The 57,671-nt window shown below is 34.8% G+C and carries 58 protein-coding genes and 1 tRNA gene (2 of these 59 cut by a window edge); 26 read left to right on the plus strand and 33 right to left on the minus strand.

Annotation, left to right across the window (positions count from 1 at the left end):
• The 3 genes from QLS97_RS01950 to QLS97_RS01960 form a co-directional block, all read right to left on the minus strand.
• Positions 1–1,206 carry the 5' portion of a nucleoside recognition domain-containing protein gene (locus QLS97_RS01950; RefSeq protein ID WP_282713999.1) on the minus strand. It extends 234 nt beyond the left edge of the window, so 1,206 of the gene's 1,440 nt are visible here — the first part of the coding sequence; its start codon is at positions 1,204–1,206; its stop codon lies beyond the left edge, outside the window.
• 131 nt (positions 1,207–1,337) lie between these two features.
• Positions 1,338–2,051 (minus strand): 3'-5' exonuclease, encoded by a 714-nt coding sequence (locus QLS97_RS01955; RefSeq protein WP_099713896.1) that lies wholly within the window; start codon positions 2,049–2,051, stop codon positions 1,338–1,340.
• Positions 2,052–2,215: 164 nt separating this feature from the next.
• A complete protein-coding gene (locus QLS97_RS01960) occupies positions 2,216–2,686 on the minus strand; it encodes a methylated-DNA--[protein]-cysteine S-methyltransferase (RefSeq protein ID WP_282714000.1) in 471 nt (156 codons plus the stop codon).
• On the opposite strand from QLS97_RS01960, the gene QLS97_RS01965 reads away from it, so the two are divergent.
• Positions 2,674–2,949, plus strand: coding sequence for a hypothetical protein (locus QLS97_RS01965; RefSeq protein ID WP_282714001.1), 276 nt, complete (start codon positions 2,674–2,676; stop codon positions 2,947–2,949). The two genes, QLS97_RS01960 and QLS97_RS01965, sit on opposite strands and share 13 nt — an antisense overlap.
• Here the strand turns inward: QLS97_RS01965 and QLS97_RS01970 are convergent.
• The 8 genes from QLS97_RS01970 to hemA form a co-directional block, all read right to left on the minus strand.
• Entirely contained in the window at positions 2,925–3,311 is a 387-nt protein-coding gene (locus tag QLS97_RS01970) for a c-type cytochrome (RefSeq protein WP_282714002.1), read from the minus strand. The genes QLS97_RS01965 and QLS97_RS01970 overlap by 25 nt on opposite strands.
• 37 nt (positions 3,312–3,348) lie before the next feature.
• Complete coding sequence (locus QLS97_RS01975) at positions 3,349–3,858, minus strand: DinB family protein (protein ID WP_282714003.1); 510 nt, start codon at positions 3,856–3,858, stop codon at positions 3,349–3,351.
• A gap of 2 nt (positions 3,859–3,860) precedes the next feature.
• Positions 3,861–4,853 carry a porphobilinogen synthase gene (gene hemB, locus QLS97_RS01980; protein WP_282714004.1) on the minus strand — a complete coding sequence of 331 codons (993 nt, stop codon included), beginning with the start codon at positions 4,851–4,853 and terminating at the stop codon, positions 3,861–3,863.
• 91 nt (positions 4,854–4,944) lie between these two features.
• Positions 4,945–5,853 (minus strand): oxygen-dependent coproporphyrinogen oxidase, encoded by a 909-nt coding sequence (gene hemF, locus QLS97_RS01985; RefSeq protein WP_282714005.1) that lies wholly within the window; start codon positions 5,851–5,853, stop codon positions 4,945–4,947.
• Positions 5,854–5,922: 69 nt separating this feature from the next.
• Positions 5,923–6,948: a uroporphyrinogen decarboxylase gene (gene hemE, locus QLS97_RS01990; RefSeq protein WP_039108302.1), complete on the minus strand. Its 1,026-nt coding sequence runs from the start codon at positions 6,946–6,948 to the stop codon at positions 5,923–5,925.
• Positions 6,949–6,970: 22 nt separating this feature from the next.
• The gene (locus tag QLS97_RS01995) at positions 6,971–7,654 is read right to left on the minus strand and encodes a uroporphyrinogen-III synthase (RefSeq protein ID WP_131914539.1); all 684 of its coding nucleotides are present in this window, start codon (positions 7,652–7,654) and stop codon (positions 6,971–6,973) included.
• Positions 7,654–8,571: a hydroxymethylbilane synthase gene (gene hemC, locus QLS97_RS02000; protein ID WP_428831765.1), complete on the minus strand. Its 918-nt coding sequence runs from the start codon at positions 8,569–8,571 to the stop codon at positions 7,654–7,656. The genes QLS97_RS01995 and hemC overlap by 1 nt, the downstream gene beginning before the upstream one ends.
• Positions 8,571–9,827, minus strand: a complete 1,257-nt coding sequence (hemA, locus tag QLS97_RS02005; RefSeq protein WP_282714007.1) for a glutamyl-tRNA reductase — start codon at positions 9,825–9,827, stop codon at positions 8,571–8,573. Before hemA ends, hemC begins: the two co-directional genes overlap by 1 nt.
• A gap of 228 nt (positions 9,828–10,055) precedes the next feature.
• Here hemA and QLS97_RS02010 point away from each other — a divergent pair, with 228 nt between their 5' ends.
• From QLS97_RS02010 to QLS97_RS02040, 7 genes are all read left to right on the plus strand, one after another.
• Entirely contained in the window at positions 10,056–10,931 is an 876-nt protein-coding gene (locus QLS97_RS02010; RefSeq protein ID WP_282714008.1) for a helix-turn-helix domain-containing protein, read from the plus strand.
• Positions 10,932–11,030: 99 nt separating this feature from the next.
• A complete protein-coding gene (gene hemH / locus QLS97_RS02015; protein ID WP_282714009.1) occupies positions 11,031–12,086 on the plus strand; it encodes a ferrochelatase in 1,056 nt (351 codons plus the stop codon).
• The gene (locus tag QLS97_RS02020; RefSeq protein WP_282714010.1) at positions 12,087–13,442 is read left to right on the plus strand and encodes an MATE family efflux transporter; all 1,356 of its coding nucleotides are present in this window, start codon (positions 12,087–12,089) and stop codon (positions 13,440–13,442) included.
• Positions 13,429–13,983 (plus strand): CopD family protein, encoded by a 555-nt coding sequence (locus tag QLS97_RS02025; RefSeq protein WP_282714011.1) that lies wholly within the window; start codon positions 13,429–13,431, stop codon positions 13,981–13,983. Before QLS97_RS02020 ends, QLS97_RS02025 begins: the two co-directional genes overlap by 14 nt.
• A 58-nt stretch (positions 13,984–14,041) precedes the next feature.
• On the plus strand, positions 14,042–15,457 hold the full coding sequence (locus tag QLS97_RS02030; protein WP_282715522.1) for an ATP-binding protein: 1,416 nt from the start codon (positions 14,042–14,044) through the stop codon (positions 15,455–15,457).
• 10 nt (positions 15,458–15,467) lie between these two features.
• Positions 15,468–16,250: an enoyl-CoA hydratase/isomerase family protein gene (locus tag QLS97_RS02035; RefSeq protein ID WP_282714012.1), complete on the plus strand. Its 783-nt coding sequence runs from the start codon at positions 15,468–15,470 to the stop codon at positions 16,248–16,250.
• Positions 16,251–16,399: 149 nt separating this feature from the next.
• Complete coding sequence (locus tag QLS97_RS02040; protein ID WP_282714013.1) at positions 16,400–16,801, plus strand: hypothetical protein; 402 nt, start codon at positions 16,400–16,402, stop codon at positions 16,799–16,801.
• A gap of 73 nt (positions 16,802–16,874) precedes the next feature.
• Here QLS97_RS02040 and QLS97_RS02045 read toward each other — a convergent pair whose 3' ends face one another.
• The 3 genes from QLS97_RS02045 to QLS97_RS02055 form a co-directional block, all read right to left on the minus strand.
• Positions 16,875–17,528: an HD domain-containing protein gene (locus QLS97_RS02045; protein ID WP_282714014.1), complete on the minus strand. Its 654-nt coding sequence runs from the start codon at positions 17,526–17,528 to the stop codon at positions 16,875–16,877.
• A gap of 90 nt (positions 17,529–17,618) precedes the next feature.
• Positions 17,619–18,608, minus strand: a complete 990-nt coding sequence (locus QLS97_RS02050; protein WP_282714015.1) for an acyl-ACP desaturase — start codon at positions 18,606–18,608, stop codon at positions 17,619–17,621.
• A 10-nt stretch (positions 18,609–18,618) separates the two neighbouring features.
• Positions 18,619–19,353: a lysophospholipid acyltransferase family protein gene (locus QLS97_RS02055; RefSeq protein WP_282714016.1), complete on the minus strand. Its 735-nt coding sequence runs from the start codon at positions 19,351–19,353 to the stop codon at positions 18,619–18,621.
• Positions 19,354–19,478: 125 nt separating this feature from the next.
• On the opposite strand from QLS97_RS02055, the gene QLS97_RS02060 reads away from it, so the two are divergent.
• From QLS97_RS02060 to QLS97_RS02075, 4 genes are read left to right on the plus strand one after another with little or no spacing between them, the layout of a single operon-like run.
• Positions 19,479–19,859: a ribonuclease P protein component gene (locus QLS97_RS02060; protein WP_282714017.1), complete on the plus strand. Its 381-nt coding sequence runs from the start codon at positions 19,479–19,481 to the stop codon at positions 19,857–19,859.
• Between the two features lie 42 nt (positions 19,860–19,901).
• Positions 19,902–20,753, plus strand: coding sequence for a DUF4349 domain-containing protein (locus QLS97_RS02065; protein WP_282714018.1), 852 nt, complete (start codon positions 19,902–19,904; stop codon positions 20,751–20,753).
• A 4-nt stretch (positions 20,754–20,757) separates the two neighbouring features.
• Entirely contained in the window at positions 20,758–22,395 is a 1,638-nt protein-coding gene (locus QLS97_RS02070) for a S41 family peptidase (protein WP_282714019.1), read from the plus strand.
• Entirely contained in the window at positions 22,395–23,201 is an 807-nt protein-coding gene (locus QLS97_RS02075) for an OmpA family protein (protein WP_282714020.1), read from the plus strand. Before QLS97_RS02070 ends, QLS97_RS02075 begins: the two co-directional genes overlap by 1 nt.
• Here the strand turns inward: QLS97_RS02075 and QLS97_RS02080 are convergent, their stop codons facing one another.
• The 4 genes from QLS97_RS02080 to QLS97_RS02095 form a co-directional block, all read right to left on the minus strand.
• Positions 23,202–23,645, minus strand: a complete 444-nt coding sequence (locus tag QLS97_RS02080; protein WP_282714021.1) for a GNAT family N-acetyltransferase — start codon at positions 23,643–23,645, stop codon at positions 23,202–23,204.
• A gap of 49 nt (positions 23,646–23,694) precedes the next feature.
• The gene (locus tag QLS97_RS02085) at positions 23,695–24,672 is read right to left on the minus strand and encodes a DUF4837 family protein (RefSeq protein ID WP_282714022.1); all 978 of its coding nucleotides are present in this window, start codon (positions 24,670–24,672) and stop codon (positions 23,695–23,697) included.
• 47 nt (positions 24,673–24,719) lie between these two features.
• On the minus strand, positions 24,720–26,780 hold the full coding sequence (locus QLS97_RS02090) for a LysM peptidoglycan-binding domain-containing protein (RefSeq protein WP_282714023.1): 2,061 nt from the start codon (positions 26,778–26,780) through the stop codon (positions 24,720–24,722).
• A 300-nt stretch (positions 26,781–27,080) separates the two neighbouring features.
• Positions 27,081–28,268 carry a phosphoglycerate kinase gene (locus QLS97_RS02095; protein WP_282714024.1) on the minus strand — a complete coding sequence of 396 codons (1,188 nt, stop codon included), beginning with the start codon at positions 28,266–28,268 and terminating at the stop codon, positions 27,081–27,083.
• Between the two features lie 283 nt (positions 28,269–28,551).
• On the opposite strand from QLS97_RS02095, the gene QLS97_RS02100 reads away from it, so the two are divergent.
• The 7 genes from QLS97_RS02100 to QLS97_RS02130 all read left to right on the plus strand — a co-directional run bounded on the left by QLS97_RS02100 (position 28,552) and on the right by QLS97_RS02130 (position 34,391).
• On the plus strand, positions 28,552–29,700 hold the full coding sequence (locus tag QLS97_RS02100) for a DNA polymerase III subunit (protein WP_282714025.1): 1,149 nt from the start codon (positions 28,552–28,554) through the stop codon (positions 29,698–29,700).
• Positions 29,701–29,704: 4 nt separating this feature from the next.
• Positions 29,705–30,088 carry a DoxX family membrane protein gene (locus QLS97_RS02105; RefSeq protein ID WP_091166490.1) on the plus strand — a complete coding sequence of 128 codons (384 nt, stop codon included), beginning with the start codon at positions 29,705–29,707 and terminating at the stop codon, positions 30,086–30,088.
• Between the two features lie 47 nt (positions 30,089–30,135).
• Positions 30,136–30,645 (plus strand): acyl-CoA thioesterase, encoded by a 510-nt coding sequence (locus tag QLS97_RS02110; RefSeq protein ID WP_282714026.1) that lies wholly within the window; start codon positions 30,136–30,138, stop codon positions 30,643–30,645.
• Positions 30,646–30,844: 199 nt separating this feature from the next.
• A complete protein-coding gene (recA, locus tag QLS97_RS02115; protein WP_282715523.1) occupies positions 30,845–31,849 on the plus strand; it encodes a recombinase RecA in 1,005 nt (334 codons plus the stop codon).
• Between the two features lie 132 nt (positions 31,850–31,981).
• Positions 31,982–32,392, plus strand: coding sequence for a lipoprotein (locus tag QLS97_RS02120; RefSeq protein ID WP_282714027.1), 411 nt, complete (start codon positions 31,982–31,984; stop codon positions 32,390–32,392).
• A gap of 14 nt (positions 32,393–32,406) precedes the next feature.
• Positions 32,407–32,949: an RNA polymerase sigma factor gene (locus QLS97_RS02125; RefSeq protein ID WP_282715524.1), complete on the plus strand. Its 543-nt coding sequence runs from the start codon at positions 32,407–32,409 to the stop codon at positions 32,947–32,949.
• Complete coding sequence (locus QLS97_RS02130) at positions 32,946–34,391, plus strand: hypothetical protein (RefSeq protein WP_282714028.1); 1,446 nt, start codon at positions 32,946–32,948, stop codon at positions 34,389–34,391. The genes QLS97_RS02125 and QLS97_RS02130 overlap by 4 nt, the downstream gene beginning before the upstream one ends.
• Here QLS97_RS02130 and QLS97_RS02135 read toward each other — a convergent pair.
• Complete coding sequence (locus tag QLS97_RS02135; RefSeq protein WP_282714029.1) at positions 34,375–35,136, minus strand: lysophospholipid acyltransferase family protein; 762 nt, start codon at positions 35,134–35,136, stop codon at positions 34,375–34,377. The two genes, QLS97_RS02130 and QLS97_RS02135, sit on opposite strands and share 17 nt — an antisense overlap.
• Positions 35,137–35,399: 263 nt before the next feature.
• On the opposite strand from QLS97_RS02135, the gene trpS reads away from it, so the two are divergent.
• Entirely contained in the window at positions 35,400–36,374 is a 975-nt protein-coding gene (gene trpS, locus QLS97_RS02140; RefSeq protein WP_282714030.1) for a tryptophan--tRNA ligase, read from the plus strand.
• An 87-nt stretch (positions 36,375–36,461) separates the two neighbouring features.
• Here the strand turns inward: trpS and dprA are convergent, their stop codons facing one another.
• Positions 36,462–37,562 carry a DNA-processing protein DprA gene (gene dprA / locus QLS97_RS02145; RefSeq protein WP_282714031.1) on the minus strand — a complete coding sequence of 367 codons (1,101 nt, stop codon included), beginning with the start codon at positions 37,560–37,562 and terminating at the stop codon, positions 36,462–36,464.
• 102 nt (positions 37,563–37,664) lie between these two features.
• Here dprA and QLS97_RS02150 point away from each other — a divergent pair, with 102 nt between their 5' ends.
• Positions 37,665–38,612 carry an HU domain-containing protein gene (locus tag QLS97_RS02150; RefSeq protein WP_282714033.1) on the plus strand — a complete coding sequence of 316 codons (948 nt, stop codon included), beginning with the start codon at positions 37,665–37,667 and terminating at the stop codon, positions 38,610–38,612.
• A gap of 57 nt (positions 38,613–38,669) precedes the next feature.
• Here the strand turns inward: QLS97_RS02150 and QLS97_RS02155 are convergent, their stop codons facing one another.
• Positions 38,670–40,937, minus strand: coding sequence for a helix-turn-helix domain-containing protein (locus QLS97_RS02155; RefSeq protein ID WP_282714034.1), 2,268 nt, complete (start codon positions 40,935–40,937; stop codon positions 38,670–38,672).
• Positions 40,938–41,005: 68 nt separating this feature from the next.
• On the opposite strand from QLS97_RS02155, the gene QLS97_RS02160 reads away from it, so the two are divergent.
• Positions 41,006–41,152, plus strand: coding sequence for a hypothetical protein (locus QLS97_RS02160; RefSeq protein ID WP_282714035.1), 147 nt, complete (start codon positions 41,006–41,008; stop codon positions 41,150–41,152).
• Positions 41,153–41,234: 82 nt separating this feature from the next.
• Here the strand turns inward: QLS97_RS02160 and QLS97_RS02165 are convergent, their stop codons facing one another.
• The 5 genes from QLS97_RS02165 to QLS97_RS02185 all read right to left on the minus strand — a co-directional run bounded on the left by QLS97_RS02165 (position 41,235) and on the right by QLS97_RS02185 (position 48,836).
• On the minus strand, positions 41,235–41,798 hold the full coding sequence (locus QLS97_RS02165; RefSeq protein WP_282714036.1) for an OmpH/Skp family outer membrane protein: 564 nt from the start codon (positions 41,796–41,798) through the stop codon (positions 41,235–41,237).
• A gap of 245 nt (positions 41,799–42,043) precedes the next feature.
• Positions 42,044–42,892, minus strand: a complete 849-nt coding sequence (locus QLS97_RS02170) for a class I SAM-dependent methyltransferase (protein WP_282714037.1) — start codon at positions 42,890–42,892, stop codon at positions 42,044–42,046.
• A 211-nt stretch (positions 42,893–43,103) separates the two neighbouring features.
• Positions 43,104–44,975 (minus strand): tRNA uridine-5-carboxymethylaminomethyl(34) synthesis enzyme MnmG, encoded by a 1,872-nt coding sequence (gene mnmG, locus QLS97_RS02175; RefSeq protein WP_282714038.1) that lies wholly within the window; start codon positions 44,973–44,975, stop codon positions 43,104–43,106.
• A gap of 142 nt (positions 44,976–45,117) precedes the next feature.
• The gene (ybeY, locus tag QLS97_RS02180; RefSeq protein WP_282714039.1) at positions 45,118–45,537 is read right to left on the minus strand and encodes an rRNA maturation RNase YbeY; all 420 of its coding nucleotides are present in this window, start codon (positions 45,535–45,537) and stop codon (positions 45,118–45,120) included.
• Complete coding sequence (locus QLS97_RS02185) at positions 45,534–48,836, minus strand: coiled-coil domain-containing protein (RefSeq protein WP_428831780.1); 3,303 nt, start codon at positions 48,834–48,836, stop codon at positions 45,534–45,536. Before QLS97_RS02185 ends, ybeY begins: the two co-directional genes overlap by 4 nt.
• A gap of 155 nt (positions 48,837–48,991) precedes the next feature.
• On the opposite strand from QLS97_RS02185, the gene gltX reads away from it, so the two are divergent.
• Positions 48,992–50,497: a glutamate--tRNA ligase gene (gene gltX, locus QLS97_RS02190; RefSeq protein ID WP_282715525.1), complete on the plus strand. Its 1,506-nt coding sequence runs from the start codon at positions 48,992–48,994 to the stop codon at positions 50,495–50,497.
• 94 nt (positions 50,498–50,591) lie between these two features.
• Here gltX and QLS97_RS02195 read toward each other — a convergent pair whose 3' ends face one another.
• Entirely contained in the window at positions 50,592–51,233 is a 642-nt protein-coding gene (locus QLS97_RS02195; RefSeq protein WP_282714041.1) for an outer membrane beta-barrel protein, read from the minus strand.
• Positions 51,234–51,312: 79 nt separating this feature from the next.
• On the opposite strand from QLS97_RS02195, the gene QLS97_RS02200 reads away from it, so the two are divergent.
• Positions 51,313–52,302, plus strand: coding sequence for an SPFH domain-containing protein (locus QLS97_RS02200; protein WP_282714043.1), 990 nt, complete (start codon positions 51,313–51,315; stop codon positions 52,300–52,302).
• Between the two features lie 27 nt (positions 52,303–52,329).
• Here the strand turns inward: QLS97_RS02200 and QLS97_RS02205 are convergent, their stop codons facing one another.
• The 4 genes from QLS97_RS02205 to QLS97_RS02220 form a co-directional block, all read right to left on the minus strand.
• A complete protein-coding gene (locus tag QLS97_RS02205) occupies positions 52,330–52,584 on the minus strand; it encodes a DUF6327 family protein (protein WP_282714045.1) in 255 nt (84 codons plus the stop codon).
• Between the two features lie 3 nt (positions 52,585–52,587).
• Positions 52,588–52,938, minus strand: coding sequence for a competence protein (locus QLS97_RS02210; RefSeq protein ID WP_282714047.1), 351 nt, complete (start codon positions 52,936–52,938; stop codon positions 52,588–52,590).
• Positions 52,939–52,978: 40 nt separating this feature from the next.
• Positions 52,979–53,308 carry a YtxH domain-containing protein gene (locus QLS97_RS02215; protein ID WP_282714048.1) on the minus strand — a complete coding sequence of 110 codons (330 nt, stop codon included), beginning with the start codon at positions 53,306–53,308 and terminating at the stop codon, positions 52,979–52,981.
• 303 nt (positions 53,309–53,611) lie between these two features.
• Positions 53,612–55,714, minus strand: coding sequence for a glutamine--tRNA ligase/YqeY domain fusion protein (locus tag QLS97_RS02220; protein ID WP_282714050.1), 2,103 nt, complete (start codon positions 55,712–55,714; stop codon positions 53,612–53,614).
• Between the two features lie 124 nt (positions 55,715–55,838).
• Here QLS97_RS02220 and folB point away from each other — a divergent pair, with 124 nt between their 5' ends.
• Complete coding sequence (gene folB, locus QLS97_RS02225; protein WP_282714051.1) at positions 55,839–56,198, plus strand: dihydroneopterin aldolase; 360 nt, start codon at positions 55,839–55,841, stop codon at positions 56,196–56,198.
• 104 nt (positions 56,199–56,302) lie between these two features.
• Positions 56,303–56,373 (plus strand) — tRNA-Cys (locus tag QLS97_RS02230).
• 235 nt (positions 56,374–56,608) lie between these two features.
• On the opposite strand, the gene QLS97_RS02235 is transcribed toward QLS97_RS02230, so the two are convergent.
• Positions 56,609–57,286: a LysE family translocator gene (locus QLS97_RS02235; RefSeq protein WP_282714052.1), complete on the minus strand. Its 678-nt coding sequence runs from the start codon at positions 57,284–57,286 to the stop codon at positions 56,609–56,611.
• Positions 57,287–57,327: 41 nt separating this feature from the next.
• On the minus strand, positions 57,328–57,671 hold the 3' portion of the coding sequence (locus QLS97_RS02240; RefSeq protein ID WP_282714053.1) for a head GIN domain-containing protein. Its footprint extends 325 nt past the window's final position; the window shows 344 of its 669 coding nt (coding positions 326–669); the start codon falls outside the window, past its right edge — the gene reads right to left on this strand; the stop codon is at positions 57,328–57,330.

The raw sequence follows: 57,671 nt of genomic DNA on the forward strand, positions 1-57,671 counted from the left end.
ACTAAAGGGACGAAGCAATGCAACTGGTAAGGCATCCGTAATTTGCTTACTTACTCCCATATTAGAAAAAATGAAAGCAATCCAATTGCTAATAATTTCAAATAAACCACTGTTTCTAAATAAAGAAATAGCTACTAACATACCCAACACATAAGGAAAAATAGTCACTCCGGTTTTCACACCATTATTGGCTCCTACTACAAAACTTTCAAAAACTGTAGTAGATGCTTCTGTAAATTTCTTCTCATTTATAAAGGAGAAAATCAAGGTAAAAGCAATGATTCCAATTAATATTAAAGCAGAAAGATTAGAGGTGAAATAGTTTTTTCCAATTAAATCCAAATGGTTCACATACATCAACAAACCAACAATAGCAGCTATTAAAACCATCAATACAATCACTAGAGAAGCACTTTTGAAATTGATTCTTTGTTTGATTCCAACAATTAAAAAGGCGGCAATAGTCCCGATAAAAGAAGTGATAATACAAGGCAGCATCACATCAGCAGGATTGCTTGCATTAGCTGCAGCACGATATCCTATAATAGACGTAGCGATTAAAGTAAGGCCTGAAGCATGCAAACACATAAACATAATTTGCGCATCACTGGCCTTGTCTTTCTCTGGATTTATTTCTTGTAAACTCTCCATAGCTTTTAGACCAAAAGGAGTTGCGGCAGAATCTAATCCTAAGAAATTGGCAGCGAAATTTAAGGTCATATAAGAAATGGAAGGATGGTTTTTGGGAATACTCGGAAACACTTTTACAAAAACAGGACTCAATGCTTTAGCTAATTTTCCAGAAGCTCCGGAAATGATTAAAAGTTCCATCAATCCACAGAAAAAAGCCAAATAAGCCATCAGCGGAAGGATTAAATCTAGCAAAGTACTTTTACACGTTGGCAATAAACCATCTGATTTTTGAACACCGCTGTAAATTTTTACAGTTTTGTTTTTATACACATAAGTCGTATCCGCATTTAACGTATCCCGATTGATAATCATGGTTTGTTCTGGTGCTTTTTTGATGCTGTCTTTAATAAAAGCAGGAAGTTCTTCGGCAAATTTCTCCGAAACCAGAATTGGATCATCTTTCTTTCCGTTCAAAACGTGATCAATGGTATAACTGTCTCCAGAAAACAAACTAAACACTACAAATACAATTGCTGAAATAAAAATGACCAACCAAAATCTACTCAATACCATAATCTATAATTTTTGTAAATGTAATAAATCAATTGCAATGACAATAGCAAAAAGACAAGGTCAATATCAAACACAAATCTAGATGTTATGCACTAGTATTGATTTTTGAAATTGAAATTGCCATTGAATTTTTATACGTGAATAATCTCGTCTTCAATTAACAATTCTTCCCTTCGTAATCTCAAGAAAATTTGTGCTACGGCAATCGTGTCTTTTTCACAATAGGTTACAATGCGGTCAATGTCTTTATCTACATAAAAAACATGTCCTACCTGACTGCCGTCGATGTCGCCTTTTGGAGAAGGGATTCCAAGTACTTTACACATCAATTTTAAAGAAGTAAAATGTTTGTAATCGCCAAATTTCCATAATTCCAAAGTGTCCAAATGCGGGATTTCCCATGGTTTTTTCCCAAATAGGTTCAACTTATTGGGAATAGCAATTTGGTTGATAATCATACGTCGGGCAAGGAAAGGAATATCGAATTCCTTGGCATTGTGACCACACAAGACATGTTGCGGCTGATTGAAATGATTGTTCAGCAAATTATTGAAATCGAGCAATATTTTCTTTTCTTCACCAAAAAAAGAAGTCACCCTAAAATTTCGGATATCGCCTTTGATAGTAAAATAACCCACGGAGATACAAACGATTTTCCCAAACTCGGCCCAAATTCCCGCACGGTCGTAAAAATCCTCAGGCGTGTATTCGTCTTTGCGCTGGTATTGGGTTTTGTGTTCCCAAAGGTCTTTCATTTCAGCATCTAATGCATTGAAATCTTCGGCTTCCGGAACGGTTTCTATGTCGAGGAACAAAATGTTATTGAGATTTATTTTTTCTATCATCAGCTAGATTTGTTAGATTTTTTGACTTCTTAGATTTTTAGATTAAATACAAAAACCTAAATTAGTAAACTTGATTGATTTTTTTGAATCTGAGACAATCTAAATTTCTAAAAATCAAAGAAATCTAATGTGTCTAACCTTCTAAAAATCTAAGAAGTATGTTTTTAAAATAGACTTTGTTGTGTGGTTGGATTCTCATGCTCTAACAACCATTTTTTGCGCCATAAACCACCCGCATATCCTGTTAAGGAACCATCTGTTCCAATGACTCTGTGACAGGGAACGACAATCCAAAGCGGGTTTTTACCATTAGCAGAAGCGACGGCTCGTATCGCTTTGACATCGCCCAGTTTTTTAGACAAATCCATATAGCTACAGGTTTTCCCAAATGGGATTTCGAGTAATCCTTTCCAAACTTTTTGTTGGAATTCAGTACCTTTTGGATTCAGTGCAAAGTCAAAATTGGTTCGTTTCCCTTCAAAATAATCGTTGAGTTGCGTAACGGCTTCTTGCACAACAGCAGGAATTGTAGTTGAAATTTCTCCTTCATCCGAAACTGAAATTACAGATATTCCATTTTCATCGCCGATTATTGTAGCGATCCCTAAAGGCGTTTTGATGTATGCTGTTTCCATATTTTAAAGATAAAAAAATTAACCACATTGTTTCTAAAGAAGCAAGAAAGTTCAAAAATAAATACGCTCAAACAGTTTTAGACATAAAAAAAACCATTCGCAGAGACGAATGGTTCTTGTATTTTAGCCCCGATAGCAGCGACATCTCCCGATTTAGAAAAACAAGGCTTTTTAGCCGTAGTTTTTATTTATCGGGAATACAGCGTAGAGCGGGATTAGCTCCTGAAAAACGCCAGGATTATTTTAAATTTGAATATACGTAAGCTTCTAAGGCTTTCAATTCGTCATCAGACATCGCTTTGGTAACGGCGAAGTTTGTTTTCATTACTTCATACTGGCTTGGGTCAACAATAGGCTCGCCCTCACCTTTTAAAAACGTTACGATACTTGCGTTTTTATCTTTATAAATCTTAGCAATATCCTGCAGACTTGGCCCTATCACTTTCTTGTCTACTTGATGACAGGCCACACAATTTCCTTTTCCTTTGAAAATTTCTTCTCCTAATTCCTCTGGAGTTTGCGCAACTTCTTCGGTAGTGGTTGGGTATAAAGATTCTTTTTTGACTTCTTCTTTTTTACAAGAAGCAAAGGCTAAAACGGCAAATAAAAACAACGTCTTTCTCATGTTAATTTCTTTAATTATAAGTATCTAAATTGCAAAATTACCAACCAACATACTTGGGTGGTTGAATTCCATTCAGGTTCAAATATACTAAAATTTGCGCTCTGTGATGGGTAACATGATCTTGCATCAAGTTGAGTATTTGTAATTTTGATTTTGGACCAGCAAAAAAATCTACTTTTTGGGACAGTTCAATATTATTGGTTTTTTGTACAAATGTCTTTGCTTTATCAAAAGAGGCTTTTATTTCTTGGACGATTTGCGCTTTTGAAAGTCCTTTTACCGCTTCTTTTTTTACATATTTCTCTTTGGAAAAATGCGTTGTGCCCAACCAATTCATGTTGTCTTGTATGTGAAATAATTGTTCTCTAAACGACATTTCACGTTCAGCAGGTTTATAATCATATTTATCTTCCGGCATAGCTTCTGCAACGGCTACTAAATAATCTTTGGAATTATCCCATTTCTCGATGAAAGTGGAAACCACCTCAACTTGTGCAAAAATACTATTGGATAGCAATAAAACCGCTATTATTAAACATTTTTTCATTTCTATTTGTTTAAAAGTATTGCAGCTTCTTTAGCAAAATAAGTCGAAATTAAACTGGCTCCGGCGCGTTTGATACACATTAATTGTTCCATCATAATTTTATCATGGTCTAACCAACCTCTTTCGGCAGCGGCTTTAATCATCGCATATTCTCCCGAAACGTGGTATACCGTTACCGGAACATTTACGGCATTTTTGACTTCACGAACGATGTCTAAATACGCAATTCCGGGTTTTACCATAACCATATCAGCGCCTTCTTCCACGTCCCACAACGCTTCTTTGATGGCTTCAATGCGATTGGCATAATCCATTTGGTATGTTTTTTTGTCTTTTGGAATTTCAGTGGCGTCAACAGGAGCGCTGTCTAACGCATCACGGAACGGCCCATAAAATGCAGAAGCGTATTTAGCAGAATAACTCATGATACCCACATTGTGAAAACCGGCAGCGTCAAGACCTTCGCGCAAACGCAACACGCGTCCGTCCATCATGTCCGATGGCGCTACAAAATCGGCACCCGCTTGCGCATGAGAAACAGCCATTTTCACCAAGGCTGCATTCGTCGAATCATTTTCTACATCACGGTTTGCAATGATTCCGTCATGGCCATAAATAGAATACGGATCCAAAGCTACGTCAGGCATTACAATCATTTCCGGACAAGCGGCTTTGATGGCACGAATGGCATTTTGCATTAATCCGTTTGGATTCCAAGCTTCTTTTCCTGTATTGTCTTTTAAATTCTCGCTTACTTTTACATAAATATTCACGGCACGAATTCCCAATGCAAATATTTCTTTGACATCTTCTACCGTTAGATCTATAGAACGACGAAATATTCCTGGCATAGAGGAAATTTCTACTTGATAATTTTCTCCCTCAGCAATAAACATAGGAAACATAAAATCCGCTGGACTCAAACTGGTTTCACGAACTAAACTTCTTATGGATTCGTTTGTTCTTAATCTTCTGCCTCTGTGTAATGGGAACATATGATTTATGATTTTAGATTAGCGACTGCTGATTTATGATTTAAAACTAAATGTTGATAACAGAAAATCTGAAATCAAAAATCGTTAATCATCAATCTACAATCCAATTTTTTGGATTTTCTAATACGTTTACTAATTTTTCTTCTTCGCTTCCTGCTTCTGCGTGATGATCGTAAACCCATTGCACATGTGGTGGTAAACTCATCAAAATACTTTCGATTCTTCCGTTGGTTTTTAGACCAAATAAAGTGCCTTTATCGTGAACTAAATTGAACTCTACGTAACGACCGCGGCGAATCTCCTGCCACATTCTTTGTTCTGGAGTATACGGTAAATCTTTTCTTTTTTCAACAATGGGAACATACGCTTGCAGAAAACTATTACCAACTTCGGTTACAAAGTTGTACCAATCTTGCATTGACATTGTATCTGTTGCTTTGCAATAATCGAAAAACAATCCGCCAATTCCACGCGCTTCATTCCTGTGAGCGTTCCAGAAATAGGCATCACATTGTTTTTTGTTTTTGGGATAAAATTCTGGATTATGTTTGTCGCAGGCCGTTTTACAGGTTTGATGAAAATGAATCGCATCTTCTTCAAACAGATAATAGGGTGTTAAATCCTGTCCGCCACCAAACCATTGCTGGATTACGTTTCCATTGTCATCGTACATTTCGAAATAACGCCAGTTCGCGTGAACTGTTGGTGTCATTGGATTTTTCGGATGTAAAACCAAACTCAATCCGCAGGCAAAAAAATCAGCTTCGCCTACATTGAACATCTTTTGCATGGCTTCCGGTAATTTCCCGTGTACTGCCGAAATATTCACTCCGCCTTTTTCGAAAACGGTTCCATTTTCTATCACGCGGGTTCTTCCGCCGCCGCCTTCCGGACGTTCCCAAAGGTCTTCACGGAATTTGGCTTGACCTTCAATTGCTTCCAATCCTTTACAGATTTGATCTTGAAGGTTTTGTATGTAAGAATAAAATTGTTCTTTCATTATAAATTAATTTTCAGCAGCAGTTTTTCAATTCCAAAAATGGAAAGTAAAAACTGTGACTGTGACTGACTACTGATTGTATTCCTTCACTGCATCAATGAACGCTTTCGCGTGATCAACAGGAATATTCGGTAAAATTCCGTGACCTAAATTCACGATGTATTTATCTTTCCCGAATTCGTCAATCATTTCGTGTACCATTTTCTTAATCACCGGAATTGGAGACAACAATCTTGATGGATCAAAATTTCCTTGTAAAGTAATATTTCCACCAGACAAGTATCGTGCATTTCTTGGAGAACAAGTCCAATCCACTCCTAATGCTGATGCTCTACTTTTCCCCATTTCACCCAATGCAAACCAACATCCTTTTCCAAAAACAATCACCGGAGCATCATCAGCTAATGCTTCAATGATTTGGTTGATGTATTTCCATGAGAATTCTTGATAATCCACTGGCGAAAGCATTCCACCCCAAGAGTCAAAAATTTGAACGGCGTTTACTCCCGCTTTTACTTTTTCTTTCAAATATAAAATAGTGGTATCCGTGATTTTTTGCAATAAAACGTGCGCTGCTTCTGGATGTTGGAAACAAAATCCTTTGGCCATATCAAAACTTTTAGAACCTTTCCCTTCCACTGCATAACACATAATTGTCCAAGGAGAACCTGCGAAACCGATTAACGGCACCTCATCATTCAGCATTTCTTTGGTCAATTTGATAGCGTCAAAAACGTATCCTAATGTTTCATTTACATCTGGAACGATTACTTTTTCTACATCTTGAATCGTACGAATAGGATTTGGTAAAAACGGACCAAAATTTTCTTTCATCAACACTTCAATTCCCATAGCCTGTGGAATTACCAAAATATCCGAAAATAAAATCGCAGCATCCGGAGCAATTCTTCGTATTGGTTGTACGGTGATTTCAGCAGCTAATTCGGGCGTTTGACAACGGGTGAAAAAATCATATTTATCACGCAAAGCGATGAACTCCGGTAAATATCTTCCCGCTTGACGCATCATCCAAACTGGTGGACGTTGTACTGTTTCTCCTTTTAGTGCTCTTAAAAATAGGTCGTTCTTAATCATGTATTTAAATTTTAGCAGATAGCTAGATGCTTTCCGTTTTATAATATTCAATAACTTCCTCAATCACCTCTTCGATAGTTGGTGTTTCGGCAATTACTATGTTTTTAATTTTCTTTGTTTCTAATGCTGATGCTGTAGTAGTGCCTATGCAAAAACAAACTTCATTCTTGATTTTATTATTTGTCAAATAACTTTCAACGCCAGATGGACTAAAAAATAGAATTCCGTCAAAATTTTCTTGGTCTGATATTTTAAAAGGCGCAAGTGTTGTTTGATACACTTCGATTTCATTAAACGTTATTCCTGCGCTTTTTAATGCTTCAGGCAATGTTTCTTTACGCAAATTTCCGCTCAAAAAAGTATAGCTTTCCTTATTGTAAATTAAAGTGATTATTTCGGCTAATTCAGAGGCGTAATCCAAATAAACATCAACTGTAAATCCATGCGATTCAAGTAATTCCTTGGTTTTAATCCCTACACAAAAAACAGGTTTCGTCTTTAAAACTTCCCAACCGTTTTGTTCTATCAAACTTAAAACAGCATTTTGGCTGCTAAAAATCAAGTTGTTGTTGATTGTTTTCAGTTCAAAAAGGTTGTTTTTAATTTCGATAAAATCTTGTTCTAAAAGATCAAAATTAGCATCCAGAAATACTTGCCTTTGTTCTGCCGACAATGTTTTGGTGGATAAAATGCTTGTTTGGCTCATTATTTTTTCAAATTAATTTTAATTGCTGTCATCAATTCTGCTCCGCCATTTTCTAAAATTTCTTTGGCACAATAAAAGCCTAATTTCTTCCATTCTTGCATCGGAACGGTTTTTTCGATTTCTATTTTTTGCTTTCCATCGATAGAAAATAAAACGCCTTTAAACAAAATATCATCTTCTACAAAAACTGCTAAAGCACCGATTGGTGCCGTACAACCGCCTTCGAGTGTTTTTAAAAACTGTCTTTCAATATGTGTACATACTTCGGTATCAATATCGTTGAGTTCGTTTAGCGCTTGTCTACAAAATTCATCATTTGCCATTGCAACAACTACCATAGCACCTTGAGCCGGCGCCGGAATCATCCAATCCAAATCGATATAATTAGAAGGTTTCAAGTTGATTCTTTCTAATCCTGCTGCCGCAAAAACAGCTCCGTTCCAATCGCTTTCCTGCAATTTTTGCATTCTCGTGTTGACGTTTCCACGCAAATCCACTACTTTGTGATTGGGATATTTATTTAACCATTGAGCTTGACGACGCAAACTTCCTGTGGCAATTGTACCTTCCCCATTAAGAAAATCAAGGTTTCCTTTGTGTACTAAAATATCCAAAGTATTCGCTCTTTCCAGAACAGCGGCTTGTACAATTCCTATTGGCAAAGCCGTAGGAACATCTTTCATGGAATGCACCGCAATATCAACATCACCATTTATCATGGCGATATCAAGTGTTTTAGTAAAAATTCCTGTGATTCCTAATTCGTAAAGTGGTTTATCAAGGATAATGTCTCCTTGTGATTTTACCGCTAAAATTTCGGTTTTATACCCTAAATCATTTAGCTTCTTTTCGACGGTGTGGGCTTGCCAAAGCGCGAGTTCGCTGTCGCGGGTTCCTATGCGTATAATTTTGCTCATTATTTTGTAGTCGCTCCTATTTTGAAAACTTTCTCAATCCATTCAATACTTTCATCCACCATCGTATCATCATCTTTCAAATGGTTTGCAAAATGCGTCGTTATTTTTTGGATAATTCTGTTGCTGATTATTTCAGCTTGCTCTTCATTGAAATTTGAAATTTTCTTGCTTTGAAAATCCAATTCAGATGTTTTTATCGCATTCAATTTTGCTTTCAACGCATTGATTGTCGGCGCAAATTTTCTGCCTTTGGTCCACGTAATAAATTCTTCTTTGATTTCTTCGATGATAGCTTCAGCAGCAGGAATGTGTTTTTTTCTATTTTCTAAAGTTTCGTCTGTTAGTTGTGACAAATAATCCATGTGAATCAGCGTAACGCCTTCAATTTCTTCTACATTTTCATGCACGTTTTTCGGAATCGATAAATCCAAAATCAAGATTGGTTTCTTCAAATTTAGAATCGCTTTGTCTATCGTTGGATTTTGTGCGCCGGTTGCTACCACAACAACATCTGCTTTTTGTAGTTCCAAATGCAGTTCAGAATAATCTTTTACGATTAGGTTCAATTTTCCGGCTAATTTCTCTGCTTTCTCTTTGGTTCTGTTAATTAGGGTAATATGTTCGTTTTTAGTGTGTTTTACTAAATTTTCACACGTATTTCTCCCAATTTTCCCAGTACCAAACAAGAGAATATTTTTGTTTCCAATGTCTTGCACATTGTTGATAATATAACGAACTGCGGCAAAAGAAACCGAAGTGGCGCCAGAACTAATTTCTGTATCTGTTTTTATTTTTTTACTAGCTTGGATAACGGCATTCACTAATCGTTCCATAAAAGCATTGGCTAAGCCCAGCGATTTTGACTGTGAAAAGGAATTTCTTATTTGGGCAATAATTTCAAAATCACCAAGAATCTGACTGTCTAAACCAGTTCCTACACGAAACATGTGGCTGATGGCTTCTTGATTTTTATAGACAAAACCTACCTTTTGAAATGATTCAACAGAGCCTTGACTATTCTCGCAAATTAATTTGATTAATTGAAAGGGATGTTCCGCGTAACCGTAAATTTCAGTACGGTTGCAGGTAGAAGTGACTATTAAACTCTCTATTCCTTCATTCTTAGCTTGTTCCAGCAAACGCGTTTTTGCAGCAGCGTCTAAACTAAACTTACCTCTAATCTCAGCATCTGCTTTTTTATAGCTCAATCCAACTGCGTAAAAATAGTGATGCTTTGATGTGTTATTGTTTTCCATATTTGCACTTTTCCAGAAAGTGAAACAAAATTAGAACTATAGTATTTATAAAAGTAACGCTAGAAGTACTTTTTGTATCGCTATGTGATTTTTTAGTTTTAAATCGTTGTTTTATTATAAAAACCCTTATTTTTGTAGCATAAACGGGTGATTTTAATTGCTTTATTTAGAGTGTTTCTAAATAAAACAATCTGATAATTATCATTTTTACATTAAAAAAACATCGCTATGGGTTCCCAAGAAATTATAAAAATTGAAGATGACTTTATCTTAATTCGCTTTCAGAATGACGGCACCGATGCCTTTCAAGCCCAACGTGAAGTGAGCAGCGGATTGATTCAGTTTCATTTTGGATTAAAAGGAAACGCAAAATTCATTTTCAACCAAGGAAACTATGCATTGGAACTGAAAGAGGAAAAATCATTGCTTTTGTACAATCCACAAAAGGAACTGCCTTTGAATCTGGAATTAGCCCCAAATTCCTGGGTAATATCCGTGATTATTTCCATCAAAAAATTTCATGCTTTGTTTTCGACAGAGGCGGATTATATTACTTTTTTAAGCGCTGATAATAAGGACAAAAAATATTACAACGAAGGGAATATTAGTCCCTCGATGGCAATTGTGTTGTCCCAGCTGTTCCATTACAGCTTGCATCCGTCCATAAAAAACCTGTATTATAAGGGAAAAGGATACGAATTATTGAGTTTGTATTTCAACCGAACCGAAGATCCAAATGCAGAACAATGTCCGTTTTTAATTGATGAGGATAATGTAATGAAGATTAGAAAAGCCAAAGAAATTATCATTGCCAACATGGCCGAACCGCCTGGATTACAAGAATTAGCAGATGAAATAGGTTTGAATCTAAAGAAACTAAAAATGGGTTTCAAACAAATTTATGGCGATACGGTTTACGGATTTCTATTTGACTACAAAATGGATTTTGCCCGAAAATTACTGGACAGCGGCTCTTACAATGTAAACGAAGTAGGATTGAAAATTGGATACAGCACCGGAAGTCATTTCATAGCTGCGTTCAAAAAGAAATTTGCCACCACGCCAAAGAAATATTTGATGTCGATAAATCCAAATATGCAGTAAACAATTGATTTCTTATATTAAACAATAAATAAAAAATAGTTAATCGCAATTTATAAAAAAGTAAGTTTATTTACTTTTGTGCCAACAAAAAAAGACAAAATGAAAGGTGTATTATTAGTTAATTTAGGTTCTCCGGAAAGTCCAACTCCAAAAGACGTAAAACCATATTTAGATGAATTTTTAATGGACAAATACGTAATTGATGTTCCGTTTTTGTTGCGAGCATTATTAGTTCGTGGGATAATTTTACAAACAAGACCTAAAAAATCGGCAGCCGCTTACGCAAAAATATGGTGGGACGAAGGTTCTCCACTTGTCGTTATTTCCAAAAGAATGCACGCCAAAGTAAAGCAATTAGTTGATGTTCCTGTTTCCTTAGCGATGCGTTATGGAAATCCATCTTTATTGTCCGGTTTACAAGAATTGCATGATAAAGGTGTGAATGAAGTACTGCTTTTTCCGTTGTATCCACAACATGCGATGGCATCTACAACTACCATATTAGAACTAGCCGAAGAATTGCGTAAAAAGCACTTTCCGGAAATGAAATTTACTATTGTTCCAGCTTTTTATAACAAACCTGATTACTTACAAAATCTGGCTGATTCTATCAAAGGTCATTTAGAAGGTTTTGATTACGATCATTTATTATTCTCCTATCACGGAATTCCAGAGCGTCACATTCGCAAGACAGATATCACCAAATCACATTGTAAAATAGACGGTTCTTGTTGCAACACGCCTTCACCGGCACATGAATTTTGCTACCGTCACCAATGTTACGAAACCACAAAACAAGTGGTAAAATTACTGGGAATCCCAGAAGGAAAATACAGCCAGACATTTCAATCGCGCTTAGCGGGAGACAAATGGTTGACGCCATATACCGATGTTGAAGTAAACAAAATGCCTGAAAAAGGAATTAAAAAACTTGCCGTTGTAACGCCTGCTTTCGTATCGGATTGTTTGGAGACTTTGGAAGAAATTGCCATGGAAGCCAATCATGAATTTAAAACTCATGGTGGTGAAGAATTCTTAGCAATTCCGTGTTTAAATGACAGCGATGATTGGTGTAAAACTGTGAGTAACTGGATTTCAAATTGGTCAAACGTCTCTTCATCCGTTAAAGTTGACTCCGAAAAAATTAACGATTAAATGGCTGTTACCGCCGATGAGTTAGGAACTCAGGACATCAAAAAACTCTTGATAAAACAAGCAGTTCCGTCTTCTATTGGGATTTTATTCATGTCGGTTAATATTTTAATTGACACTATATTTGTTGGTCAATGGATTGGTTCTTTGGCCATTGCGGCGGTAACCGTAGTTTTGCCTATCACCTTTTTGATTTCTTCTTTAGGAATGGCAATTGGTGTGGGCGGAGGTTCTGTACTTTCCAGAGCATTGGGAGCGAATCATAAAGAAAAAGCATTGCATACTTTTGGCAATCAAATCATGATGACTTTTTTATTGGCATCTGTTTTTGTGCTATTTGGTCTTTTTTTCAGCGACGAAATGCTGCTGCTTTTTGGTGCGAAAGGAGCCATAATGGAGCCCGCAAAAGAATTTTTTATTCCTATAATTATAAGCGTTCCGTTCTTGGCACTTTGCATGATGGGAAACAACGTGATTCGTGCAGAAGGCAAAGCCAAATTTGCAATGGTCGCTATGATTATCCCGGCTTTTATAAATATTTTATTAGATATTATTTTTATAAAATACTTGAATTTAGGAATGTTTGGCGCTGCTTTGGCGACAGCCATATCCTATTTTACCTGCTTCTTATTTGTGTTTTGGTTTTTTTATTTTAAAAGTGAACTACAACTAAAAGCCAGGCATTTCAAATTCAACATTCCTATTGTAAAGGAAATAACAGAATTGAGTTTTGTAACCTTTTCGAGACAAGGAGTCGTGAGTATTTTAGCAATAATCCTGAATCATACTTTATACACCTATGGTGGTGAACATTCCGTTGCTATTTATGGAATTATAAGCCGAATGTTGATGTTTGCCTTGTTTCCAATTCTGGGAATTACGCAAGGATTTCTGCCAATTGCTGGTTATAATTACGGAGCAGGAAATTATGAAAGAGTCCAAGAAAGTGTACTGCTTTCTATAAAATACGCCGCCTTTTTAGCCACCGTTATTTTTGTGGTTATTCTAATTTTTGCCAAACCTATAGTCGCTATTTTTACTACAGATTCACTCGTGATTGACCAAACTCCGGAAGCCTTACGCTGGGTTTTTGCAGCTTCGCCAATTATTGCTGTTCAACTAATTGGTGCGGCTTATTTTCAAGCGGCGGGAAAGGCAAAAAAAGCATTGCTTTTGACCTTAAGCAAACAAGGTTTTTTCCTGATTCCGTTAGTGCTGATTCTACCAAATTTTTTAGGTATTTTTGGAGTGTGGATTGCATTCCCAATTGCTGATATTTTATCAACATTATTGACTGGCTATTTTCTAAAAAAAGAAATGAACACAAAACTGATTCAAACTAACGATGGAATACTATAATTACCTTAAATCCTTACACCTCATCTTTGTAATCACATGGTTTGCAGGATTATTTTACATTGTTCGTTTATTTGTTTACCAAATTGAAGCGGCACAAAAACCTTCGCCAGAGAAAGAAATATTGCAAAAACAATACAAAATAATGACCTATCGCTTGTGGTACATTATCACTTGGCCATCAGCAGTTTTAGCCAGCATATTTGCTTTTTGGATGCTGTTTTTTACTGATTTAGGACGTTCTTGGTTACAAATGCCTTGGATGCACGTAAAACTTGGCTTCGTATTTGTGTTGTATTTATACCATGGAAAATGCCATCAAATATTCAAGCAATTGCAAAATGATGAAGTGAAATATTCCACAAATTTCATGCGTTTGTGGAACGAAGGCGCAACGATTATCCTTTTTGCAGTGGTTTTTTTAGTAATTTTAAAAAATGCGGTCAATTGGATTTATGGTGTAATTGGAATCTTTCTCTTTTCCATTTTAATTATGCTTGGATTTAAATTTTATAAAAAAATAAGAGAAAGAAATCAATCTTAATATGTTTAAAAGCTTCAAAATATCAATGCTATCATTACGAATCAGGATTTTCCTTTCGATGATTGTATTGATAGTAATGGCTTCGGTTTTATTGGCTTCTATTTCTATTATTCAGTTTAAAAACGAAGCCAAAGAATACCACCAAGAACGATTGGAACGCAATGAGAATGCCGTAAAAGAGCACATCAACTATGTGCTTTCTACAACAACTTACCCATTGAATTCCAATAATTTAGATTTAATTTTTAAAGATAAAATTCACGAATTAGCCCACATTCATAACATCGAGATTAACATTTATAGCCTTGACGGAAAACTGCTAAAATCCTCCAAAGAATCGTTTTCTGTCGATAAAGTGGCTCCACCAATTCCTAAATATATTTTAAAACTAGTTCGCTCTTCGATTGAAAAAAGATACGTGGACATTAAAACTATTGATGGCAAAAAGAACCGTTCTGCTTTCAGCCAAATTAAAGACGACAAATTTAAACCATTAGGAATCTTAAACCTGCCTTACGTAGAAGACGACGGCTATTATGAAAACGAGCTAAAAAGCTTTCTAATTCGACTGGGACAAGTGTATTCCTTTATGCTTATCGTTGCCTTTGCATTGGCCTATTTCCTTTCTTCATACATCACAAAATCGTTAAAGACAATCTCAGATAAATTAAGCGAAACGAGTTTGAATCAAAAAAATGAGAAAATTGTTCTGGAAGCTAATAGTAAGGAAATTAACTTACTGATAAAAGCATACAACGGGATGGTAGATGAGTTAGAGAAAAGTGCCATTAAACTAGCACAAAGCGAACGAGAAGAAGCTTGGCGTGAAATGGCGAAACAAGTGGCGCATGAAATCAAAAATCCGCTTACGCCAATGCGATTAACAGTGCAGAGTTTTCAGCGGAAATTTGACCCGACTGATCCGAATGTAAAGCAGAAAATGAACGACTACTCCGAAACTTTAATTCAACAAATTGATACGATGAGTGCGGTGGCTTCGGCCTTTTCAAATTTTGCATCGATGCCGGCACAGCAAAATGAAACCTTGAATGTGGTAGAAGTAGTAGAACTTGCCATGGATATTTTCAACGAAGAATATATTGAATTTCACCGTGATTCTCCCGAAATTATTTCGAAAATTGACCGAACTCAACTCATTCGAATTATCACGAATTTAGCAAAAAATGCCATTCAGTCCATTCCGGAACAGCAGGAAAACAAGTCTATTATTGTATCGGTAAAAAAAGAATTAAACAACGTTTTAATTACTGTTGCCGATAACGGAATTGGCATTCAGCCCAAAGACATCGACCGTATATTCGAACCAAAATTCACCACTAAAAGCAGTGGAATGGGTCTTGGTCTTGGTATTATAAAAAACATTATTGAAAATTACAAAGGAACAATTACCTTTGAAACTGAATTTGGAAAAGGAACGACTTTCACTGTTTCACTTCCAATAATTAACTCTTAAAATTACAATTATGAATTACGAAAATATTTTAATTGCAACTGAAAATAACATCGCAACGATTACCATTAATCGTCCTACAAAACTAAACGCTTTGAATGTTGCCACTATTTCTGATTTGAACAAAGCCTTTAAAACATTAGGGAAAAATGATGAAATTCGTGTTATTATTCTAACTGGAAGCGGTGAAAAAGCTTTTGTAGCCGGTGCTGATATTTCAGAATTTGCTAATTTCTCGATTGAAGAAGGAACACAATTAGCAGCAGAAGGACAAGAAAAATTATTTGATTTCATAGAAAATTTAAAAACTCCGGTAATTGCAGCCGTAAATGGTTTTGCATTGGGTGGCGGATTAGAATTAGCGATGGCGTGTCATTTCAGAGTCGCTTCAGAAAATGCAAAAATGGGATTGCCTGAAGTTTCGCTGGGCGTAATTCCGGGTTATGGAGGCACACAACGTTTGCCACAATTAATAGGAAAAGGACGTGCGATGGAAATGATTATGACCGCAGGAATGGTAACAGCACAAGACGCTTACAGAACTGGATTGGTAAATCACGTAGTCCCAGAAGCAGAACTTTTAGATTATTGTGTGAGTGTGGCCAATAAAATAATAAAGAATTCTCCGTATGCCATTGGCAAAGCCATAAAAGCAGTCAATGCTAATTTTAAAGAAGGAAAAAATGGGTATGAAGCCGAAATAAAAGCCTTTGGAAAATGCTTTGGAACCAAAGATTTTAAAGAAGGAACAACGGCTTTCTTAGAGAAAAGAAAAGCAGTGTTTACTGGAAAATAATAACAAAAGAGAGCCACAATGGTTCTCTTTTTAGTTTATAAGTGATTCTCCTTTAAAATAATCTTTCCTCAAAAACGGATTGTTTGATTTACAACACTTAATTTTACAGACCCGTTTCGGAATATAACACATCATCTAAAATTAAACCTATGTCCTTCCAACCTGTATTTACACTTTTCTGGGAAAATGTAAAAGAAAGTATCCAAAATGGAACTTACGCCAAATTAACACTTGCAAAAACCATTGGTGATACGGAACTGAAAAATATTTATGTGCGTCCCGTTTTATTGGAAAATGACGTGTTTAGTCTTTCGGTTACAGCGCGCTACAAAACCGAAGAAGTAGAAAGTTTCCATACGCTTGACGAAGCTTTTATTATATTGGCTCCGTATATGAATAATCCATTTTTAACCGCTTTACTGTTTACAACAGAGAATGACATCACCTTTAAACTCAATAAAAAAAGAGTGGGAAGCATTATTGAGCAAGCGCCAACTTTTAAAAACGCTTCGGATGTGATTCTGGAAATGAAAGCGAAAGGGATTATATAAATAATCATGTAGAGAGGCACTGCAGTGCCTCTCTACCGTGCCTCTCTACCGTGCCTCTCTACAACAAAAAAACCTACTTCTCTCCTTCCCATTCCGCATAAAACTGCGCCAGAAATCCTTCCATATAACGGTGTCTTTCTTGTGCAATTTGTTTTCCAGTCTGGGTATTCATCTTATCTTTCAAAAGCAATAACTTTTCGTAAAAATGATTGAGCGTTGGAGAATCGTTCTTCTTGTATTCTTCCTTTGTCATACTGGAATTTGGAGCTATTTTTGGGTCGTAAAGCGCTCTATTTTTAAATCCGCCATAATTGAACGTTCTGGCAATTCCAATCGCGCCAATCGCATCTAAACGATCTGCATCCTGAACCACATCCAATTCTATGGAAGAGAATTTCTTTTCGAAATTACCACCTTTGTACGAGATGTTTTCAATGATATTTACCACATGAGCGATGATTTCTTCATCAACATTTTCAGATTCTAAAAATTCACGCGCTATTCTTGGTCCAACGCTTTCGTCACCATCATGAAACTTACTGTCGGCAATATCATGAAGCAAAGCCCCAAGTTTTACGACAGTGGTATCGCAAACTTCATTTTTTGAAATCAGAACGGAATTTTTAAACACTCTTTCGATATGAAACCAGTCGTGTCCGCCTTCGGCATTTTCTAATTTTTCTTTTACAAAAAGAATCGTTTTGCTTATTAAATCAGGGTTTATCATTGTTTATATACTTTTAAAAAAAATGTTGAATTTCAAAGTTCTCCAACTTCAAAATTCAACATTTTTATTCTTTATTTAGAATTCAAAAATCTATCGTACTAAAGCTGGCTCCACCCATTTGAAGATGTGTGACTCTTGTGGAATTACTAATCTTTCTGAAATTTTTGCCATTCTTGCCGGTAATTTCATCAAGTAATCACGGGCTTTTTCTGCTTCATCAGTCAAACCGGAAATTTTATCAATCTCCCATTTGTCAATTAATTTTTGCATAATATCCACATAATCCGCTGCCGTGTAAACCCCAATACGTTGTGCCGAATCAGAAAACTGTTCGAAAGCAGTACTGATTTTTTCACCTGATTCTCTCAAGAAATGCGCTGGCATCACGATTTTTGCTTTCATCATGTATTGAAACGCAAGCATCATTTCGCTTGGATCAACTTGAAAAATACGGTTTACAAATTCGCTGTACGCATGATGATGACGCATCTCGTCACCAGCAATCATTTTGCACATTTTAGACAATTTGTTATCGCCATATTTCTTAGCCATTTGCGCCACTCTGTTGTGAGAAACATAAGTTGCTAATTCTTGAAAACTGGTATACACAAAATTTTTGTACGGATCTCTTCCGGTTCCAATATCAAAACCGTCGTTGATAAGGTGTTGTGTTGTCATTTCTACTTCACGCATGTTCACACGACCTGATAAATACAAATATTTGCTCAGTAAATCGCCATGACGATTTTCCTCTCCAGTCCACTGTCTGATCCATTTAGCCCAGCCGTTTCGCTCTACATTATCAATTCCATCTACCTCCATTAACCAGGATTCGTAGGTTGGCAAAGCTTCCTCGGTAATGGTATCACCTACTAAAGTCACCCAGAAATCATATGGTAATTCTTTTGCAATTTCACGTAATTCTTTGACCTCATCAAAAAAAGTATCACTTTGAGAATTAGGCAAAAAATCTGTTGGTTGCCATATTTTCTCCACTGGAATTAGATACTGATCGACAAAGCTGTCTACGTTTTTTTCCAAAAACTGCATTACTTCTAATCGAATGTTTTTTATTGACATTATATATAAATTAAATTTTTATTCCTTGAACAACTGCTTTTTCTGTTTGTGCTATCAACTCAGAAAAATCATAATCTTTAACCGCTAACGGTTTATGTACTACAAAGGTAAGGCGATTTCCTAAACCTAAAGGGAAAAACCCGTATTTAACTATTTTCCAAGAATTGTTTATGCTAACTGGAACCACATATGCCGATGGCGCATACTTACATAAAATTTTCAAACCGCTTTGTGCAAACTCTTTTGGTTTACCAGTCTTGCTTCTTGTTCCTTCCGGAAAAATGACTGCGGAACGGTTGTGTTTTTCAATATATTCTGACAATCCTTTGATCGCCGGAATGGCTTGTTTGGGATCTTTACGATCGATAAGAACAGAACCTCCATGACGTAAATTAAACGATACACTTGGGATTCCTTTTCCTAATTCTTTCTTACTGACAAATTTACAATGAAATCGGCGGAAAAACCAAATCATAGCAATAATATCGTACATACTTTGATGATTGGACACAAAAATTAAAGGAACGTTTTTAGGAATGCTTTCTATATTTTCAAATTTGTATGTTGTCCCCAAAAGGTTCGTGCATTTCAATAAGAAAAAATTCAAATAATCGACACTTTTTTTATGGGCTTGATAACCAAAAACATTAAAGCAAACCCACTGAATTGGATGAAATATAACCAATGTAAGACCGAAACCTAAATAATAAATTACGGAAATGGGATACGAAAATAGTTTTTGCATGCTTTAAAAATTTGCCACAAAAGTAAGAAATATATTTTTAGCCCGATTTAAATCGGAAACAATATACAGGCTCAACGTTTAATCGTAACTTTGTACATTAAAATCTATGTCTTTTTTCTATTAAAATGAACTTCACTTACCCAAAAAACGAAAAGCTAAAAAGTAAAATCACCATTGGATTATTGTTTACCGAAGGGAAATCAGTATCTAAATATCCGCTGCGATTGGTGTATAAAGCCGGTTCTTTTGGCGAAGGCGAAAAAATAAAAATGGGCGTTTCGGTTTCAAAAAAGAATTTTAAAAAAGCTGTAGACCGCAATTATTTCAAACGTGTACTACGCGAAACCTATCGTCTCAACAAACACCTATTGATTGACAATCTGGATCAACCGTATTCCTTTATGTTTTTTTACCAAACCAAAGACCGATTGACGTATGCCGAAATTAATACCAAAACCATTCAATTGTTAGAGAAGTTTTTGCTTCAAATAAAAAAAGAAGAGTAGCAATTCTATTTTTTGTATTTTTAGCATTAAAATGTCATGTTTATGAAGTCAATAGCCTTGTTTTTTGTTTTATTCTTTTCTTTTTCCAGTTGTAAAAAAAGTGATGTTGCTGCCGAAGATATTGCTAGTGACGAAAAATTAATGACTATAAAACTTCCTCCAAAAGAAGCTTCAGCTGGAAATGCTCTTTATGACAAAGCAGATTTAAATGCGTCGGCAAAGGAAGCTCCTCAAAACATTGAACCAAAAATCATCAAAGAAGGCAATCTTCGTTTTCAAACCAATGATTTAACAGCCACTTATACTCAAATACAGAATGCAGTAAAGAGTCACAATGCTACTATTCAGAATGATACTGAGGGAAAGGATTATGGGTCTGTTTTTAGAAGATTAATCATTCGTGTTCCAAGCAAAAATTTCGATTTATTTTTGAAAGACATTTCAAAAGGAGTTGCTTATTTTGACAATAAAGAAATATCATCTCAAGATGTAACCGCAGAATATATTGATATCGATGCTCGATTAAAAGCTAAAAAAGTACTGGAAAACCGTTATCTCGAACTTCTAAAAAAAGCAAATAAAGTTTCTGAGATGTTAGAAATTGAGGCACAACTTTCCTCCATTCGCGAAGAAATCGAAGCAAAAGAAGGCCAGTTGAACTATATGCAAAACCGAGTTTCATTCAGCACCATTACCATAGAATTCTACAAATCTATCGCTGAAGAAAGTGGCGTAACAGCTTCTTATGGAATGAAAATTTGGACTGCCATCAAATCTGGGTTCAATAGTATGTCGAGTTTATTTATAAATTTACTGAGTATTTGGCCGTTTATCATTATCCTGTTTGCAATAGGTTACTTTATTAGAAAAAGATTTAAGACAAAAAAAACATAAAACAATGTATTCTTTCTTCAAAAAAAAATTCATACTCCCCGTTGTCGCTTCGGCATTTCTGTTCATTGGTGCTAGTTTCAAAGACGATTTTTTTGAAATCGCAAAGCAAATCGAGATATTCACAACCCTTTTCAAGGAATTGAACCGAAATTATGTCGATGAAACCAATCCCGGTGAATTAATGGATAAAGCCATCAAAGGAATGTTAGCTAATTTAGATCCTTACACTGTTTATTTCAACGAACAAGATGTGGTGCGATTCAAGATAAATAACACTGGAGAATATACGGGAATAGGCGCTTTATTGACTCGAAAAGAAGATAAATTGATAGTCAAGGAAGCCTATAAAAACTTCCCTGCGGATAAAGCCGGTCTTAAAGCGGGTGACGAAATTACTCAAATAGGCGATGTATTATTATCTGATTTCAAAGAAGATGCTTCACAGCTTTTTAAAGGTGCGAAAAACACCAAAATCGACATCAAATACATCCGACAAGGAAAAATGAGCACCACTCAAATTGTCCTTGATGAAGTCGAAATCAAATCGGTTCCCTTTTTTGCAAAAATCGACGACAAAACCGGATATATTGTATTGTCTCATTTTAATAAAAAAGCGGCATTCGAAACCAAAGAAGCATTGGAACAATTAAAAAAAGACGGTGCGGAAAGAATTATATTGGATTTAAGAGACAATCCCGGTGGACTTTTGAATGAAGCCGTGAATATCTGTAATTTATTTGTTCCAAAAAATGAAATTATTGTTACTACAAAATCAAAAATAGAAAAACACAACAGTACCTATAAAACGAGTAAAGATCCTGTAGATACTGAAATTCCTTTGATTATTATTGTGAACGGCAGAAGTGCTTCGGCATCAGAAATTGTGGCTGGCGCTTTGCAGGATTTAGATCGCGCTGTGGTCGTAGGAAGCCGTAGTTTTGGAAAAGGATTGGTACAAAGACCGGTGGATTTAACGTACGGAACACAACTAAAAGTAACCATTTCACGTTATTACACGCCGTCAGGAAGATGCATTCAAGCTTTGGATTACACCCGAAAAGATACAAATGGGAAAGCCATAAAGACCGAAGAGAAAAACTACAATGCTTTTAAAACCCGAAAAGGGAGAACCGTTTATGATGGTGGTGGGATTCAGCCGGATGTGGAACTGGAAGAAGCAAAATCAAGTCCAATAACGGATGCTTTGATAAAAAATGATGGAATTTTTAATTACGTAACCAGTTATTATTATAAAAATCCCGATTTAGGAAATCGTATTCCTACCGTTACTGATGCTGATTTCTTGGATTTTAAACAGTATTTAAAAGTTCAAAAATTCTCTTTTGATACCGAAACGGAGTTGGCACTGAAAAACACTTTGGCTGTAGCCAAAAAAGAAAAAATAGACGAATCCATAATCACAGAATACCAACAATTACTTACTGCGCTTCAGAAAAGTGAGAATGCTTTATTGGATAAAAACCAAAAAGAAATTAAAAATCTGATTTTGGATGAAATTATTAAACGCTATCAATATCAAGAAGGATTGTATCAATATTATATAAAAAATAACTCCGAAATTAAGAAATCGGTTAGTATTTTGAACAATAACTCCGAGTATAAGACTATTTTAAAAATATAATGAAGAACTTATTTAGTCTCATCTTTTTGCTTTTTTTCAGTTATTTAACCGCTCAAATTAAAACCGCAGAAACCGTATATTTTGAATTTGATAAATACAATCTTTATAATGACCAAGTTCAAACTATAGTCAATTTTATAAAAAGAGTAGATACTACTAAAGTCGAATCCATACAGATTTATGGCTATTGTGACGATAGAGGCGATAATGATTACAATTATAAATTATCTGACAACAGGGTAAAAACCGTTCGAGATATCCTGACTTCTAATGGTTTTAATAAAAACAAAATTGTTATTATCGAAGGGAAAGGTCGGGTGGTTTTAACAAATGATCCTTTTGAGAATTTAAACGAAACCCGTTCTAAAAACAGACGTGTTGACTTGTTTCTGGTAAAGAAAAATAGTTTTGGAAAAGGAATTTATAACTCTTTTCAGGACAATCATAAAGTTGGTGATCGAGTCTACTTAGATAATATTCTATTTCCTTTGGGAAGCAGCAAATTAACGGAACAATCCAAACTGGAATTGGACAAAATTTCAAAAATTTTACAAAAACAAAAAAACATACAATTCGAAATTAAAGGACACGTATGTTGCACTCCAAGCTATTACGAGGATGCCATCGATAAAGACAGTCGCGAAAGAAAACTTTCTTTGAATCGAGCCAAAAGTGTATACAAATACCTGATATCTAAAGGTATAAACAGCCTTAGGATGAAATATATAGGATGCGGAAACAAATTTCCTACGGGTTTAGGAGAAGAACTAGACCGAAGAGTCGAATTTCTTATTGTGAAAATTTAATTACTCTCTTTTCATCTCAATATGCGGAATATCATCTTCCAGATACATTTCGCTGGTTTGCACAAATCCATGGTTTTCGTAGAATTTTTTTAGGTATAACTGTGCTCCAATAGTGATCTTGCTTTCGCCAAAATGCAAAGCGATTCCGGCAATTGATTCTCGCATTAAGTCATGTCCCCATTTTCTGTCGCGATAATTCGCATCAACAGTTACCCTTCCGATAGAAGCATTATCAAAACTGATTCCGGGTTTGAATAATCTGGAATGAGCCACTATTTCACCTTCAAATTCGCCTATAAGGTGTAACGCTACTTTATCTTTGCCGTCAAGATCAAGATAAACGCAATTTTGCTCCACTACGAAGATCTCACTTCTTAATTGCAACAAATCGTATAGTTCGTGAACCGTTAGTGCGTCAAACGCCTTAATTTTCCATTGTAACATTGTGCCTTTTTTTATGTTTTTTGTATCGTACAAATAAAAGAAAATAAGATTATCTTTTCAATACATTTACTGATTTTATAATAGATTCCAGTTCATGCATGAGATCACGTTTTTCTTTGGATGGCGCGTAACAAAAACCTTCTAAAACCAAAACTCGATTGTATTCCTCATCGATGATGGCATAATTGATAAAAGGCCCCGACATAAAATCATTATTTAACTCCCAAGTTCCCTTTGTCTCAAAGGTTTCTTTATCATCAAGAGTAATCTTGAAAAGGTACGGCGCATACGCCTCTTCCGTAGTCATATTAGTATCAGGCTCGGTTCCGCTGATGTATAATTTTCCGATAGAATCTCGCATTTTTATAATACTCGAAATTAAATTCGCGTCTTTTTTAATTGTGTTTAAAGGAACTTGATAAATTAAAAGACTCGTGTTTCCTCCAATAATTTCCTTTTTTAACCACATAAAATTACTTTTGTGAAGCACATATGCGTAACCGGAAGGAACCTGCAATGTGATATGGAATTTATTCGAAATTACCTTAGGGTCAATATGGGATTGACTATTAATTTTCTGACTTTCGGCGATTTCTGCCTGCTTGATCAGCTGAATCATTTTAGGTGCATTTTTTTCAATGCTTGCTATAATATCCGCACTTGTTTTACCGGAAATATGAAATACATTCTGAGGAGATGCATATTGGTTTTTAACAATCTCAAATTTGTTTATTTCGCCTTTCTTAACCACAATAATTGCTCTGGTATCCGTCATAAAACCTTCCAAAAGCTTAATTGGATATTGATTTATGTTGAACAGCGGTTCTTCCTGTGGCAATCCAATTACTGGCGAGGCAAACTTGTTTCGAATGCTGTCTCCTACATCACCATTCCATAACTGATCATCAATAATAACTGAAATAGTATTGATTTTTCCCGATGTTTTTCGCGGCAAAGATTCATTTTCCTTTTTACAGGAAAACAACATCAAAGAAATCAGAAGAAATAAAAAATGGGCTTTATTCATATTATTCAATTATAAAATAAAACCCAAATTTATAGAAGTTTATCGTATTATCCGTTTATTTTTAACTTCATTCCAGGCTTGAGTTCTTCACTGCGAATACCGTTCCATTTTTTTAAGTCCGAAATGGTCACTCCTGGATATTTTTTAGAAATACTATACAAGGAATCTCCTTTTTTCACATAGTAATCAATCGCTTCTTTCTTAGAGGATTCGGCGATATTCGTTTTTTTCTTAAAAGAGCTTACCGTTGCTTTATTCGTATTAATAACTAATTCGTCTTTAGCAACAATTAAAGTGGCTCCTACGCCAATCGAATTATTCGGTAAATTATTCCATTGTTTTAAATCTGCTAATGAAGCTCCAAATTTCTTAGCGACATTCCCTAAATTATCTCCTTGCAGCACAACATATTCAATGTCTTTTCGTGCTGCGCCTGAAGCTAGTTCATCTTTGCTTTCTAACGCTTTTTTTACAACTTGCAATGAAGCTCCTAATTGTACATAATTATTTGAAAGGTGGTTCCATTCTTGGATTTCGGCAACTGTAACATCATATTTATTAGCAATGCTTCCTAAATTATCTCCTTTTTGAACCACATAAAATGCTGTTGCAGTAGATGCTATCGCTTCTGATTGTGCTATTTTTTTCGTTTTTTCTTCCTTATTGGCTTTCATTTCAGAAGCAACTATTCTTTGATTGTTCGAAATTATTGCCGAAGGAACCGGATCTATTTTTGGCGCTTTTATAACGGTTGCCACATCTGTTTGACCCATCATTATTTTTAAACTTTTACCATAAGCCAAGGCATTGCTTCTAAGTTTATTCCATTTTTTTAAATCCGCAACATCAACATCATATTTACGGGCAATTACACTCAGATTATCCCCGCGTTTTACTTTATAATACGTTGTTTGGGATCCCGCAATTTTTTGAATGGAACTAGCAGTATCCTTAGCAACTATTGCCTTTTCTATCTGAAATGGCTTTTCGCGTTTGTCTGATTCATATTGAGTATAGGCGTAAATTTGGTCTTCATTAGACGCGAAAACGGCTATTTTTTCTTGTGGCAATCTCAAATAATGATTTTTATCATGATAAAACGGAATCACATTTAGCTTATAGGACGGGTTCAAAACCTGCAATTGCGCCACCGAAACATCCAACAAATCAGATATTTGCCTGAACGTCATCTGTTTCTTAATCATAATAGTATCGGTCTCAAAATGCTTTACTGAGGCTCTGTTGGGAACAATTCCGTGCTCTTTGTGGTATTCATAAATGTACATTGTAGCAAGAAAAGCGGGTACATATCCTTGTGTTTCTTTAGGAAGATTTTTTCTGATGTTCCAATAGTTTTGTTGTCCTCCAGAACGTCTAATGGCTTTTGCAACATTACCCGGACCAGAATTATAAGAGGCCAAAACTAAATCCCAATCGCCAAATATTTTATACATATTTGTCATGTATTGCGCTGCAGCTTCACTGGCTTTCAAAGGATCGCTGCGTTCATCCACATACGAATCAATTTTCAACCCATATTGTTTTCCAGTTTGATACATAAACTGCCAAAGTCCTGTAGCCCCCATTTTAGAAACTGCTTTTGGATTTAAAGCCGATTCTACAATCGCCAAATATTTTATCTCCAAAGGAACATTTTGTTTCGCCAAAGCTTCTTCAAAAAGCGGAAAATAATATTCTGATGTGCCCATCAAGCGCTCAAAAGATTTCTTTCTGTTTTTTAGAAATGATTTAATGATGTTTTCCAGACCTTGATTGTACTCAATATTGAAAGGGGATTTGGCATCCATTGCCGCTAATCTTTCTTTCAAAAGGGCAGTGGGCAATTCATAATCCACTATTTGGTCAATATTAATGTTCTTAATATCCTCTGATAAGTTGTTGTATAAATCTAAGTTTGTTAATTCTTTCATCCACAAACTGTCCACACAAGATGCTAAGTCATCTTTTATGAAGGTTTTCTTGATAGAATCTAAATAGGATAATTTTGTTTCTACTCTTACAACGTCTTTATTTACAACTGTTTCTTGCGAAAATAAATGCACGGATGCTAATAGAAAAAACGATAGGGTGGTATTTTTTATATTCATATTTTTACGATCAAAGACCTATATTTCAAATGATTACAAAGCTTGTTTTTACAAACTTAACAGGTTTAAACTAAAAAATTCTATAAATATTGTTAAAAATGCAATCTTTCGTTCATTTGTAAAGAATTTTCACTGGTTTTTGAAGCAAAAAACCCTTTAAAAAATCAATTCTTGAAATTTAACGCAAAAAAACCTCAGCGATAAATACTATCGCTAAGGTTTTTATTGAATTTTGTTACCGGTTTTTAATTTGAAATCATTACAAATCAAACCGGTTTATATTTATTTAGCAATACAATATTAGTCAAGAATAGCTGCTATTCCTGGCAATATTCTACCTTCAAGCATTTCTAGCATGGCACCACCACCTGTGGATACGTAACTCATTTTGTCTTCCAAACCAAATTGTTTTACTGCAGCTACAGAATCTCCTCCTCCAACAAGTGAAAATGCTCCGTTTGCAGTAGATTCAGCAATGAAGTTACCCAAAGCAATTGTTCCGTTAGCAAAACTTTCCATTTCAAAAACCCCTAATGGTCCATTCCAAAGGATAGTTTTAGAATCCATAATTACTTTTTTGAAGTTTTCCAAAGATTTTGGTCCTGCATCAAGTCCTTGCCATCCATCAGGAATTTCTTTTACGTCAACTATTTGAGTATCGGCAGTATTTGAAAAAGCATTTGCTGCTACAACATCAACCGGAATGTGAATTTGAACTCCTTTTTCCTTAGCCAATCTCAAGATTTCCAATGCCAATTCTTGTTTGTCATCTTCACAAATAGAATCTCCAATTTTACCTCCCAATGCTTTTACAAAAGTAAATGTCATTCCTCCACCAATAATCATGTGGTCAACTTTGTCAAGAATATTCTCGATAACGGTAATTTTAGAAGAAACTTTAGATCCACCAAGAACTGCTGTTACTGGTTTTTCACTGTTTTTCAAAACTTTGTTCAAGCTTTCGATTTCTTTAGCCAATAATAATCCGAAACATTTTTCAGTTGGAAAAAACTGAGCGATAATTGTAGTTGAAGCGTGTGCTCTGTGTGCCGTTCCAAAAGCGTCGTTTACATAAATATCGCCAAGTGACGCTAATTCTTTTGCAAAAGCAAGATCTCCAGCTTCTTCTTCGTCATGAAAACGTAGATTTTCTAATAATAAAACTTCTCCTGCTTGCAATTTTTCTGAAGCAGTTGCAGCTTCTGAACCAATGCAATTTGAAACAAACTGAACTGGTACTCCAAGCACTTCTGAAGTTATTTTCAAGATGTGTTTCAATGAATATTTTTCTTCGACACCTTTTGGTCTGCCTAAATGTGACATCAAAATTACACTTCCGCCTTGAGCAAGAATAGCATCAATTGTAGGTTTTGCCGCTTCAATACGAGTGGCATCTGTTACATTGAAATTTTCGTCCAAAGGCACATTAAAATCAACACGTATTATTGCTTTTTTAGTTGCAAAATCAAAGTCATTTAAAGTTTTCATTAGGTATGTTTTTTAGTTTATTTTTTTTGAAAGAATAACAAATATAGAACTTTTAAATTATTAATAAATTAGCAAAAACAACATAAAATAAATTTTAAGCAACGAAATCGATGTAAATTAATAAATAATGCGTTTTTTTAATACTTTAAATGTTTTTAATTCCAAAAAAGTTAAATTAAATTTTAAAAATATAGTCGGTATTTGCATCATTTTGAAACTTGCTTATACTGAAACTTTGCATCCGAAAATTTTAGACTAAACCATTTTCTTCTATCTTTGCTTTATGCAATTTTCAGAAATTTTAGGACAAGAACACATTAAAAGTCATTTGACAAAAAGTGCTGATTTGGGTAGAATTCCTCATGCACAATTATTCATTGGTCCTGAAGGGAGTGGCACTTTGCCTATGGCAATTGCTTACGCCCAATACATTATCTGCAGCAATCAAAACTCAGAAAATTCAGGTTCAAATGAAGCGTGCAATATAAAATTCCAGAAAACTTCACATCCGGATTTGCATTTTATATACCCAACCGTGAGTACCGAAGATGTAAAAACAAAACCCAAAAGCATCGATTTTATTGCGGAATGGCGAGAGTTTTTGAACCAAAACCCGTACGGAAGTCTATTTGATTGGTACCAAATGTTAGGTGTTAAAAATAAACAAGGCGAAATAAGAGTTGATGATGCGCAGGAAATATTGAAATCCCTGGCATTAAAATCGTACGAAGGCGGATACAAAGTAATGATCATTTGGATGGCCGATAAATTGAATATTGCCGCTTCTAATAAATTATTGAAACTACTCGAAGAACCTACGGACAGAACGGTTTTTATCCTGATTTCAGAAAATGAAGAAGATATCATTCAAACCATTCGTTCCCGATGCCAAGTCTTGCATTTTAACGGATTAAGTGAAACCGTAATTTCCGAAGCCTTAGTTTCAAGAGAGAACACGGAGCCTAAAGAAGCTTTAAAAATAGCGCATCAGGCACAAGGAAATTATAACAAAGCATTGCAATTATTACAACCGGACAGCGAATCGGTTTTTTTCGAAAAATGGTTTGTTGATTGGGTTCGAGCTGCTTTTAGAGCCAAAGGAAACGCAGCGGCTATTCAGGATTTGATTCAATGGAGTGAGCAAATTGCCGGTTTAGGAAGAGAAACTCAAAAGAAATTTTTACATTTTTGTATCGATATGTTCCGTCAGGCCTTGTTGTTGAATTATCAAACCGCAAGTTTAGTTTACATAGAGCCAAAAGTGGAAAAATTCAAATTGGAGAATTTTGCCCCTTTCGTGAATGGCAACAACATAAATGATATTTTCAAAGAACTTTCGGATGCTATGTATCACATTGAACGCAACGGAAACGCAAAAATTATTTTAACCGATTTATCTATAAAACTTACCCGTTTAATTCACAAAAAATAAAAAAATGAACAACATTACTTCGATTTTAATTTTAATTTTTCTGGCCATTACTTTCCTGCAATCTGGTTACGACAAACTGTTTTATTGGAAAGATAATGTCGACTGGCTGAAAGGTCATTTTGCCAAAACTCCATTAAAAAACCATGTGCCGTTAGCATTGCTTAACATTTTAATATTAGAATTAATTTCTGGTATTTTATGCGTAGTGGGTTGCATTGAATTATTCGTAAATAATGGCAGAATATTCGGTTTTTATGGAGCGGTTTTCTCTTGTATCACTTTATTGATGTTGCTTTTCGGACAGCGATTAGCCAAAGATTATGATGGTGCGAGAACAATTGTTATCTATTTTATCCCTGCAATATTAGCAGTTTATTGGTTAAACTAAAACCATACTATTATTTAAAAACAACAATTTCCTTTTACATAAAAAACATGACTCCAAAACATCCTTCAGAATCCCTTACTATATTAACTGATTTGGTTTTACCAAGTGAGACTAATCCTTTGAATAATCTTTTTGGTGGCGAATTATTGGCTCGTATGGATCGCGCTGCGAGTATAGCGGCACGTAGACACTCCAGAAGAATTGTAGTTACAGCTTCGGTAAATCACGTTGCCTTTAACAGAGCCATTCCGCTGGGGAGTGTTGTTACTGTTGAAGCAAAAGTTTCAAGATCGTTTAAAAGTTCTATGGAAATTTTTATTGATATTTGGGTAGAAGACAGAGAATCTGGCAACAAAACCAAAGCCAACGAAGCAATTTATACTTTTGTTGCGGTTGATGATACCGGAAGACCGGTTGAAGTGCCACAAATAGTTCCGGAAACTGAGCTGGAAAAACAACGTTTTGATGCCGCATTGAGACGCAAACAACTAAGTCTAGTTTTAGCAGGAAAATTAAATCCTCATGAAGCTACTGAATTGAAGGCCTTGTTCCTATAACACAAATAATCAACTTGTTTTTTATTGAAAATTAGATTTAAAATATTCTTGAAAGAGAAAATTTACATTAAAAAAAGAAGTATTTTTACGAAAATAAATGTTCGCACACAAATGAAATTTTCAGGATAATTAGTCATTATGTTAGTTTCTTAGAGTTATAAAATAATACAAATAGATGAAAGAAAAGGTAAAAGAGAAGATGAGTACAGAGAAAGAATCCAAATTAAAAGCGCTACAACTTACGCTTGACAAACTTGACAAAACGTACGGAAAAGGAACGGTGATGAAAATGGGAGATAAAGCCATTGAAGAAGTGGAAACTATCTCATCAGGATCTTTAGGAATCGATTTAGCATTAGGCGTTGGTGGGTACCCAAGAGGTAGAATTATTGAAATATACGGTCCGGAATCTTCTGGAAAAACAACCTTAACACTTCATGCTATTGCCGAAGCTCAAAAAGCGGGAGGAATTGCTGCTTTTATTGATGCAGAACACGCTTTCGATAGAAATTATGCAGAAAAACTAGGTGTAGATATCGAAAACTTAATCATATCGCAACCAGACAACGGGGAACAAGCGTTAGAAATTGCCGAGAACTTAATTCGTTCAGGAGCAATTGACATTGTAGTAATTGACTCGGTTGCCGCTTTGACTCCAAAAAGTGAAATTGAAGGAGAAATGGGAGATTCTAAAATGGGTCTTCACGCTCGTTTAATGTCTCAGGCGTTGCGTAAATTAACAGGGACCATCAGTAAAACAAATTGTACTGTTTTCTTTATTAACCAATTAAGAGAGAAAATTGGTGTAATGTTTGGAAATCCAGAAACAACAACTGGAGGAAATGCATTGAAGTTTTACGCTTCGGTTCGTTTAGACATCCGTCGTTCCACACAAATTAAAGATGGCGATAACGTCCTTGGAAACAGAACCAAAGTAAAAGTGGTGAAAAACAAGGTAGCTCCACCATTTAAAATTGCTGAATTTGACATCATGTATGGTGAAGGAATTTCAAAAACAGGAGAAATTTTAGATCTTGCAGTAGAATTTGAAATCATCAAAAAAGCGGGATCTTGGTTCAGTTATGGTGAAACCAAATTAGGACAAGGTCGTGATGCTGTTAAGTCATTAATAAAAGACAATCCGGAATTAGCGGATGAACTTGAAGAAAAAATCAAAGCAAGAATAAAAGAATTAGCAGCATAAAAACTAAAACCCGAGAATATCGGGTTTTTTTAATTTATAACGCAACCTTTTAAAAAAATTTCATCTATTAAGAAAACCGTTAATAAAAACTTTTAAACTGACGGAATAGTATTAACTTTTAAATTAGTAAAGATGAAAAAAATTGTTTTACTCACCCTTTTTTTATTGACCCTGACGGGCTGTAGTATTGACGATGATCAACCAAATTACAGCTATGAAGTACTTCCTGTAGACAGTTACACAGTGCCTCAATCTTTCACTTTAGGGCAAACCTATGAAATAAAATTGAAGTACAAAAAACCTTCAGATTGCCACTCTTTTCAAGGAATCTATTACGATAAGAATTTAAACGTAAGAACAATTGGTATACAAACTAGCGTTCTTGAAAGTCCAAATTGCACACCTTTAACTACCGAGCCCATTGAGGTTTCTTTCAATTTTTATGTAACCAATACCGGTTCCTATATTTTTAAATTTTATAAAGGTGAGGACGCCAATGGTCAAAATATATTTGAAGAAGTTGAAATTCCAGTGATTAATTAATGACCGAAAAAACTGTGGTATTAGATCAAATAATTAATCAATGTAAAAAAAACTGCCCCAAGGCACAAGAGCAATTGTACCAATTGTTTTCTAAAAAATTCTTTGGGGTGTGTTTAAAATACTCCACTGATTATGCAGATGCCGAAGACAATCTACAAGATGGGTTTTTGATCATTTTTGATAAAATTGAGCAGTATAATTTTAAAGGTTCTTTTGAAGGATGGGCAAAGAGAATATTAATTAACAATGCCCTTCAAAAATTCAGAGGCGTTAGATATATGGAAGTTATAAACGACAATATTCCTGAGGAAGAAGTCGAAATTGAAGATGAAAATATTTCTATCGAGTATCTAATGCAAATCATTCAAGAGTTACCAGACCAGTATAGATTAGTTTTTAGTCTCTATGTACTTGATGGATATTCTCATAAAGAAGTTTCCGAGATGCTTAAAATCAGTACCGGGACCACAAAGTCAAATCTTGCCAGAGCAAGAGGGATTTTGAAAGAAAAAATTGATCATTACACAAAAATTAAAATAAATTCATTGGCAAAATGAACGATAAAAAAAATATAGACCGATTGTTTCAAGAGCGATTCAAAGATTTTGAAACAGAGCCAAGTAAACAGGTTTGGATAAATATTCAGGCCTCTTTAAAAGAAAAAGAAAAGGACAGAAAAGTAATTCCGTTTTGGATAAAATCTTCTGGGATTGCGGCTGCTTTCCTTTTAGGTTTTTTTGCATTGAACACCGTTTTAAACAATACTGTTGAAATAAAAAATGGTGTCGTTCTAGACACGAAAGTTTTAAAAAATTCGTTTAATGGAAAGGATTCTACTCTTGATAAAACAAAAAAAGAGTCTAATCCTTTAGAAGTGAAAACAATTCCTCAGGTCGTAGTTAACAAAAGTAAAACAGGGAAAACAAATGAAAAAGAAATTATATCTTCTGATAGATTTAAAATCAATTCGAACAAAGAGAAGAATCAGAACGGTTCTGTTGTTTATTTCCAAAAAAATAATTCACCGCTAAAACAAACAACAGCATATACTGACAACCTAAAATCTACGGCTGTTATTGCTGAAAAAAACAACGCAAAAACCAAAAACCCGTTTGAAAATATTCCACAAAATCAAACACCTGCAAAAAATGTCTTAAAAGTGGGTGAAAACGCTATAATTGCCGCAATAGATCCTAAAAAAGAGCCCTCAAGTCCTACTGAAATCCCAAACGAATTAGAAGAAATCCTTAAAAAGAAAAAAGGAGAAGAAAAAGAAGTTGTGGTTCTTAATCAAAAAAACAAGTGGCAAATTACGCCAAACATCGCGGCTGTGTATCTGAATTCAAATTCAGGCGGTTCTGCCATTGACCCTCAATTTTCAGAAAATCAAAAAACGGGCGATAACAGCTTAAGTTTTGGTATTGGGGTAAATTATGCTGTTTCTAAAAAAATAGCCTTACGAAGCGGAATTAACAAACTCTCGTTAGGATACAACACGAATAACGTAGTTTATTCGACAGGTTTGGCGAACAATAATCTGGTAAATATCAATTATTCTTCAAATGCATTAATTGAGATTAAAAATCAATCTGCTTTGAACGGCTTAATCACTTTCGAAAAAGACCTACAAAAAACCAATACAGGCGCCATCAATCAAAAAATGGGCTATTATGAAGTTCCTTTGGAAGTTTCCTATGCTGTTTTGGATAAAAAATTTGGAATCAACGTTATTGGAGGCGTAAGTACTTTGTTTCTCAGCCAGAATAAAATATCGTTAGTTTCATCTGAAACCAATGTGAAATTAGGAGAAGCAAAAAACTTGAATCAAGTTCATTTCAGTACTAATGTGGGTTTAGGATTTAAGTACCAGATTATAAAATCATTCCAAATTAATGTGGAGCCGATGGTTAAATATCAATTGAATACATTTTCGAACAACTCGGGTGACTTTAAACCGTTATTTATAGGATTGTATTCTGGTATTAGCTATAGCTTTTAATTGGATCAGAATCGAAAGCTATTAGTTGATTGTATATTATTTCGCGTACCTCTTCGCGAATTTCTTTGCGGTCAACGCCAGTTTTGCCCAAAGTTTCTACATGTGAATGCATTTTTACACGCATAATTCCTGGGCTTCCGCTAAAAAAAGTATAGGAGAATCTCTTCTTGTTATCGGCAAAAGTAATGGGAACAATAGGGATTTCATGTTCAATCGCCAAGCGGAAAGCACCGTCTTTGAAAGTATCCAACAAAACCGATTCGTCGTCTGGAACGCCGCCTTCGGGAAAAATACAAATACTCAATCCTTGATTAATTCTTTTTTGAGCGCGATTAAAGACTTCCATTCTGCTTTTTGAAGAACTTCTGTCCACTAAAATACAGGTTCTTTTATAGAAAAATCCAAACAAAGGAATTTTTGAAAGTTCTTTTTTACCCACAAAAACAAACGGATTTCTAGTAAGGGCAAGCATCAGCATAATATCGGCCATGGAAGTATGATTGGCAACTATCATATAACTTTTTTGGTATTTCATTTCCTGACTTTTGTCTATTTTATAATAAAAACCCATCCCGAAAAGAATAAATTTTGCCCAAATACGAGCCATCTTAAAAAAATAAGGATAGCCGCTTTCTGTTAAAATAGACAATACCAAAAAAGGAAACATCACCAATATGGGAATGGCCATCAAAATATAAAACCATACGCGCCATAGCGCCCAAAAAATAATTTTTAATCCTCTCATGAGTTCAAAAGTAAGAAATCAGACGTTATGATGCTCAAAAAATATTCTTGCGTTTTTTAACATATAAGTCATCTACGTTTTTAAGTTAATGCCTCAATTATAACTCGTTCTTTTAATCATCAACGTTTTATTGACTTAAATGACTTATATGGTTAAAAGAAAATTTGCTGATGCAATTTCAAACAAGTTGATTTTTATAATTTGCGAATTTGCGGTAAAAAATAAAAAACTTTGCGAACTTTGCGGTTAAGAAAAAAGAAATAATGGCAAAAATACTTACAGGCGTTCAAAGTACAGGAACACCGCATTTAGGAAACTTACTTGGCGCAATCATTCCCGCAATAGCATTATCAAATAAACCTGAAAACGAATCCTTTCTTTTCATTGCTGATTTACACTCGATTACACAAATAAAAAACGGTGAAACATTACGAACCAATACCTACAGTACCGCTGCAGCTTGGCTTGCTTGTGGTTTGAATGTGGACAAAGTAGTTTTCTACAGACAATCGGATGTACCACAAACAGCGGAACTATCGTGGTATTTGAGTTGTTTTTTTCCTTTTCAACGCTTGACATTAGCACATTCTTTCAAAGACAAAGCCGACAGACTGGAAGATGTAAACGCTGGTTTGTTTTCGTATCCAATGTTAATGGCTGCCGATATTTTATTATACGATGCAGAATTCGTTCCCGTAGGGAAAGACCAATTGCAACACGTTGAAATCACTCGTGATGTAGCGTCCCGTTTCAACCACCAAATGGGAGAAACATTCGTACTTCCCGAAGCCAAAATTCAAGAAGACAGCATGTTGATTCCAGGAACTAACGGCGGAAAAATGAGTAAATCAGCCAATAATATTATCAATATATTTTTGGACGATAAAACACTTCGCAAACAAGTGATGAGTATTGAAACGGATAGCACGCCGCTGGAAGACCCAAAAAATCCTGAAACTTGTAATGCATTTGCTATTTATTCTTTATTAGCAACCGAAGAACAAATCGCTGCGATGAAAGCCAATTACATTGGTGGAAATTACGGTTACGGTCACGCCAAACAAGCGTTATTTGAATTGATTACAGAAACTTTCAAAACCGAAAGAGAAAAATACAATTACTACATCAATAACCTTCCTGAAGTAGATGCTTTACTCAAGAAAGGAGCCAAAAAAGCAGCAGTTGTTGCTAATGGAGTTCTAGCAAGAGTTAGAGAAAAATTAGGATTTGAGATATAACAATCAATTTTTTAAAATAAGTCATGTAAGTTTTTTTTAGTTACTATATCATTATTTTCAAAAGCTTATATGACTTATATGTTACAATCATATCGCCTCAAACAATTTCCCTGGCAAAGGCCGAATCACGCCTTTCAATTCCATATTCAATAGCATTCCTGAGATTTTATAAATAGGAAAATCACAGCGCAAGGCAATAATATCCATCAGTTCTTTTCCGGTTTTAAGGAGGTAATCATATACTTTTTGTTCGTCTTCCTCTAAGCTTACAAACAATTGTTTCTGTACGGGTTTAGATTCCTTATGAATATCCCAATTCAAAATATAAATCAAATCCGCAGCACTCGTCAAGACATTTGCTTTTTGAGTTTTTATTAGGTTGTTGCAACCCTGGCTGAACTTATCCGTAACACGTCCTGGAACCGCAAAAACATCACGATTGTAATCATTGGCCATATTTGCCGTGATTAACGATCCGCCTCTATCTGCTGATTCAATAACGATTGTAGCTTCTGACATTCCCGCAACAATTCTATTTCTTCTAACGAAATTTTCCTTATCTGGATTGGATGAACTCCAAAACTCGGTCATAAAACCACCGTTTTGTTCTACTTTGCCGACGTATTTTTTATGGGTTTTCGGGTAAATTTGGTTCAAACCATGCGCCACAACACCTATCGTCTGCAAATTGTTTTCCATTGCCAGTTGGTGTGCCACAATATCGACGCCATAGGCAAAACCACTAACTATTATTGGATCGAGCGGAGCCAAATCTTCTATAAGTTTTCTGCAAAATTCAGTTCCGTATGAAGTAATTTGGCGTGTTCCTACAATGCTGATTATTTTTCGATTTTTTAAATTGATATTTCCCGAAGTAAATAATAAAAGGGGTCCGTCAATACAATGTTTCAACCGTTCTGGATAGTCTTCGTCCTGAAAATAAACCGCGTTGATTTCATTTGCTTCTATAAACTCCAATTCCTGAGTTGCTTTTTCGAAAACCGATTTATCCTTTAAATTTTTTAACAAAACAGATCCTACTCCATCAATAGCAGCAAGTTGCGATGCCTTAGTATTAAAAACGGCTTCCGCAGTTCCAAAATGAGTCAGCAGTTTTTTGGCCATTATGTCGCCCACGCCTTCTATTCTTTGCAATGCCAATAAATAAAATAAATCCTGCTCTTTCATGCTAATTATTTGAGAGTGAAATGTATAAATTTTTATGCGGATTGTTAATAAAAATTGTGAATAAAATTTTGATAACTATTTTGGTTGTATAACTTTGTAAGTATGAAAATCGAACTATACATCGCGCAGCTTTTATACCGTTATCAATGTGTTACCGTTCCTGGTTTCGGAGCTTTTTTGACCGAAATTCAATCGGCTAAACTAAACGAAAGTACAAATTCATTTTCTCCACCCAAAAAAATGATTGCTTTCAATGCTAATCTAAAAAACAATGATGGTTTATTAGCCAATCATATTGCTTTAGCAGAAAAAACTTCTTATGAATATGCCGTAAGCGCGATTCAATATGAAGTTTTTACTTGGAAAAAAGCATTAGAAGAAAACCAACTTTTTTCTATAAAAAATGTGGGTGATCTTCGTTTGAACGCAGATAAAAATATAGTTTTCACGCCTTACGATCAAACGAATTATTTAACCAGTTCTTTTGGGTTGGCTCCTTTTGTTTCACCACTTGTAAAAAGAGAAATCTTCGAGAAAGAAGTAGAAGCTATTGAAGAAAAAGCTACTATCACAATGGTTCCTGAAGAAACAAGAACAGCAAATCCATATTTAAAATACGCTGCTGTTTTTGTATTAGGATTAGGACTTGCAGGAAGTGTGGGTTATCCAATGTACCAAAACCAAATTGCCTCAGAAACAATTCTTGTTGAAACTGCCGTTCAAAAACAAGTTCAAAATAAAATTCAGCAAGCCACTTTCTTCATCGAAAGTCCGGTTCCGGCTGTTACACTTTCCGTAAAATCGGCCAAGGAAATAAAAATGCCGTATCACATTATGGCCGGAGTGTACAGAGAAGAAAAAAATGCAGATAAAACGTTGCGAATTTTAAATCGCTTAGGATATGATGCCAAACGCATCGCTCCTAACAGAAACGGTTATTTTCCGGTTTTATATGGCAGTTACGCCACATTTTCTGAAGCAGAAAAAGCAAAAAAAGAAATTAATGAAAAGCACAATCCAGAGGCTTGGATATTGATTCAATCACTATAAAAACAAAAACCCTATTCTTACCGAATAGGGTTTTTTAGTTTTAGCATTTTGTTGTTTTTAATTCAAACTCGCTTTGTACATCCTCGCTTCTTCCCAGGAAAATTTATGACCGTGTTTTTCCATCAAAGTATTCAGCGATTCTTCTTTGTATCCCGCAAAAGCAGCTGCCAAATCCTGCATTTTATCCTCCGGTAAAACTTCCGAAATGGATACCGCTTTAGTTTGTATCAGTTTTACAAAATGCGAGTAAATGGTTTGTTTCGTCAACACTCTGATTGTCGCAATATCCGCAATTGATTTCTTTTCCACCCACAATTCATAGGTTTCCTGAACCGTTGATTTTTTAGGCGTTGCTGTTTTTGATTTTTTCGAAGTATAACGTTCCACGTCTTTTTCGTCTTCAATCAGCGTGATATTCACTTCCTTGAATTGATTTTGTATGGCTTCCGTTTTTCGGCTGATGTATTTTTTTATTTCTGAGGAGGTCAATTTCTCTTTAGAAATGGTTTCTCCTGCAACAACGGTTTCTATCAATAATTTGGCCTTCATTAAGCGCAAAACGGCTTTGGTTTGCAACTCTTCCAGCACGATTAATTCATCGTAAAACGCTTTTACTTTTTTGATGCGTTTTACTTCTTCAATTTTCCAAAGGATTTCAAAAACCAATTCGTCCATTGGTTTTAGGAAATAACTGAAAGCGGCTTGAATGCGTTCTGAAACATGATTCATATCGACTGTTTCCTGACCAAAAAGTTTATTCAATTGCGATATAAATTTTTTGGATGGATCCAAAAGCTTTTCAATAACTTCCGTTTGTTTTTTGGCCCAAACGGCATGCTTGGATTTTTCTGATATTTCTGATTTTTCGTTGTAACTGAATTTATGATTGCGCCATTCCTGAGCCAAATCACTCCAATCGAACGTGTTTATCAGATAGTTATGGATGAAATTTTTGGTTTCAAAATGCAATGCATTCTCTAAAAACGAATCCGAAGCTTTGTTTAACGAATAATCCATCACATCCTGATCGTTTGAAATACCGTTCATGCGCAGCGGAGAAAGCAAAATAAGCCCTTCTAACGAGCGTAAACGCGATAACGCGACATATGCTTGTCCGGGAAGAAAAACTTGCGAAACATCAAGCGCAGCTTTATCAAATGTCAATCCCTGGCTTTTATGAACCGTAATCGCCCACGCTAATTTGATGGGATAATGCACAAAAGTCCCTAAAACCTCTTCTTCAATTTCTTTGGTGGTTTCGTCTACTTTGTAGCGAATATTTTGCCATTCATATTTTTCGACTTCTATGGTTTTGTTTTCTTCCGGAAAATGAACCAGGATTTCCTGGCTCGAAAGCGATTTGATAACGCCCATTTTTCCATTGAAGTAGTGTTTATCAAAGGACAAATCGTTTTTTACAAACATGATTTGCGCGCCCACTTTCAACTGCAGTTGTTGTTCCACGGGAAATATCTTGTCCGGAAAATCTCCCGTTATTTCGGGTTTATAAACGACCAACTTTCCTTCCAGATCTTCCAAAGCCTGCGCATTCATCGTATCGGCTTTGTTATTGTGCGTGGTTAATGTGATGTACCCTTTATTCGCTTTTAAATCAAAATCGGGTTTTACATATTGATTTAAAGTTTGAATGTCTTGCTGCGAAATCTGGTTGTTGCGCAGATTATTCAAAACCGAAATAAACGTATCATCAGTCTGGCGAAAAATCTTGGACAATTCAATGTATAAAGGCGGATTTTGCTGTACAACATGCGAATGGAAAAAGAATTTTCCTTTGTAATATGTTTTCAGCGTACGCCATTCTTCATCCCGAATTACCGGTGGTAACTGCAATAAATCGCCAATATACAAGACTTGGACGCCACCAAAAGCACTGTTTTTTTTTCGGACGGTTTGCATCATATAATCCATAGCATCCAGCAAATCCGCACGAAGCATACTGACTTCATCGATAATCAACAATTCCATATTGCGAATCACCGATTTCTTCAAACCGCTCATTTTGAAATGCCTGCGCAACGTAGCTTTGGTTTCAAATTTGGTGCTTTCAGAAAATTGAGGCGATGAATTATCCGGAATAAATCCTCCAAACGGCAACTGAAACATAGAGTGAATCGTTACACCGCCAGCATTTAGCGCGGCAATTCCCGTTGGTGCCACAACTACAGTATTCTTGTGCGTAGTTTGGATAATTTCCCGTAAAAGAGTAGTTTTTCCCGTTCCTGCTTTCCCGGTTAGGAAAACGGATCGATGCGTTTGATTGATGAATCGTAAGGTATAAGCGGCGGCTTCTGAAATGGTTTGCATTAGGCGTGTATATATAAAGCTAAAGTATTGAAAATTAGGAATACTATTTTAATTTTGGAAAACATTTTATGTTAATAATTCCAATGTTTTTTAGCCCCGATAGTAGCGGAAATCCTCGAAATTTAGAAAGTGATTTTTTTCTGGCCGAAAAAGAGCGACCAACGGAAGCTCCTTTTATGGGTAAGAAAAAACACTTTCTAAACGAGCGATTCTAGCGGATAGCGGGAAATAGCTTCAAAAAAAATGCCTTCAATCTAAGGGTAGACGAAGGCAATTTTTTGAATTAATATAAAAAAATTATTTTTTAGCTTCTACTTTTTCTTCTGTTTTAGCAGGTGCTTTGTATTTGTCGTTCAAGGCTTTGATGATTTCTTTTGTGATATCAAATTTGTCTTCAGCATATAGAATTGAAGCCGCGTCACCTGTACCGTAGATGTATGCGTATCCTTTTTCTTTACCGTATGCTTTGATGAATTTTTTCACTCCGCTTACTAAAGAATCCATTTCTTTTCCGCTTTCTTGTTGCAATTCTTGAGACAACGCTTGTTGCGCGTAACCCAATTGTTGCTCTCTTTTTTGTAATTCAGCACCTTTTTGTTGTGCCCAAGCTTGACCGTTTGCTTGTGCTTGAGATTGAAAACTTGCTGCTTCTTGCTTGAATCTTGCAATTTGAGCTTCTAATTGTCTTCCTTTTTCTTCTGCTTTTGATTTATATTTTGCTTCAAGGTCTTTTGCCTCTGTATATTCTTTCATTAATTCAGAAGTGTCTACGTAAGCTGTTTTTACTTCCTTAACTTCTGCAGGTTTATTACAAGCAACAAGTGAAATTGAAAGTGCGATAATTACTAATGCTTTTTTCATTTTGGTTAATTTCTAATTTTTAAATATTGGTGACAAAAATATAAAAAAATAGATAGCATTGACATAAAGTTTAAAAAATGCTACTTTTTTATGCTATAAGATTTTCTTATTGTGATTAATGAATATATAATTTACGACTATTAAAAACGAGCTTCATATCTTTTAAGAAAAGGGATTAGTTTAAAAATTTGACAATCACCCTCGATTTCATCAAAAAATGCGCTTAAATGCGCTTAAAATGATTTTTAGTTGTTTTTTAAGATGTAAATGTGTGACGAATACTCGAAATTCTTCTTGGCTTCCCAATTCGATTGCAATCCGACAAAAAAGGCTTTTATATAATTCATTTTTCCGGTTTTGTATTTTTCCGAAAGTAAGCTCACGTAAAAAGAGTCGAATTTCATAGGAAGTACTTTTACCAATTTCATTTCTTCTTTTTCGAAAAGCATTTTTATAGCCGTTTTAGAGAAATGCCAAAAATGAATCGGCACGTCATAAGCAGCCCAAAACTTTCCGTAATGTTTTGCGTCGAAAGATTTGAAATTTGGAACGGCAATAATTAAAGTTCCGTTAGGTTTTAATAATCGTTTCAATTCTTTGATTTGGTTTTCCAAATTTGGAACGTGTTCCAAAACATGCCACATCGAAATCACATCAAAAGAATGATTGTCTAATTCGCTGGTTTCCCCAACAAATGAAACGCCTTTCTTTTTTGCAATCGCTTTTGCTTTTTCACTTGGCTCCACACCTATCGTGTGCCAACCGTTTTCTTTAGCCACAAATAAAAAATCTCCTGTTCCGGCACCAATATCTAAAATGCTTCCTTTATTCGATTGCAGTGAATTGATTAAATTCAATTTGTTTTTAAGCGCAATGGTTTTTACAAAATGATATGCTTTTTCAAATAAAGACCTTTTGCTATCCGTGTGCGAAATATAATCCACGCTTTCGTAATACTTTCCTAAATTTTCTAAACTGGGTTGCGGAGTCGTAATCAACATGTCCAATTTTTCATCATGATATAAATCGAAAATTTCCTGAGAAACAGAATAATCTTTAACGGTTAAAAAAGGCTCTTGGTTTGAAATGTCCATCAATTAATAGTGCTTTTATATTTTAATTTTAAACTAAACCCTGAAAACACCAACGGATACTTTCAGGGCTAAATTATTTATTTTTGTCATTCATCAATTATAGCAAGGCTTCACAACGTAGTTTCACGTGGAACAAATTGATTTAAGAATAAAGATTAACGATTTCTGATTTCAGAACTTTGGTAAATCTGCAATCAAAAATCTACAATCCCTACCGTCCCATGTAAATTAACAACACCGAAACATCACTTGGTGAAACACCACTGATTCTTGATGCTTGAGAAATAGTTACTGGACGAATCTTGCTTAATTTTTGCTTGGCTTCAATTGACATCGATTTGATTTTTTCATAGTCGAAATTCTCAGGAATTTTCACGTCTTCCAATCGAAGCAGTTTATCTGCATTATTTCTTTCCTTTTCGATATAACCAGAATACTTCACTTGGATTTCAGCTTGCTCCAAAATTTCTTGATCCAAATCGTTTTCTGCAACATAAGCAACTACCTTCTCAAATTTCATCATGTCATCCAAATCAATCTGCGGACGAGAAAACACTTTGAACATTTTATCTCCTTGCGTAATCAGAGCCGTATCTTTTGATTCTAAAATAGGATTTGCTTCCGCAACCGAAACGCTCGTTTCTTTGAAGAAAGCGACCATTTTTTCAGATTCATTTAATTTGTGTTCCATTCTGCGCAAACGCGCTTCTGAAGCCAAACCTATTTCATGTGACATTGGCGTCAATCTGAAATCGGCATTATCCTGACGCAACAACGTTCTGTATTCCGCACGAGACGTAAACATTCTGTAAGGCTCTTCAGTTCCTTTGGTAATTAAATCATCAATTAAAACTCCGATGTAGGCTTCGTCTCTTTTTAAAATTAATGGTGCTTTTAAATGCACTTTTAAATGCGCATTTATTCCAGCCATCAATCCTTGAGAAGCCGCTTCTTCATATCCTGTAGTTCCGTTTATTTGTCCGGCGAAATACAAACCTTCAACAAGTTTTGTTTCCAAAGTATGTTTCAATTGTGTCGGCGGGAAATAATCATATTCGATTGCATAACCCGGACGAAAGAATTTCACCTTCTCAAATCCCGCAACAGAACTCAACGCTTTGAATTGAATATCTTCAGGAAGCGACGTTGAAAAACCATTTACATAGACCTCGCACGTATTCCATCCTTCTGGCTCCACAAACAACTGGTGTCTTTCCTTATCTGCAAAACGATTAATTTTATCTTCAATCGACGGACAATATCTTGGCCCAAGACTTTTTATTCTTCCGTTAAACATTGGCGAACGATCAAAACCTTCTCTCAAAATATCATGAACCTCAAGAGACGTATACGTCATATGACACGATTTTTGATGAATCAGCGACGACGTCACATCCGAGTAGGAAAACTTATCCGGTTTAGCATCTCCTTTTTCTTCGTTCATTTTCGAATAATCCAAAGAACGTCCATCAACTCTTGGAGGCGTTCCGGTTTTCATTCGTCCTGATTGAAAACCAGCAGCAACTAAATCTTCGGTAATTCCATACGCAGCACTCTCGCCTGCTCTTCCACCACCGAATTGCTTTTCGCCAATATGAATCAAACCATTCAGGAAAGTTCCATTGGTCAACACAACCGATTTAGAGCGAATCTCTACTCCAAGCGAAGTACGGATTCCTTTTATTTTTCCGTTTTCAATAATCAAACCTTTCACCATCTCTTGATAGAAATCAAGATTTGGAGTTCCTTCCAACATCATTCTCCACTCCTCGGCAAAACGCATGCGGTCACTTTGAACACGCGGCGACCACATTGCAGGACCTTTTGATTTGTTCAGCATCTTGAACTGGATTGCAGTTCTGTCCGAAACAATTCCCGAGTATCCACCAAGCGCATCGATCTCACGCACAATTTGTCCTTTGGCAATTCCGCCCATCGCTGGGTTGCATGACATCTGGGCAATATTCTGCAAACTCATTGTCACCAATAAGGTTTTCGAACCCAGATTTGCAGCAGCTGCAGCAGCTTCTGAACCAGCATGCCCTGCACCCACAACGATTACATCATATTCATTTAGAAACATCTTCTTTTATAATTTAATCCTTGTACGGGATTGTAATTTTGAAATCTATATTTTGTTCCACGTGAAACATTATAAACCTATTTTTAAACCAATACTAAATGTTCCACGTGAAACACTTTAGATTTAAAAAACAAAAACAGTGCTATTGTTCCACGTGAAACATAGCTATTTTTTCATCCTCTTTAGAACGCATTAAAAGCTCTTCAGCTTCACCTTTGTCTTTATAACCGCAGTAATGTAAAATGCCGTGAACTAAAACGCGTTTTAATTCTTCCTCAAAAGAAACATTGAAATCAGCAGCATTGTCTTTTACTCTTTCGACAGAGACAAAAATATCTCCGTGCAATTCATTGCCCATAGAATAATCAAAGCTGATAATATCTGTTAATGTATCATGATCGAGATACTCAACATTGATTTTGTGCAGATATTCATCATCACAAAAGATGTAATTTATCTCTCCTTCTTTTTTCTTTTCCGACGTAATAACATTTCCCAACCAAGCCTCAATGGCTTCTTCGTTCTCTAAATTAAAGTCGGTTTCGTAATTAAAATTGATCATTTTTTATTAAAATATTCTTGAACCTTTTGATTAAAATTCGAGCGCAAAGGTAAGGATTGTCTATTTAATATTTCTATGCTATTCAAATAATCTAATAAAGCAGCTGGCAGCGCATTAGATTGATTATTAAACTCCTTTTTATTGGTTTCAGATTGGCGCTTATTTTCCTCTCCTTGTTGTTGTATGGCAGAATTCAATTTCAATAATTCCTGTTTTACATTCAGTATCTTTTGAACTGTTTCGTTCTTAAAACCTTTGTTCAATAATTGCTTTTCAATTTGCTTCATCTGTTCCAAAGCGCTTTGTCCATTACCTCCCAATCCTTGCTTATTTAATTCGTTTTGCAATGCTTCGCGCAATTGCTTTTGCTCTTTATAAATTTCCATTATAGCTTGTGCATCGCCTTCTCCACCCTCGCCTTCTTCACCCGATTCTCCAGGTTTAGCTTGCTTGCCATTTTGTCCTTTTTGACCTTCTCCAGGTTTCTCCCCTTTTTTGATTCCGTCTTTCATTTTCTCGCCAAGACCTTCTTGCTTTTTAATAATATCCGGCAATTGTATTCCTTGTCCTTGTCCTGGCTTCGGTTTCCCAGAACCCATTCCTGACATCTGCATTTGCATATTATTAAGCATATCACTTAGAAAATCCGCAAGTTTATTAGCCGCAGAAACAGTATATTGCTGGTGTGATAATCCTTTTGGAACTTGAGCATCGGTTAAACTGGATAAAGACTTATCTGCGTTGTAAACTACATTACCAATTTCTTTGGTTATGTCTTCTGCAATTTTTGGATTGCGCAACGACATCGCAAATAAACTATCATCAACATGTTTGAACTGTTGCTTTAAATCTTGTTGGATTTTGATATTTTTATTAAAAGCCGGAGACCCTGATTTGTGCTTTTTAAACTGATTCATCAAGTCTTCTTGTGATAGAGAAAACGCTAACAAATTGTCCAGGATTTGTCGCAACATTGCCACATCTTCCTGCAACTGTTCCATCTCACCTTGCTCCAAAGTTTGTGCCATTTTTTGCGCCATCTCTTTCATCTTTTTAGAAGCGCTTTTTTGATTTGGTTTGGCTTTATCCTTTTTGTCTTTCTTCAATTCCTCAGAAGCTTTCTTTAAATCTTCGTCAATGCTTTTTTCTTTAGCATCATCTTTAGGCAAGTCCAAAGGTGATTTCAATTCCTTATTTTCTTTTTCAAGATCGTTTAAATCTTCTTGAATTTTGTTAAACTCAGTATTGATATCTTCTTGCTTATCTAGTTTGTTTTCCTTTTCATCATTAGATAATTCATCTTGTTTCTCAGAAAGCTTGTCCAGTTTGTCACCTAATTGTTCTGCTTTCTTTTCTACATAAAACCTCTTTGTCAATTCAACCAACTGTTCTAAATTCTTGGTTTGGTTTTTACTGTTTTGTTTGAATTTATCCAACTTAGACAACAACTCTTCATTCTGAATTTTATCGTTTAGTTCTTTCAATTCATCTAAAAGCTTCTGGTTTTTTTCCAATTCCTTTTCGGCTTTGTCCATTCGTTTTTGAAGCTCTTCTTTCAACTCATCCTTTTTATCGGTTTTGAATTGCTCCAAATTATCGTTCATTTTTTTAGTGAATTCTTTCATCATCACATCCTGTTTCATTTGACGTTTGATGAAATCATTTACTTTTTGCTGATCTTTGAAATCCAGATTTTCTTTTTCTTTTCCAGTTTTTTGCAACTTCTCCATTTCAGAAATTTGCTTATCTTGGTTTTTTAAAGACTTCTCTAAACTGTTAATGTTGTCATTTTGCTGCTGCAAAATTTGATCTTCCTTTTCTTCATCTGTAGAAACACGATTAGAGAAAACCGAAGACTTTGTACTTTTGAAATTATGGATAGCATCGTTATCAAAAATTTCAAAATAATAATCATAAGAAACGCCTTGCTCCACCGGAAGATTACTTGGAAATGAAAATACAAATTGATCAAAAGCACTTTTCTTAATAGCAATTGTTCCACGTTTAGCAGTTTGTGGTTTCTCTCTTTCGTAATACACAATCTGAAGTCTAGACAAACCATAATCATCCGAGATTTGACCTAAAACATAGTTTTTAGCCACCTTCAAACTGTCCGGTGCGTTGTTCACATTAATCGTTGGGAACTGATCTCTGACAATAGTAAGCTGATAATTGAGTTTTTCGTAGTTTTTTACCTTATCATTTGAAGTAAATATTTGATAATCTGTGTTTTGAACTATATTTTTAGATAAAACAAAGGTGTTTTCTGTTTTTGAAAAAGTAGCTTTTGAAATTCCATCCATCCACGCTACATTTTCTGTGGCTTGCGTATTCATTTTCCAAGTCACACGCGTTCCTTCCGGAATAACGGCATTTCCTGTTCCTTTTATAGTTTCTGATTTTTTATTCAAATACGAAGGAAAGTTCAACTGCATTTCAAAATTAGCTATCGATGGAACGGTTATCACTTTCAATTCATAATCTGGAGAAGAAATAGCATTTCCCTCCACGTGGAACAAAATGTTTTCTGAAGGCTTTGCCATCTTAAACTGAAATTCTCCAGCTTTGATTGATTCCATAAAATAACTTTCGTCGTCAATAAAAATCATCGCATTCTCAGGAACAATTTTTCCTTCGGTTTTTATTCGAAGTATAAAATCCTTTCCTTGCTCCGTTTGTAGATTCGAATTAAGAACTACAAATTTAAAAGGAGCCGGAGGCAGAAAAGCCGAATTGAAATGTACTACTCTATTCAAACTTTGAGAAATCATGTTGCTGTTACCCGAGAAATAAAAGAAAGCAAATAATAATATTGGAATTAAAGCCAAAGGAAAATATTTCCTGTTTCGGTTGTAATTAATGGCATTCCCAAAAGGGATTGGTTGCAACGCATTCGCTTTTTGTTCAATCGATGCGGCCAATAATTCCGATTTGATTTGATGTTCATTCGGATTTGATAATTGCAAAAAGTTAGTCAGCTTGTCGCTCACTTCTGTAAAATGATTTCCAATAATTGTAGAAGCTTGATTGTAATCGATTCCTTTTTGAAGTTTAAATAATTTAAAAATTGGAAACAAAATAAAACGGAACAACAAATACACTTCTACTCCAACGAAAGTCCAAAATAAAATGGTTCTTCCGATTGGCTTGAGCCAAAGAAAATATTCGACAAAAAGCGTAAAAAGGAAATACAACAATCCTAAACCGATAAAGAAAATAGTTCCCCGTATCAATTCGTTGGTATAAAACTTCCTGATGAAAGCTTCTAATTTTTGATAAATAAATTGCTGAGTATCCAAAATTTGTGCTTTGTTTTTTGTAACCAATAAAAGTAATAATTTATATGAATAAAGAAATGTTAAAAATCATCAAACTCATTAATCTTACATTATCTCATTTTCAGATAATCCAATTGAGTGATCGAATTTGTATCTTCGCAAAAAAATTTACAGCAATGTCTAAACAAGTTCGGGTGCGTTTTGCACCAAGTCCAACTGGACCTTTACATATTGGCGGAGTTCGTACCGCATTATTCAATTATTTGTTTGCCAAAAAAAACAATGGCGTATTCTTCCTTAGAATTGAAGATACAGACCAAAACCGTTTTGTTCCCGGTGCCGAAGAATATATCATGGAAGCACTGGAATGGTTAGGAATTGCGCCAGATGAAACTATTGGTAAAAATGAAAGATTTGGTCCATACCGTCAAAGCGAAAGAAAAGATTTGTACCAACAATATGCTGCTGAATTAATCAATTCCGGAAATGCGTATTATGCTTTTGATACAGCAGAAGCTTTGGATGCAGCAAGAAAATTAGAAGAAGAACAAGGAAAAACATTTATTTACAATCATACTAACAGAGAAAAACTGGACACTTCCTTAGTGATTTCTGCAGACGAAACTGCTAAAAGAATTGCTGATGGCGAACATTATGTCATTCGTTTTAAAACTCCGGTGAATGAAACCTTGCATTTGCATGACATCATTCGTGGTGATGTAAAGTTTGAAACGAATCTTTTAGACGATAAAGTATTGTTCAAAAGTGACGGAATGCCAACCTATCATTTGGCTAATATTGTGGATGATCATTTAATGGAAACGACTCACGTAATTCGTGGTGAAGAATGGTTGCCTTCTATGCCTTTGCACGTTTTATTGTACAGAGCATTTGGTTGGGAAGCACCAGAATTTGCACATTTACCTTTGATCATGAAACCTGTTGGAAACGGAAAATTATCCAAACGTGATGGTGACAAAATGGGATTTCCTGTATTTCCATTGGATTGGAAAACCGCAGAAGGCGTTTCATCTGGTTACAGAGAAAAAGGATTTTTCCCGGAAGCCGTAATCAACTTTTTAGCATTATTAGGTTGGAATGACGGAACCGATAAAGAATTATTCACGCTGGAAGAATTAGTTGCAGCATTTGACTTGAACAGAGTTCATAAAGCTGGGGCTAAATTTGATCCGGAAAAAAACAAATGGTTCAATCACCAATATTTAATCAAACAGGAAGATGCAACTTTGGCGAAAGCCTATGCTCCTATTTTGGCTGAAAAAGGGTTTTCTGTAGCTGATACTGTTCTAACAAAAGTGGTTTCTTTAATCAAGGAACGCGCGCATTTTGTTTCTGAATTTTGGGAAATGAGTGATTTCTTTTTTATGGCTCCAACAGTGTATGATGAAAAAGCCAGCAAAAACTGGAAGGAAGAAACACCGGCATTAATGCAGGAATTAATCTCTGTTGTGGAGGAAATTACAGATTTCACTTCGATGAATATCGAAACCATTGTAAAGGATTGGATGACGAAAAACGAAATTGGAATGGGAAAAGTAATGCAACCTTTTCGTTTGAGTTTGGTTGGCGCGCTGAAAGGCCCTCACCTATTTGATATTGTTGAAGTAATTGGAAAAGACGAAACGGTTAACAGAATCCAAAAAGCAATAGCAACTTTATAGTTTTTAAACACAAAGTTCACCAAGAAGGCTCAAAGTTCACTACATTTAATTTAGTGAACTTTGAGCCTTCTGCCTTATATTCTTATGTGATTAGTTACAAATAAATAATCAAATTTCCATTTAGTATTCCAGGATTTCCTTTGAAATTGACTCCTAAATTCTTGTTGTTTAAGTTTTCAAGCATGTTATTGACTCCATATTGATACGAAACATTAGCTCTGAAATGACGCACTCCAAACGTGATTCCAACCGTTGGATAAAAATTAAAATTAGAAATCTCCCTAATATCTTTGGCTAACAACGTTGTACCAGAAATAACATTATTTTCATCTGTATTATCTATATTTAATTTTCCATTTACTTGAACAATTGGGCCAAACTCAATACTCAAATGATTTTCAACAAGTTTATAACTTACTTGTAAAGACACTTGAGCTGACGCCAATTTATAATTAACATCTTCCTGTGCCAAAGTCAAACTATTCGTTGCAACAGAAAAATTGTTTTCACTAAACTGAATTGCATAAACCATATCCCAATTATTATAGAAATTTCCCCGCATAGAAAGTCCTGCATTCCAGCCCAATTCAGGTTTAGTTTGGAAATTGTCAGTGTTCAAGGTAAATTGATTGACTCCAAAACTGATTCCTATCCTATTTGAATCCCTGTATTTATATTGGGAAAAGGCTGTTATGGAAATGAAAATAAAAAATAAAGTAAGTGTTATCTTTCTCATATAATTGAAATTTACAAAGACAAACCTAAAGTTTTTTTGTAAATTGTGAGATAATTTTTAACTAAAAACAAAAAATATTATGAATATTGCGTTAATTATCCTACTAGTCTTTGGGTTCTTCATTTTACTGTCTTCATTTTTTACGGTAAAACAACAAACAGCTGTTGTTGTAGAGCGATTTGGAAAATTTTTAAGTATCAGACAATCCGGTTTGCATTTGAAAATTCCTTTAATAGACAGAATTGCAGGTCGTGTGAATCTAAAAATCCAGCAATTAGATGTTATCATTGAAACAAAAACGAAAGACAATGTTTTTGTAAAGCTAAAAGTTTCGGTTCAATTTATGGTTATTAAAGAGACTGTTTATGATGCTTTTTATAAACTGGAATATCCACACGATCAAATTACTTCTTATGTATTTGATGTCGTTCGTGCCGAAGTTCCAAAATTAAAACTCGATGATGTTTTTGAAAGAAAAGATGATATTGCCATTGCTGTAAAAAGAGAATTGAATGAAGCCATGACCACTTATGGATACACAATCATCAATACTTTGGTAACAGATATTGATCCGGATATTCAAGTGAAAAATGCGATGAATAGAATTAATGCGGCTGATAGAGAAAAAACAGTAGCTGAATTTGAAGCTGAAGCATCAAGAATTAGAATTGTAGCGAAAGCTGAAGCTGAAGCCGAAAGCAAGCGATTACAAGGACAAGGTATTGCGAACCAAAGAAGAGAAATTGCCAAAGGTTTAGTAGAAAGTGTAGATGTTTTGAACAGAGTTGGGATAAACTCTCAGGAAGCTTCGGCATTGATTGTAGTGACACAACATTATGATACGTTACAAGCTATTGGCGCTGACGCAAATTCTAATCTAATTTTATTGCCTAATTCTCCACAAGCCGGAAGTGACATGCTTAATAATATGATTGCTTCATTTAGTGCCTCCAATCAAGTGGGTGAATTGATGAAAAAGAGAAATGGAAAAGGAACTTCAAGAAGAGAAAATAATATAGAACTACCTGAAAAACCAGAAGCTCCAGAAACCCCGGAAACAGAAGAATAATTTACTTGAATTCATAAAAAAAGAGGCTTAATTGCCTCTTTTTATTTTTTTAATCCATTTGATCACATACGGTATTGCGATGTTTAACAGCGTTCCATAAGACCCCGAAAAGGCCGATAAGGAAGAACCTACAACTCCACTCACAAGGTTCATTGGAGTTATGCTTTCTTTTGTTTTTTGAAAACCATAAGCCAATTTTTGATAACTGATTTCCTTTTCAATCTTTAAAATTTCAAGTTCCCTATCAATTTGAGCATAGGATGTATATTTTTTTGTTTCCATAAGTTAGTCGTTAAAAAAGATTTCAGAAAATTTCTCTAAAATTGGTCCTTCAACAATTTTATCTTTTATAGAAAATAAAATTCCTGTTATCACGAGATAAACTCCACCAACGATTAAAAATCCCAAAGCATAACTGTCTAAAGCTATGCCTATAGCTAACGCAGCAGCAACAGAACAAAACAATAAAACCATACTGAAACACAATAAAATCAATGAAAACTTTATTATCATGGTTGTTGATTTCATTGCAACCTTGAAACCACGCAATTTATAATAAGCCGCAGTACTTTCTAAATAAGCTTTGGCTTGTTCTTGAATGTTTTCTGTATTTTCTTTTAGTTCTTCAAAAGCCATGGATTTATTTTTAGGATTTGACACAATAGGTAAATCAAAATTATTTTTGAAGTTTAGCGTTCTGCCTCTTTAACTCCGCCAATTTTTCTTCTAAAAAAGAAATTACATCTTCGGTCTTGTGACTCATATTTGAAACTAATTCTTCGTATGTTCCCTCTAAGTCATATTTTGCACTTGCGAATTTATCTTTCAGTTCTAAAGATGCATGATCAAGTTTACTTTTTAATTCACATTTGGCATCATCAAAACCATCTTTAATTTTCCCTCTTGTTTTAGAACCTTTATCTGGAGCGAATAAAATTCCGATTCCAGCTCCAATAGCTGCTCCAGTCAAAAGAGCCAATAATGTATTTCCTGTATTATTAGACATGATTCTTAATTTTAAAAGTTTGTTTTATAAAGATACGAATTTATTAACAACAACCCGTTAACAACTCGTTAAAGTGTATTTCTACAAGACAAAAAGCAAATAAAAACAAGCTACTGCACGTTTATTTACTTTTCACCCTTTGTATTGTTTATTCTAAAAAGCCGTCCTAAAATCGATTTATGGATGTCGTTTTCAATTGAAAAAAAGTATTGAAAACAGTATTTTTATAACAAATTACAATAATAATAAAAGCCCTCTAAAAAGAGAGCTTTTGATTGGTAAAATCTATTTAAAAAATAAATCTTATATTTTAAGATCATTTAATAATTGTAACACTTTTTCGTTTTTCTCGTTCGTTTTTAATTCTGAAAGTTGAACTTTGAAAAGAGTAAAATTATTCAAATCATTTTGTAAATTATCGATAGCTAAAATTCTAACGGCTGCCATTTGACTTTTTAACGACATCGTGTATAATTTAGTCAAAGATTCTTCTTCAATATCTTTTACTTGAACTTTATCTGAATGATGCAAAATCAAATTAGAAAACAACAAGGAGTTATTGTCATTCTTGATATTTTTGACAATAGTCTGAATAATTAAACTGTAATTATCAATACTTTTTATGTTTTCAACAATGCTGTTTAAAATCAAACTCGCGTTGTTTTCATCCTTTTCTTTTACATATTTATTGATTTCTTTTTGAGTGTTCATCAATAAATTTTCCTCTTTTTTGCCTTTTTCTTCCCAAGCATCTTTCAATCCAACGGTTTTATTAAAGACAATTTTACCTTCAGCTGTATCTTTATCCACATTGAAATAACCCAAACGTTGAAACTGGAATTTCTCTCCTGATTGTACTGTAGCCAAACTTGGTTCTACAAATCCTTTTACAATTTGTAATGAACTAGGATTCATAAATTCTAAGAAATTTTTCTCTTTATGACTGTCTGGTGCTTCATCGATAAATAAACGATCATAAAGACGAACTTCTGTCTCTAAAGCATGTTTTATGGAAACCCAATGCAAGGTTCCAGCCACTTTCCTTTGACTGGCTTCACTCCCACTTCCGCTTCTACTGTCTTCATCATACGTTACATGAATTTCAGTGATATTTTCAGCAGCATCTTTTATAACACTTTCTCCTTTAATAATATAGGCATTTTTTAGACGTACTTCTCTGCCTAAACTCAATCGGAAAAACTTCGCCGGAGCATCTTCTAAAAAGTCTTCTCTTTCAATAAATAATTCTTTTGAAAAAGGAACTTTTCTAAATCCTGCGCTTTCATCTTCCTGATTATTTTCGGCTTCCAGCCATTCTTCTTTATCTTCCGGATAATTTGTAATTACTAATTTTATTGAATCTAAAACCGCCATAACTCTTGGAGCCGTTTTATTCAAATCTTCGCGCAAGCAAAACTCCAAAAGTGAAAAATCAATTATATTTTCTCTTTTGGCAACACCTATAATTTCACAAAATTTACGAATAGAAGCTGCTGTATATCCTCTTCTTCTCAATCCTGAAATAGTAGGCATTCTAGGATCATCCCAACCATTTACAATATTTTCCTGAACCAATTGCAACAGTTTTCGCTTGCTCATTACCGTGTAATTCAAGTTCAAACGGGCAAATTCATATTGATGTGGTTTTACTTTTGAGTCTTCATAAATTTGGTCCAAAAACCAGTTGTACAATTCACGGTGCATAACAAATTCTAACGTACAGATAGAATGCGAAATTTGTTCAATATAATCGCTTTCGCCATGTGCAAAATCATACATTGGATAGATTTTCCAATCGTTTCCGGTTCTGTGATGATGACGGTGTAAAACACGATACATCAATGGATCACGCATCAACATATTAGTCGAAGTCATATCAATTTTGGCACGTAAAACATGGCTTCCTTCCTCAAAATCACCATTTTTCATTCCTTCGAATAAAGTAAGATTTTCTTCAACAGAACGGTTTCTAAAAGGTCCATCAACTCCAGGTTGTGTAGGCGTACCTTTTTGCGCAGCCATGTCTTCTGAAGATTGACTGTCAATGTAAGCGGTACCATTTTTAATCATTTTTACAGCCCAATCGTACAATTGTTGGAAGTAATCAGAAGCATAGCGTTCTTCGGCCCAATTGAAACCCAACCATTGCAAATCTTCTTTTATAGCATCTACATATTCCTGCTCTTCTTTAGCAGGATTTGTATCGTCAAAACGCAAATTAACTGGCGCATTGTACTTTAACCCTAATCCAAAATTCAAGCAAATCGATTTAGCATGACCTATGTGTAAATACCCATTAGGTTCTGGTGGAAAACGGAAACGTAATTTATCTTGGGGAAAACCGTTTGATAAACTGTCTTCAATGATTTGTTCTATAAAATGGAGTGATTTTTCTTCAGTTGACATTTTTTTGTTTTATTTTAGCAAAGGTAAAAAAGTTTAAGGTTTAATGTTTAATGTTTCCATAGAAACCTATGAAAAGTTAGCAATTCCGCTTTAAACTATACACTTTAAACAATAAAATAAAATAATGGGAATCATAAAACTTAAAAATATCAGAACCTACTCCTACCACGGTTGCTTGATCGAAGAAGGAAAAATTGGGTCTGACTATACCGTAAATTTAGAAGTTAAGACTGATTTGAGAAAATCCAGTATCTCAGATGATTTGAAGGATACCGTGGATTATGTGCTCTTGAATCGCATTGTTGTAGAAGAAATGGCCATTCGTTCGGACTTATTAGAACATGTGGCACACCGAATCATAACTCGTATTTTTGAGGAAATTCCTGAGGTTTCCAGAATTATTGTTGCAGTTTCTAAACTCAACCCTCCTATTGGTGGTGATGTTGAAGCAGTTACTATAGAAATGGAAGAATATAGAAGTTAAATAAAAAATGTTTTAAAAGGATAAAAAAATATTTTTTGAAACTTTTAAACTTTAAGCTTTTAAACTTTAAACTTTTTAAGTACTTTTGCCATCCGTTTAACCATGGCGTCGTGGCCGAGCGGCTAGGCTGGGCTCTGCAAAAGCTCCTACTCCGGTTCGAATCCGGACGATGCCTCAAAAACCTTCAAAGTAATTTGGAGGTTTTTTTATGTCTAAATTTTTAAGAAAAATTAAGTAATGATAGGCTTCGAATCCGTCGCGAAGCTTCGGGAAATACCCTTAAAACCTTCAAAGCAATTTAGATATTTTTTATGGTTAAAAAAAAATGACTTAACTGTTTAAATATAGAAAAGCCTTGACTCTAAATCAATTAGAATCAAGGCTTTTATTATTATGAAAATTATATTCTTTTAATTATCAATCTTATCAAATGCTTTTTTAACCATTGCTTTTTCTTCTGGGAACCAACCTTGAGTTATTAAAACCATTCCAAAAACCATCATTACAATACTGATTCCTTTTTTGATTTTAAGAATGTTTACTGGTGTTAGTTTTGTTTTTAATTGCTTGGCTAATAGTATTTTAATACAATCAATAAACAAATAAGAAGCTACTACTGATATAAAAAAAGTTATCATTCTAGAGGTTTGCATTTCTAGTTTTGGTCCTACTGAAATAATAATGGCCAGCCAAAAACCAAGAACACCAATATTGATAATGTTTAACAAAAAACCTTTTATAAAAAGGCTTAAATAGTTTTTTTTGACTATTTCCCTATCAATAATATCGGTGTTTATTTTTTCTTCTTTTTTTAATTGTATGAAGGAAATTATACCATAAACGAGCATCAATACACCTCCAAAAATAAAAAGTGCCGGTTGATCTTTTAAACTTTGAATCAACCTGTAACTTCCTAAATAAGCAATTCCTATAAAAACAATATCTCCTGAAACTACGCCTAAATCAAATACTAAAGCCGCTCTAAATCCTTTTATAATACTTGTTTCCAGTAAAATAAAAAAAACAGGACCAATCATAAAACTCAAGAAAATTCCCCAAGGAATACCAGATAAAATATCGTTTATCATTAAAAATTTAAATTTATTACCCTAAAATCTAAACCAAAGTACTAATTTTTTTCTAAAATAGTACCGCCAATGAAAACTTCCTTATTAATCTGTTTTGGTTTACCATAGATAAAAATAGAACCTCCTGCTTTTACTTTTGCATCAACCAATGTAGTTGCATGAATTTCAGATTTTCCTCCAGCAGCAACGCTTATTGTTGTTTGTGTAGTATGTAAATCAATTGCTTTTAGAATTCCGCCTGAAGTAATAACAACATCTTGATTTGTTGCTTTACCAGAGACATCAATTATTCCGCCAGCACTGGCTTTTATATTCACTTTATCAACATCAATTTCAATGTTAATCTCTGCTCCTGATTTTGCATTCAAATCTAACATAGTTTGTT

The organism is Flavobacterium yafengii, assembly GCF_030010375.1.
Lineage (GTDB): Bacteria > Bacteroidota > Bacteroidia > Flavobacteriales > Flavobacteriaceae > Flavobacterium > Flavobacterium yafengii.

Excerpts from the sequence above, each read along its gene's own strand:
- QLS97_RS02195 (WP_282714041.1), bottom strand. The coding sequence starts at position 51,233 with ATGAGAAAGATAACACTTACTTTATTTTTTATTTTCATTTCCATAACA.
- QLS97_RS02135 (WP_282714029.1), bottom strand. The coding sequence starts at position 35,136 with ATGAGAGGATTAAAAATTATTTTTTGGGCGCTATGGCGCGTATGGTTT.
- gltX (WP_282715525.1), top strand. The coding sequence starts at position 48,992 with ATGTCTAAACAAGTTCGGGTGCGTTTTGCACCAAGTCCAACTGGACCT.
- QLS97_RS01965 (WP_282714001.1), top strand. The coding sequence starts at position 2,674 with ATGCTGTTTCCATATTTTAAAGATAAAAAAATTAACCACATTGTTTCT.
- QLS97_RS02155 (WP_282714034.1), bottom strand. The coding sequence starts at position 40,937 with ATGCAAACCATTTCAGAAGCCGCCGCTTATACCTTACGATTCATCAAT.
- QLS97_RS02105 (WP_091166490.1), top strand. The coding sequence starts at position 29,705 with ATGAACAACATTACTTCGATTTTAATTTTAATTTTTCTGGCCATTACT.
- QLS97_RS02070 (WP_282714019.1), top strand. The coding sequence starts at position 20,758 with ATGTATTCTTTCTTCAAAAAAAAATTCATACTCCCCGTTGTCGCTTCG.
- QLS97_RS02210 (WP_282714047.1), bottom strand. The coding sequence starts at position 52,938 with ATGGCTTTTGAAGAACTAAAAGAAAATACAGAAAACATTCAAGAACAA.
- QLS97_RS02085 (WP_282714022.1), bottom strand. The coding sequence starts at position 24,672 with ATGAATAAAGCCCATTTTTTATTTCTTCTGATTTCTTTGATGTTGTTT.
- QLS97_RS02065 (WP_282714018.1), top strand. The coding sequence starts at position 19,902 with ATGAAGTCAATAGCCTTGTTTTTTGTTTTATTCTTTTCTTTTTCCAGT.
- QLS97_RS02205 (WP_282714045.1), bottom strand. The coding sequence starts at position 52,584 with ATGGAAACAAAAAAATATACATCCTATGCTCAAATTGATAGGGAACTT.
- QLS97_RS02010 (WP_282714008.1), top strand. The coding sequence starts at position 10,056 with ATGGGTTCCCAAGAAATTATAAAAATTGAAGATGACTTTATCTTAATT.
- QLS97_RS01995 (WP_131914539.1), bottom strand. The coding sequence starts at position 7,654 with ATGAGCCAAACAAGCATTTTATCCACCAAAACATTGTCGGCAGAACAA.
- hemB (WP_282714004.1), bottom strand. The coding sequence starts at position 4,853 with ATGTTCCCATTACACAGAGGCAGAAGATTAAGAACAAACGAATCCATA.
- QLS97_RS02045 (WP_282714014.1), bottom strand. The coding sequence starts at position 17,528 with ATGATAAACCCTGATTTAATAAGCAAAACGATTCTTTTTGTAAAAGAA.
- QLS97_RS02165 (WP_282714036.1), bottom strand. The coding sequence starts at position 41,798 with ATGAAAAAAGCATTAGTAATTATCGCACTTTCAATTTCACTTGTTGCT.
- QLS97_RS02025 (WP_282714011.1), top strand. The coding sequence starts at position 13,429 with ATGGAATACTATAATTACCTTAAATCCTTACACCTCATCTTTGTAATC.
- QLS97_RS02100 (WP_282714025.1), top strand. The coding sequence starts at position 28,552 with ATGCAATTTTCAGAAATTTTAGGACAAGAACACATTAAAAGTCATTTG.
- dprA (WP_282714031.1), bottom strand. The coding sequence starts at position 37,562 with ATGAAAGAGCAGGATTTATTTTATTTATTGGCATTGCAAAGAATAGAA.
- hemF (WP_282714005.1), bottom strand. The coding sequence starts at position 5,853 with ATGAAAGAACAATTTTATTCTTACATACAAAACCTTCAAGATCAAATC.
- hemC (WP_428831765.1), bottom strand. The coding sequence starts at position 8,571 with ATGAGCAAAATTATACGCATAGGAACCCGCGACAGCGAACTCGCGCTT.
- QLS97_RS02030 (WP_282715522.1), top strand. The coding sequence starts at position 14,042 with ATGATTGTATTGATAGTAATGGCTTCGGTTTTATTGGCTTCTATTTCT.
- QLS97_RS02035 (WP_282714012.1), top strand. The coding sequence starts at position 15,468 with ATGAATTACGAAAATATTTTAATTGCAACTGAAAATAACATCGCAACG.
- QLS97_RS02120 (WP_282714027.1), top strand. The coding sequence starts at position 31,982 with ATGAAAAAAATTGTTTTACTCACCCTTTTTTTATTGACCCTGACGGGC.
- QLS97_RS02075 (WP_282714020.1), top strand. The coding sequence starts at position 22,395 with ATGAAGAACTTATTTAGTCTCATCTTTTTGCTTTTTTTCAGTTATTTA.
- QLS97_RS02095 (WP_282714024.1), bottom strand. The coding sequence starts at position 28,268 with ATGAAAACTTTAAATGACTTTGATTTTGCAACTAAAAAAGCAATAATA.
- QLS97_RS02160 (WP_282714035.1), top strand. The coding sequence starts at position 41,006 with ATGTTAATAATTCCAATGTTTTTTAGCCCCGATAGTAGCGGAAATCCT.
- QLS97_RS02215 (WP_282714048.1), bottom strand. The coding sequence starts at position 53,308 with ATGTCTAATAATACAGGAAATACATTATTGGCTCTTTTGACTGGAGCA.
- trpS (WP_282714030.1), top strand. The coding sequence starts at position 35,400 with ATGGCAAAAATACTTACAGGCGTTCAAAGTACAGGAACACCGCATTTA.
- QLS97_RS01970 (WP_282714002.1), bottom strand. The coding sequence starts at position 3,311 with ATGAGAAAGACGTTGTTTTTATTTGCCGTTTTAGCCTTTGCTTCTTGT.
- QLS97_RS02020 (WP_282714010.1), top strand. The coding sequence starts at position 12,087 with ATGGCTGTTACCGCCGATGAGTTAGGAACTCAGGACATCAAAAAACTC.
- QLS97_RS01975 (WP_282714003.1), bottom strand. The coding sequence starts at position 3,858 with ATGAAAAAATGTTTAATAATAGCGGTTTTATTGCTATCCAATAGTATT.
- hemA (WP_282714007.1), bottom strand. The coding sequence starts at position 9,827 with ATGGAAAACAATAACACATCAAAGCATCACTATTTTTACGCAGTTGGA.
- QLS97_RS02080 (WP_282714021.1), bottom strand. The coding sequence starts at position 23,645 with ATGTTACAATGGAAAATTAAGGCGTTTGACGCACTAACGGTTCACGAA.
- QLS97_RS02170 (WP_282714037.1), bottom strand. The coding sequence starts at position 42,892 with ATGGACATTTCAAACCAAGAGCCTTTTTTAACCGTTAAAGATTATTCT.
- recA (WP_282715523.1), top strand. The coding sequence starts at position 30,845 with ATGAGTACAGAGAAAGAATCCAAATTAAAAGCGCTACAACTTACGCTT.
- QLS97_RS01955 (WP_099713896.1), bottom strand. The coding sequence starts at position 2,051 with ATGATAGAAAAAATAAATCTCAATAACATTTTGTTCCTCGACATAGAA.
- QLS97_RS02060 (WP_282714017.1), top strand. The coding sequence starts at position 19,479 with ATGAACTTCACTTACCCAAAAAACGAAAAGCTAAAAAGTAAAATCACC.
- mnmG (WP_282714038.1), bottom strand. The coding sequence starts at position 44,975 with ATGTTTCTAAATGAATATGATGTAATCGTTGTGGGTGCAGGGCATGCT.
- QLS97_RS01960 (WP_282714000.1), bottom strand. The coding sequence starts at position 2,686 with ATGGAAACAGCATACATCAAAACGCCTTTAGGGATCGCTACAATAATC.
- QLS97_RS02110 (WP_282714026.1), top strand. The coding sequence starts at position 30,136 with ATGACTCCAAAACATCCTTCAGAATCCCTTACTATATTAACTGATTTG.
- QLS97_RS02235 (WP_282714052.1), bottom strand. The coding sequence starts at position 57,286 with ATGATAAACGATATTTTATCTGGTATTCCTTGGGGAATTTTCTTGAGT.
- QLS97_RS02055 (WP_282714016.1), bottom strand. The coding sequence starts at position 19,353 with ATGCAAAAACTATTTTCGTATCCCATTTCCGTAATTTATTATTTAGGT.
- QLS97_RS02050 (WP_282714015.1), bottom strand. The coding sequence starts at position 18,608 with ATGTCAATAAAAAACATTCGATTAGAAGTAATGCAGTTTTTGGAAAAA.
- hemE (WP_039108302.1), bottom strand. The coding sequence starts at position 6,948 with ATGATTAAGAACGACCTATTTTTAAGAGCACTAAAAGGAGAAACAGTA.
- hemH (WP_282714009.1), top strand. The coding sequence starts at position 11,031 with ATGAAAGGTGTATTATTAGTTAATTTAGGTTCTCCGGAAAGTCCAACT.
- QLS97_RS02220 (WP_282714050.1), bottom strand. The coding sequence starts at position 55,714 with ATGTCAACTGAAGAAAAATCACTCCATTTTATAGAACAAATCATTGAA.
- QLS97_RS02040 (WP_282714013.1), top strand. The coding sequence starts at position 16,400 with ATGTCCTTCCAACCTGTATTTACACTTTTCTGGGAAAATGTAAAAGAA.
- ybeY (WP_282714039.1), bottom strand. The coding sequence starts at position 45,537 with ATGATCAATTTTAATTACGAAACCGACTTTAATTTAGAGAACGAAGAA.
- folB (WP_282714051.1), top strand. The coding sequence starts at position 55,839 with ATGGGAATCATAAAACTTAAAAATATCAGAACCTACTCCTACCACGGT.
- QLS97_RS02150 (WP_282714033.1), top strand. The coding sequence starts at position 37,665 with ATGAAAATCGAACTATACATCGCGCAGCTTTTATACCGTTATCAATGT.
- QLS97_RS02090 (WP_282714023.1), bottom strand. The coding sequence starts at position 26,780 with ATGAATATAAAAAATACCACCCTATCGTTTTTTCTATTAGCATCCGTG.
- QLS97_RS02200 (WP_282714043.1), top strand. The coding sequence starts at position 51,313 with ATGAATATTGCGTTAATTATCCTACTAGTCTTTGGGTTCTTCATTTTA.
- QLS97_RS02130 (WP_282714028.1), top strand. The coding sequence starts at position 32,946 with ATGAACGATAAAAAAAATATAGACCGATTGTTTCAAGAGCGATTCAAA.